We start from the raw sequence: 57,671 nt of genomic DNA, 5'->3' as shown, positions 1-57,671 counted from the left end.
GGAGGGATCCAGGTTGATGAGAATAACCTTGAGTTCTCCTCGGTAGTGGGCGTCGATGAGGCCCGGCGTATTGACTATAGACAGGCCCTGCTTGATGGCCAAGCCGCTGCGGGGCTGGACGAAGCCGGCGTAGCCATCGGGCAGGGCGATGGCCAGCCCCGTAGAGACCAGACGGCGTTCGAAGGGCTTCAAGACGCAGTCCTCGTTGGAGCGCAAATCCAAGCCGGCATCAGTGGGATGGGCGTATTTGGGAAGCTCGACGGTGGGATCGAGACGCTTTATGTTGACGGTAATGTTGGACATGGAATCACCTTAGCTTGTCGAGCTCTTGCAGAAACTCATCGACGTCTTTGAAATCGCGGTAGACCGAGGCAAAGCGGATGTACGCCACCTTGTCAATCTTGGCCAAGCGCTTGAGCACCATGTCACCCAACTCATGGGACGTGACGGCCGTCAGTGTGCGAGAGCGCAGCTCGACCTCGATGTCGTCGATAATCTCATTGAGCTTCTTAGTGTCGATATCGCGTTTGATGGTGGCGCGCATCAAGCCGACAAGAAGCTTATTGCGATCGAACCGCTGCTTAGTTCCATCTGACTTAATGACCTCGATAGGGTCCTCGCATCGCTCAAACGTTGTAAAGCGGTAGTTACACGAGCAACATTCGCGACGGCGCTTAATGGTGTTATTTGACTCCTGCATACGGGAATCAACGACGCGGGTATGTGCCTTGCCGCATTTGGGACAGCGCATGGTACCTCCTCTTAAACGATAACAAGGGTACCATGCGCAGCGCGATAATGATTACGAACGAGCAGGAACCTTAAGATGCGCACCGGCGGCGAGCGAACCATGCTCCAGATGATTGACGCTACGGATCATGTCGGAAGTCTCTTGCGTGGAAAGGCCTTCGATTGGATATTCTTCGGCAATCGACCAAAGAGAATCGCCAGGCTGAACGCGAATGGTCTCGTAGGTAATGTTGGAAACGGACTCGGCATACGCGGCGTGACGAGCGCTAAAGACCGACATAGCGAGGACAAAGAAGAGCGTAAGCGCAACGGCGACGGCGACAATCGTCGGAACCTTCAGGGCAACGCGGGCCGGCGCGACTACAGCCTGCTGATTGCGCGCAGGCTTTACGGTCAAAGGCTGAAAGCCGGAGCGGCCACCCTGAACAACCGTAAAAGTGGGTTCTGCAGCCGTCTCGAGCTTAAGGGCGAGGTTTCCCTGGACCATATTCGTTACGTTCATCATGTTCTCCTCTCGCGTGTTTTGCTGAGAACAGTTTTATCAAGCCGCGCGGACAAAAATGTCTAGCGCGAGAACGAATGTTCGGTTATTATTATCTTCGAACAGTTGTTCCTGTCAAGCAAAATTCGAACATTTGTTTGACATGGGTAGAGAGGATGCCCTGATGGCTCGCAAAATTACCAAGCGTCAGCAGCAAATTTACGACTTCATCAAGGAATATCAGCAGGAGAAGGGTTATCCGCCCAGCGTGCGCGAGATGGCTTCTGCCGTGGGCCTTTCCTCCCCCAGCACCGTGCACGCCCATCTCTCTGCCCTGGAGGCGCGCGGGCTACTCAAGCGCGATGCCACCAAACCGCGCGCCCTGGAACTCTTTAACGAGGATGGCTCCTCTGTCTCAATTTCCAAATCTGACGAGCCCACCGCACCTCGCGGAACGGTCTCGCTACCGCTCGTTGGTCGCGTCGCGGCTGGGATTCCCATTCTGGCAGAGCAGAATATCGAAGACACGTTTACTATCCCGACCGAAATCGCCACTGATCAGGGTTCCTTTATCCTTGAGGTGCATGGGAGCTCAATGATCAATGTCGGCATCTTCAATGGCGATTACATCATCGTCCGTGAACAAAAGAGTGCCATGAACGGCGAAATTGTCGTGGCCATGATTGATGGTTCGGCGACCGTCAAGACGTTCTACAAGGAGCAGGGGCGTGTGCGCTTGCAGCCCGAGAACGACACCATGGAACCTATCTATGCAACGAATCCCGTTATCCTGGGCAAAGTCGTCGGCTTGATGCGCCGGTTCTCGTAATGCAAAAACGCATAACCATCTTTGATACCGTCCGCGGGTTTACGATGATTTCTATGGCAGGTTTTCACGCTTGCTATGATCTCGCCTACCTGTACGGCTGGGATATGCCTTGGTTTACCCAGACTGTCTTTCAGGACGTCTGGCGCGCCAGCATCAGCTGGGTATTTTTGTTTATCGCGGGTTGGATGTGCACGCTCTCACGCAACAATGCCAAACGAGCGGCTAAGTACGCTGCCGCAGCTTTGGTCGTCTGGATCGCAACAACGCTCGTATCGGTCGACGATTCAGTGAACTTTGGCATCATTTATTGCATGGCGGTGTGCACCGCGGTGGTTGCGTTCACCCGTCCGTTACTCCAAAAATTACCGGGCTCATGGGGCATCGCAGCGTGCCTTGTTCTTTTTGCCCTAACCTGGGGCATTCCAAAGGCGGTCTACCCACTCCCCTACCTGGCATGGCTTGGATTCCCAGGCCCGGGTTTTGTTTCGGGAGATTACTATCCGCTCATACCGTTTGTCTTTATGTACCTTACCGGCTTTTTTGCTGCCCAGGCAGCACAAGCATCAAGTCTCGAAGCGCCAGCATGGGCATACGCCAATCCTATCCCGGCGCTCGCAGTCCTGGGTCGGCATGCCTTACCGTTCTACCTGCTCCATCAGCCAGTCATTCTAGGCGTGCTAGAAATCGTTTATTCCGTACGATAGCGCTCGAGCCGCGGTGCAATACGAGCCGGCAACTTCGCCACAATGCGAACGCCGTCCTCGAGATATTCCTCATGCAGAAGGGTTCCCTGCTCATGCACCAGCGTGATGAGAGCGCCCTCGCGATACGGGATATCAGCGGAGAGCAACACATCGGTGGCAGCTGCCTCGCGAGCAATGCGATCGACGAGATCGTCGAGCCCCTCGCCCGTTTGGGCCGAGAACAGAACGGCCTCCGGATAGCGACGACGGAAACTCAATCGATCGACGCTATCGAGAAGATCGATTTTATTGAATACGGTCAGCGTTAAACGCTCTCCGGCGCCGATCCCATCAAGCACGCGGTCGACAGCCTCCAGCTGCCGCTCATAGTCCTCGTCAGACGCATCTACGACTTTGAGAATTAGATCGGCACCCAAAACCTCGGACAGCGTCGATTTAAAGGCATCGACCAGACCATGCGGCAGCTTTTGAATAAAGCCGACGGTATCGGTAATCGTCATGCCGCGACCGCCGGGCAGACGATACGAACGCGTCGTCGGGTCGAGCGTAGCAAACAGCTTGTCCTGCGAAAGTACCGTAGAGCCGGTCAGACGATTGAGCAACGTCGATTTACCGGCATTGGTATAACCGGCCAACGCGACGCGAAACGCCGGTGACTCAATGCGACTCTTGGATTGAACATCGCGACGCTGTTCAACCTGCTTGAGCTCACGACGAAGCGCAGCGATCTTATTACGAATAAGGCGACGGTCGACCTCGAGCTGACTTTCGCCCTGACCAAAACGTGAGCCGATGCCGCCGCGCGTCTGCTCCTTGGCGAGATGGCTCCACATGCCACGCAGGCGAGGCAACAAATATTGAAGCTGTGCCAGCTGTACCTGCAGGCGTCCCTCACGCGTCTGAGCATGCAGGCCAAAGATATCCAGGATCAGTGCTGTACGATCGATAATCTTTACCGGCTCGCCCACAGCTTTCTCCAAATAGGATTGCTGCGAGGGCGTCAGGTCGTCGTCAAAAATAACGACATCGGCATCCATGCGATGCACCAGGCCGCACAGCTCTTCTACCTTGCCGGAACCGATAAACGATTTAGGATACGGCTTTACCAAACGCTGCGACAAGCGTGCCACGCACTGAGCACCAGCTGTGTGGGCAAGACGCTCCAGCTCATCAAGCGAGCGATCGAGCGGCCATGCATTGTCGCGCCACTCAACACCAACTAAAATGGCACGCTCGGGCTCGGGTGCCGTGGGAACAAGGGGGAAACGGGCCATTAGGCAGCCTCAATACGATGCAGGATATCCTCAACGACCTCATCGATCGTACATTCATCCATATCAAACCACACGATACGGTCATCGCGCTTAAACCACGAAAGCTGACGCTTGGCATAACGACGCGAACGCATCTTAATGAGTTCGCGAGCCTCATCCATGCTCATCACGCCATTGAAAGCATCAATGATCTCTTTATAGCCAATTGCCTGCATCGACGTCAGGGCATCTCCCAGCCCCTGGCCCATAAGACCGCGGACCTCATCGACAAGACCCTGCTCAAACATCAGATCGACGCGCTGGTTAATGCGCTCGTAGAGCGCCTCGCGATTACGCGTCAGACCAAACCATAGGGCATGATAATGCTCGTGCGGAACACTAAACTGCGACTTTTGCTGCGCATAGGAGACGCCATCATCATGCATCTCGAGCGCACGAATCACACGGCGCACGTTATGGGGATGAATAACAGCAGCCGATTCTGGATCGCGCTCGGCAAGCAAGGCATGCAGTTCTTCCTCGCCAATACGCTCGGCAAGCTCCTGATAGCCCGCACGACGATCGTCCTCAAGTTCACCCGAGGGAAAGTCCATCTCATCGAGGGCGGCCTTGAGATACAGCCCCGTACCTCCGCAAAAAACCGGCAGGCAACCCGAACCAAGGAGACGTTCAACATGCGCGCGAGCGTCGGCCTGATAAAGCGCAGCAGAATATGCCACACCCGGCTCTACAATGTCAACGAGACGCAGCGGCGCCGTGCACTCATCGGGCGCCATCTTTGCGGTACCGATGTCCATGCCGCGATAGATTTGCATCGCATCGCACGACAGCACTTCGGACGAAAGACGAGCTGCCAAACGGTCGGCAACATCACTCTTACCAACCGCCGTCGGACCGACGATCGCAACGGCGGAAAGACCTGCCCCGGGAGCAACCATTAGCGCGGCTCGCCCACAACGGAGCCGGACAAATACCAGGTCTTGGCAATGTCAACGTCAACATCAACGATCTTGCCAACAAGCTGATCGATACTGTACCCCTCGGGGATAGGCGCATGCACGGTCTGATTCTTGGGACTCTTGCCCAGCAGGACCGCGTCGTTCTTTTTACTCGTTCCCTCAATGAGCGCCGGAACCACAGTATGAAGCTCACCCTGGTTATACTCGTGTGCCGTGGTCTCGATAACCTTAACCAGGCGGTTGAAACGCTCGAGAATAACCTCATGCGGCGTAGGATCGTCAATCTCGGCGGCCGGGGTACCGGCACGCTTGGAATAGATGAAGGTATAGGCCTGAGCATAGCGGACCGTCTCAGCAAGCGAGAGCGTCTGCTCAAAGTCTTCTTCAGTCTCGCCCGGGAAGCCAACGATAATGTCGGTCGAGAGCGCGATATCGGGCATGCGGTTGCGAATGCGATCGACCAGGCCCAGATAGTCCTCGCGTGTATAACGGCGATTCATCTCTTTGAGGATCCGCGTCGAACCTGACTGGACGGCCAGGTGAAGCTGCGGCATAACGGCAGGCGTCTCGGCCATGGCGTCGATGGTCTCGGGCAGCAGATCCTTGGGATGCGAAGACGTAAAGAAGATGCGCTCCACGCCCGTATCGCCCACGGCACGCAGCAAATCGGCAAAACGCGGCTTGCCAAACAGATCGCGACCATATGAGTTAACGTTTTGGCCCAACAGCGTAATCTCACGCACGCCCTGGCGTACCAAACCGGTCACCTCGTCGACAATCTCCTCGAAGGGGCGGCTCTTTTCGCGACCACGCACGTACGGCACGATGCAATAGGTGCAGAAATTATTGCAGCCTGTCATGATGGGCACCCAGGCGTGATACTGGGTCTCGCGATGCCACGGCATGCTCATGGCGTCCGTATCCTCATGCTCATTGGTGCGGATATGACGCTTACCATCAAGGAACGCCTCGGCAATGAGCTCGGCCACATGTGCAATGGAATGCGTGCCAAAGATGACATTGACGTTATCGACGTTGGTGAGCAGGCCCTCGCCATCGCGCTGCGCGATGCAACCGCCAACGGCAACCACGCGCTTGCCCGAAGGCGAAGGCGGCAGGCTTTTGCAGGAATTACACTGACCGTACAGGCGAGTATCGGCGGCCTCGCGCACGCAGCACGTCATGAAGACAACGATATCGGCATGCGCGGGATCGAGCGCCATGAGGCAGCCATACGAATCAAGCAGACCGCTCACACGCTCGGAGTCGTGCTGATTCATCTGGCAGCCAAAGGTGCGGATAAAGTAGGTTTTACCGGCAAGAATATCGCGTACGGAACGCTGGTCCATGTGCATAAGTCCTAACGATGGGGAGCGAAACAAGGCAAGCAGAAGCTATGCCACAGGCTTAACATCATCCATGACGACGTTATCCATAGTAGCTCGATTGATCTGGTGAACGTAGATAGAAAGGCGGATGGCCGTGCGCGACTCCCCGTTAATGAGGATGTCGGAGAACACGGGCGCGCAGGAAATATCAAAACCGGTTGGAATCAAAAAACCGCGCGCGATAGCAACGGCCTTAATAGCCTGGTTGACGGCACCGGCGCCGACACACTGGATGTTGACGGGTACACCATCCTTGACCATGCCGGCGATGGCGCCGGCAACGGACGCGGGCGATGATTTGCTTGATACCTTCAGGCAATCCATGAAGAAACTCCTGCATTTAAAAGTACGTTTTAACTGCAATAACTGTATCGTACCGAGTGGACTCGGTAAAGGCACTATTCCTCTTTGGCAAGATCAAAGGTCACGGTGATTCGATCACGCGAAACACGGATCTTTGGGTCGCCGCAAAGGTTGAGATAGTACCGGGTGGCAAGGTCATTAAAGTCGCGTTCCACAGCGCGCGAAAACTGTGCCATGTCATCCTTGGCAATACGTAGCCCGCGACGATCCTTCGCGAGATCGACAGGAGCCGGCGCATGCGAGGACGAATCACGCTCGCGCAGCAGACGCGCGGTCACACCGCGAACGGGCTTAATCTGCCCTGCCAAAATGCGATGGGCCGTGCGCTCGGACATCTCAAGACCCAAACCCGAACAAATACGGATAAAGTCCTCGGCATCAGAAGCAAGGCCTAAACGATCGACAACCGGAAGCTCGCTCTCGTCATCAATGAACAGGAGACGAGACGTATCGAGCCGACTTGACGCTTGAGCATAAAGGGTCGCGGCAATCTCAGACGGAGAACCGAGATAGACATCGCAACCACGCAACTCCTCGAGCGCAAACTCACAAGCAGCGCGAATAATATTATGTGGACCGCGAGCGCAGACATAACGTCCGTCCTCATCCTTGACGGCCTGGGGCCAGCTGGACTGATCGGCACGCTCACTGAGGCGGTCGGCCGCAACGCTCACCTTGAAGGCTGAACCAAGATCGACGCCGGACGTGACCACACGGGCCTCGTCGGTGTTCTGCTTAATCGAAAACAATGCCATGCCACGACCGTGAACGCCCCAACGGTCCATCTTCATGCTCTCGAGCTTGGAGGTAACGCGGGCATCAAAGATTCGCTCTTGCATATCCTGCGGAACGCCAGAACCGTTATCCAGAAAGACAAGCGTGCGGACGCCATCTTCCTTGGTCGTGGCGAGATAGACCTTGTCGGCGCCGGCATCGCGAGCATTACGGAGCATTTCGATGACGATGTCCTCGACATGCTGAATGTCGTGCTTAGCCTGGCGCCGCTCGGCCTCCGAAACGCGGAGGCGGACATACCCCTCGCCAAGGTTCTCCTCGACGCGAAGGTTGCCCTCCCCCGACATCGACGCGATAAATGAGATGAGCTCGTTCGCGTCGCTCATGTTATTTAGCGATATCGACAGCGCGGCTCTCGCGAATCACGACGACGCGCACCTGACCGGGATACTCCATCTCTTCCTCGATCTGATGGGCGATATCGTGAGCCAGGACCGTGGACTGGGCATCGGAGATCTTGTCCGGCTGGACCATGACGTGGACCTCGCGACCGGCCTGCATGGCATAGGTACGTTCGACGCCGTCATGGGAGTTGGCGATCTCCTCGAGCTTCTCAAGACGCTTGATGTAGTTCTCGGCAGACTCGCGACGGGCACCGGGGCGAGAGGCAGAGACAGCATCGGCGGCCTGCACCAGGACATCGAGCACCGTGTTGGGGTCGACATCGGCATGGTGAGCCTCAATAGCATGGACGATAACGGGCTTCTCGCCATAACGGCGGGCAAGCTCGGCGCCGATGACGGCATGCGGGCCCTCGACGTCGTGGTCGATTGCCTTGCCCAGGTCATGAAGCAGGCCGGCGCGCTTGGCGGTCACAACGTCCAGGCCAAGCTCGGAAGCCATCACGCCGCACAGATCAGAGACCTCGAGGGAATGCTGAAGCACGTTCTGACCAAACGAGGTACGGTAGCGCAGGGCACCAAGGGTCTTGACGATCTCGGGGTGCAGATCGTGGATGCCGGTATCGAAGGCAGCCTGCTCGCCAGCCTCGCGCACGCGCTGCTGAACCAGGTCGGCGGCCTTGTGATACATCTCCTCGATACGGGCAGGGTGAATGCGGCCGTCGGCGATGAGGTTCTCGAGGGCGACACGGGCGGTCTCACGACGGACCGGGTCGAAGCTCGAAAGAACGACGGTCTCGGGCGTGTCGTCGATCACGAGGTTGACGCCGGAAACCTGCTCGAAGGTCCGGATGTTGCGACCCTCGCGACCGATGATACGGCCCTTGAGGTCATCAGAGGGAATGTGCACGGAGGTAACGGTGACCTCGGCAGTGTGATCGGCAGCGCAGCGCTGAATCGCCAGAGACAGAATCTCCTGGGCGGTCTTGTGGCACTCGGCGCGAACCTGCTGCTCGGACTCGCGAATGATCGTGGCGGCCTCGTGGGTGACCTCGCCGCGAACCTTATCGAGGAGCTCCTTGTGGGCGTCCTCGCGGGTAAGGTCGGCGATACGCTCGAGCTCGGAGGTCTGCTTTGCGCAGAGCTCCTCGAGCTCACGGGAGCGCTTCTCGACCTGACCGGCCTGGCTGGACAGCTGATGCTCGCGCTTGTCGAGAGCGTCGTTGCGGCGATCGAGGGATTCCTCGCGCTGCATCACGCGGTTCTCGAGCGTACGAATCTCGTTCTTACGCTGCTTGTCCTCGGCCTCAGCGGCCTGCTTATTCTTGATGATCTCCTCTTTAGCCTCGAGCAGAGCCTCTTTTTTGAGGGTCTCGGCCTGACGCTTAGCATCACCGATCAGGGACTCAGCCTGTGCGTGTGCCGACTGGATTTTTTCGTCGGCCTCGTGAAGACTACCCTGCTTGGCGGTGCGCATGTAGGCAATGGCGGCGATGGCACCCAAAACGATGCCAACGAGCGCTGCGATGATAGGCATGCTCACTCCTTTTTATGGATTCGTTACACAACAAAGCGAACCGTCCTTACGAACGGCTCGCGACATTTGAGTAATATGGGCGCAGCTTATGCGGGTCGGATACAGGTAAACATATAAACAAACTCATCACAGATGAGCACATATCACAAAGCAAATGACAGTGTTTATCGTACGTTGAACCACAACAACTGTCAAATAAATGGCCCCAGCACGGCGGCTAAAACGCGGTGAACGGCAGGGCCACAAAACGCATACGCCTAAACCGCACATTCCTCACGTTCGGCATCGAGACGTGCCTTAACGGCATCGGCGGCGATGTGATACGAGAAGCCCTTGCCCATCAAAAACCGAACCAGTTTTTCGAATCCGCGCGTCTCTGGAACACGCCGCTTGGCGAGCAGGGCTGACGCACGCGCCAAATCGTCTTCGACGGCAAAATAATCCTCGGGATAACCGGGAATGTCATCGAGCACGACATGACGGCGCTTGAGCTCGGTCTCGATTTTACGCTGTCCCCAACCGCGCCGCTTGCGTTCCTCGATAAAGTACGAGCAAAAGCGGTTCTCGTCTAAAAAGCGATACTCGGTGGCACGCTCGACGGCGAAATCGATCGCGGGCTGGCGAAAGCCGTAGCGTGCCAACTTGTCACGGACCTCACCCGTCGCATGGTCGCGTCGCGATAGCATCTCGGTCACCATGGTAAGTGCACATTTACGCTCGATGAGCTGCACCGCTTCACGAAAGTTATCCCAATCACAGGGAAGATCGGGGCGATTTTTGACATACAGGCGCGCGACCCGCACGGGAATCCAAATGGACCGCTCAAAACCGCCCTCAAGCTCACAATCGATATGTGCGCAAGGCTTTTTGGACGCATACCCGCTCGAGAACGAGGAGGCCGCCTTCTTATCGGGAAAGACGACCGTGGCCTCGGTCACCGTATACGACATGAGCGTAACCGCTACTCGTCGTCATCATCGAGCATGGCGGAACCATCGATGGCGTAAAGCTCGTCAAACTCCTCAGGCGCAGGCTGATCGGTCAGCTCGACCTCGGACGGAGCATCGTCATCAAACTCAAGCCCGCAGGCAAGGCGGACCTTATGCTCAATCTCGTCGGCGCAATCGGGGTGTTCGCGCAGGAACGCCTTGGCGGCCTCGCGACCGTTGCCGAGCTTGTCCTCGCCATAGGCAAACCAGGAGCCCATCTTCTTGCAAATGCCGCACTCGACAGCCATGTCCAGAATCGAGCCCTCCTTAGAGATGCCCGTACCGTACATGATGTCGAACTCAGCAGAACGGAACGGAGCTGCCACCTTGTTCTTAACGACCTTGGCGCGCACGCGGTTACCGATAACCTCATCCTTAAGCTTAATGCTGTCGATGCGGCGAATGTCGATACGCACCGAAGAGAAGAACTTAAGGGCGCGGCCGCCCGTCGTGGTCTCGGGGTTGCCGAACATGACGCCGATCTTCTCTCGCAGCTGGTTAATGAAGATGCATGTCGTGTTGGACTTGGACAGCGAGCCGGCGAGCTTGCGGAGCGCCTGACTCATCAGACGAGCTTGCAATCCGACCGTGGTATCGCCGATCTCTCCCTCGATCTCGGCACGCGGGGTCAGCGCGGCGACGGAGTCGACGACGATGGCATCGATGGCGCCGGAACGCACGAGCATGTCAACAATCTCGAGCGCCTGCTCACCCGTATCAGGCTGGGAAATCAGTACCTCGTCGATATCCACGCCAATACGGGCGGCATACGTGGGATCGAGCGCGTGCTCGGCATCGATAAATGCCACCACGCCACCCATTGCCTGGGCCTCGGCCAGGATCTCGAGCGAAAGCGTCGTCTTACCGGAGGACTCAGGACCGTAAATCTCGACGATACGGCCGCGCGGCACACCGCCGATACCCAGAGCGGCATCGAGTGCCAGAGCGCCCGTGGGGATGGCCTCGACCTCAAGCTCGGGGCCGCCGTCACCATACCTCATGATGGAGCCTTGACCGAACTTCTTCTCGATCTCGGCCTTGGTGGTGGCGATCATCTCATCGCGCTCTTTACCCGTCGTGGGTGCATGAACGGTACGTACGGGACCTGAATTCTTGGCCATGAATAGCCCTCCTCTTAACAACCTGTATCGATAATAAACGAACGGCTGTTCGTGGTCAACCGTTCAGGCCAATCATATGCAGGCAGTCTTTCCAAAACCCAACCAAACGCCGACCAAACACTGACCAAATGCTTGACCACAAAGGGCCGAATAAGAACAAGGAAGGCAAGAATACACCCATAACCAGCGCAAACGCTAAATTCGTCAGAGGTCCCTATCTCCACAATTAAGGGGCCCTAAGGCCCCTTAAAACACGTCTATTCCATAGAGTTAAGCACAAGGGCAATGCGTCCCAATGCCTCCGCGACCGCATGGGCACGAACACGCGAACGGTCGCCCTCATAGTGGCAGCGCACAGAGTCCACGACCGGCACTTCCCCATCAGCCGCGCGATACGCCCAGCCAATATAGAAAGTGCCAGCCGGATCGTCCTCAGTGCCGCCGCCGGGGCCGGCATAACCCGTTGCGCTCACTGCAATATCGCTCTGGTACAGCTCCAGCGAACCCGCCGCCATCTCGCGCGCGGTCTGACGCGACACCGCGGTATAGCGGTCGAGCGTCTCCTGCTCAACACCCAGAACACGATGCTTGATCTCATCGCAGTAGGTCACCGCACCGCCACGCAGCACCGCCGAGGCGCCCGGGATATCGGCAATCGTCGAGGCGATCATACCTGCTGTCAGCGACTCAGCCGTCGAAACCGTCACGCCCCGAGCGCTCGCGCGCTCGACAATATGACGCGCCAGCTCCTCGTTATGTGCGGAAATCTGCTCAAAAGAGTCCGTCATACCCACCAGAACCTAGACCGAAAAGACGATCTTGCGGCAGTTCCAGAAGTACTGGGCGCCCGAGATAACGGTCAGGACAACGGCAACGGCGTACAGGAAGCGCGACACCGAGTAGATGCCGAGCGTCAGCGCCAGCGGGCCAAGGTGCAAGCCGGCCATCGCAAAGACGCACAGGTAACCGCAGATGGAGACCATCGTGGTCGCCGTCTTGTACTTGCCAAGCTTATCGGCGGCAACGACCACGCCGGCGGCACTCGCAACCATGCGCAGGGCGCTTACCAACAGCTCGCGGAACAAGATGATGAACACGGACCACACGGTCACAGCGCCAAAGTCCAAGAACAGCAGCAAGGCCGAGAACACGAGCAGCTTGTCGGCAATGGGGTCCAAGAATTTACCGAAGTCGGTAATCTCATTGCGCGAACGCGCCAGATAGCCGTCAACTTTATCGGTGCACGACAGGATGACGTACAGAATGAAGGCTGCGGCGGCGAGCGGGCCGTCGAAGGTGCTCCAATCTGTACCGGCAACACTCGTGTGAGAAAGCGCCGACACGATCATGAACACCGGGATAAAGACGATGCGCACACACGTCACGATGTTGGCGGGCGTCCAAACACTCGTCAGTTCCTTATTGCTCTCGTTTGCCACGATGCTCTCCTACTCCACAACATGGCCGATAAGCTCATAGCAGAAGCTATCGGTAAACTCGACCGTCAGAATATCGCCCACGGACGCCTCGCTGGCGTCCAAGTGCACCGCGCCATCGGAATCGGGCGCCTGGAACCAAGCATGGCCGATCAGCTCGGCGCCGTCCTCGGTCTCCTCGATGCCGTCGACGATCACCTGGGCGCGCTCGCCCACATGTGCGGCGGTGGCGGCAAAACCGAGCGACTCGGCCAGGTCCATGGCCTCCTGGGCGCGCTCGAGCTTGACCTCCTCATCGACCTGACCCTCCATCTTAGCGGCCAGGCTGCCCTCCTCCTGCGAGTAGGCAAAGACGCTCGTGTAGTCAAAGCCGACGGTGTCCATAAAGTCGATAAGGTCGCGGAACTCGTCGTCGGTCTCGGTCGGGAAGCCGACCATGGCCGTGGAACGGATCACGATGCCGGGGATACGCTCACGCAGATCGCGGAACAGGTCCTCGAGCTCCTGGCGCGAACCAGAACGGCGCATAGCCTTGAGGATGCGCGCGTCGCAGTGCTGCACGGGGATATCGATATAGGGCAGCACCTCGGGCGTATCACGAATCGTCTCGATAAGCTCGTCAGTCATGCCCTCGGGCTGCAGGTAGAGAACACGGACCCAGACGTTGTGCGGGCGCACGGCCTCGGCTACGGCGCGCAGCAGCTGCGCCAGATTGCGCGGCGAGCCCTCGGCGAAGTCACCATCCGCAAAGTCGGTGCCCCAGATGCCAGTGTCCTGGCCGATCAGCACGACCTCTCGCACGCCACCGGCAACCAAGTCGCGCACCTCGGAGATAATGCTCTCGGCATTTCGCGAATGATAGCGACCGCGAATATAGGGAATCATGCAGAAGCTGCAGAAGCGGTTGCAGCCATCGGAAATCTTGACGTAGGCGACAGCGCCCTCGACGGTGCGCTTGACTTGCGGAATATAGGCGGCAATCTCGCGCTCGACGCCCAGCACGCCATCGATGACCGCCACGATGCCATCCTCCTCGTCGGCCTTCACAAAGGCAGCGACCTCGGGCAGCTCATCGGGCAGGTCGTCGCCATAGCGCGACGGCACACAGCCGCACATGACGATGGGGCAAGAACGAACGCCGTCCTGGACCTCGTTGGCGAGCTCGAGCGTGGTCTCGATGCTCTCGGACGTTGCGGAGGCAAGGAACGAGCACGTATTGACGATGGCGATATCGGCGTCCTGCGGGTCGAATGCCTCCTCGTAGCCTGCGGCGGTCAAAAGAGAACGCATGCGGTCGGTGTCAACCTCGTTCTTAGCGCACCCGAGGGTGATGTAGAGCACGGAGCCCAACGGTGTATCCATGTTGGAGAGCGGTCCTTTCGAATGATATTAGCGGTAGTTGGTGAACTGCAGCGGCTGGCCGTAGTCCTGGTCGCGCAGGAACTGGATCACGGTCTGCAACGCGTCCTTCGAAGCGGAGGAAACACGAAGCTTGTCGACCTCGATGGTCACCTTGACCTTGAGCTTTTGATCCTTGATGTCCTTGTTGATCTTCTTGGCGGTCGCCTGGTCGATACCCTCGACGATATGGCCGAGCACGCGCACGGTGCCGCCCGATGCCGCCTGCGGAGCATCCCACGAGACAGCCTTGAGGTCGATGCCGCGCTTGATGAGCTTGGAGCTCAGCACGTCGATAATCTGCTTGGAGACAAAGTCGGCCGGGGCGCTGATCGTAAAGAGCTTGTCGCCCTTCGAAAGCTCGATCGTGGCGCCGGAATCCTTCAGGTCATAGCGCTGGGAAATCTCGCGCGTGGTTTGCTGGAAGGCGTTGTCGACCTCTTGCATGTTGACCTCGGACACGATGTCGAAGCTGGAATCTTTAGCCATGATGTTTCCTTTCGCGTACGAGCGGCTTAGTAGCTATCGTACGAATAGTCGGTAGAATCGGTGGGCGTCTGGCCGTCAGTTGCGGTATCGGCGCCATCCGTGGACTGGGCATCGGTGCCGTCGGTGGTGTCGGTACCATCGGTGGTGTCGGTACCATCAGAACTTTCACCATTCTCGGAATCAGTCGTCTCCTTCTTGGGAACGGTGATCGTCACACGCGCCACGCCCGAGGTCTTGGTATCGTAACGGACCTTTTCGCCGTTCTTGGTAACGGTGACATCGGAAGGCTTGGACGTGGTGATCTCGATCGAGGACTCAGGCGTGTACTCCTGCTCAAAGGGGCCAGTCGCCTGGGCGCCATAGACCGACTTGCCATCGACCTTGACCTCAATCCAGGCGGTCTTTCCCTTGGCAACGGAGACCTTGACCTTCGTTACCTCGTTTTCTTCCTTTTTAGCCGTCGTCTTGGTGGAGTCCGAATCGGTCGACTCATCCGTCGCCTCATCGGTGTCCTCATCCTCGTCGACCGTTTCGGTCTTCTTAGAAGACTTCTTGGGCGTCGTCTTGGTAGCAGTGGGCGTCTCGGGCGTGGTCTCGGGCGTCGAAGATGCGCAGCCGCGCAGAAGTACCACGATGAGCACGATCAGCAGCAACGCCACGGCACCGATGCCGGCGTAGACGATACGCGGATCGAGACCGTTGTTTTGAGGAGTACGGGAACCGCCGCGTCCACGACTGGAACTGCTGCGGCCGCCTCCCTGAGGCATACGACCACGATTGCTGTCGGAACGGCCGCGATAGCCACCCTGGCCCTGAAGGCTGCACTGACCCGAGCGGGGCGCAAGTTCACCGCGGCCTTGATAGCCACGCTGGCCCGCACGCGGAGCCGAAGAGCGCTGGCCATACGGCTGTGGTTGAGAGCGAAGACGCGGCGTCACCTGCGTGGTATCGGCGTCCGCATAGCCACTGCGAGAGCGTCCGGTGGAGATACCACGGTGACCGCGATCAGAATAGCCGCCGTCGCCGTAGCCGGCACGAGGGTCACGCGCCACGCCGCGGGCAGCGGGAAGCGCACGGTCCTCGGGCATCGGCGTACTGCGGAACCGGTCACGCTGCGAGCGAATCTCCTCGCCCGAACCCGTCTCGGTAATATAACCGGCCTGCTGAGGACGCTGTCCATAGCGGGTCGAACGACCGCCCTGAACCATCAGGAAGCGCCCGTTATCGACAGAGGAACGCGAATTGACATAGCCGGCGGCGTCCTGAAAACGACCGCCCCGCTGCGACGTCTCGCGCTCGTATGCCATCAGCTCGTCAAAGTAGGCATTGACGACCTCGCGTGGATTGAGGCCCAAAAAGCGAGCATAGCTCGAAATCATGCCCTGCGCATAGCCGCGCGGCGGCATCGAAGCAAAGTTACCGGTCTCGAAAAACTCGATGATCTGCGGCCTGATTTTGATGGTGTTGGCGACCTGCTGAATGGAAAGGCCCATTCGGCGACGCTGCTCGAGCAGCATGTCACCAAAACGTGCAGCCATCAGAATCCTCCAAACTCACGATCTTCACGTGCCATCTCGGCGTCGACAGATTCCAGCGCGGCAAGCCCCTCCTCGTCCAACAGGACCTCGCGCGGCTTGGAACCGTCGGGCGGGCCGACGACACCCTTTTCTTCCAGCATGTCCATAATACGCCCGGCACGCGCATAGCCAACCTTCAGACGACGTTGCAGGCCAGATGTTGAGCCAAGCTGCGATTCCACCACAATATGGGCGGCTTCCCAAATGAGCGGATCATCGTCTTGCGGCTCGGCTACTCCGGTGCGGACAATGCCGCCGCCACCCGCCATGGACATGGAAGCGGGCGCCACGGCAGACAGGATCTCCTCGTGGTAGTCTGGCTCACTCTGCGACTTGACGAACTCGACAATCTCGTTGATCTCATCATCCGAGACAAAGCAGCCCTGGATACGGCGGGGCTTGCCCCAGTCGACCTTGGAGAACAACATGTCGCCCAAACCGGTGAGCTTCTCGGCGCCCATCTGGTCGATGATGACGCGCGAGTCGATGCCCGTGGCGACGTTAAAGGCGATGCGGTTGGTGATGTTGGCCTTGATGAGGCCCGTCACCACGTTGGAGCTGGGGCGCTGCGTGGCAACGATAAGATGAATACCGGCGGCACGGCCCAGCTGTGCAATACGCACGATCGAGGCCTCGACATCCTTACCGGCGACCATCATCAGGTCAGAGAGCTCGTCAATGATAATGACAAGGTAGGGCATCTTTTGCGGCGGATTGTCGTAATGCTCAAACTCGCCAGCAGCCTGCTTTTCGTTGTAGGTCGAGATCTTACGCACGTTGAGACGCTCGAAGACCTTCAGGCGACGCTCCATCTCGGACACAGCCCATTGCAGAGCGCTCGCGGCCTGCTTGGGCTCGGTCACCACGGGCACATAGAGATGCGGCAGACCGTTATAGCCCGCAAGCTCGACGCGCTTGGGGTCGACCATGATCAGGCGAACGTCCTCGGGAAGGGCGCGCATGAGCAATGTCGTGATGATGGAATTGATCATCACCGACTTACCAGAACCGGTCGTACCGGCAATCAACAGGTGAGGCATCTTGGCGAGGTCGGCGACAACCGGCGTGCCCTCGGCGTCGCGGCCGATGGCGAGCTCGAGCGGACCGCCCTTCACATAGGGCAGCACGTCGCCCAGATTGACGTTCTGGCGCTTGCGGTTGGGAATCTCGATGCCCACGAGCGAGGTGCCGGGGATCGGGGCAAAGATACGCACCGACTGGGCAGCGAGCGAAAGCGCGATATCGTCCTCGAGGCTCGAAATTTTGCTCACACGCTCGCCCTCACCGGGCTGCAGTTTAAAGGTCGTCACCGTGGGGCCGGCGATCCAGCCGACCACGCGGGCACTGCGGCCAAACTCAAGCAAGGTGGATTGCAGTGACTCAGCGGTCTGCTCCAGCTCCTTGTCCGAAGACGCGGCGGAAGCCGACTGCGGGTTGGCATGCAGGATTTCGAGCGGCGGAAGCTTGAGTCCGTCCTCTTCTTCGCCCTCGTTATCTGCGGCGCCGTCGTCCACTCCCCCATCACGAGCCGCAGCCGATTCGATAGCACTCGTGGCAGGCGCACCGGCAACCTTGGGATGCTTCAGGAAGTCGGGAATCTGAGGTGCGGCCGAGACGGGATTCACGACAAACGGCGGCTCGGACTCGTCGATCTTATCGGAGTCGTCTTCCATCGAAAGCTGGCCGGTTACCTGGCCGCGCTTTGCATGGCGACGCGGCAGCAAAGTTGTCTTTGCGGTCTCAATCGGACCCTCGTCGTCCTCGTCATCGCCCTCGGTGAGCTCAATCTCGCTATCGGACCAAGACGGGTCGGGCTCACTCGTATTGAGCTTAGGCGCAGCCTTGCCCTTCTTGACATGGCGACGCGGCAGCAGCGTGGTCTTGGCCCGCTCGGCTTCAACCGACTCGGATACGTCGACAAACGGGTCATCGTCCTCGTTGTCATCCAAAACCGGGTCGACATCGCCACCCATGACCGTGGTCACCGCGGCGTCAGTCCCCTTCTGGCGCAGAATGCTCAGGTGCGGACGAGCGACGCCGGGAACAGACAGGGCCTCTTCATCGCCCCACGGGCTGGCGTTGACATCGGCACGACGGCGTTCGGCAAAATCTGCCGCACGATCGCGTGCGGAGCGCAAAACGCCACCCACCGAAAAGCCGATAATGACCAAACCAACGACGACAAGCCCCAGCAAGACAACCATGGCGATAGGTTTACCCAGGGCGTTTTGCAAGGCACTTGCGATAAAGGCGCCAATGTAGCCGCCCGACACGGAAAGGTTCTGCGGCGTAAACATAAGGTCGCACGAATCGCTCGTGCCCGGCACCATCAGCGAAAGAATGGAGACGACGGCGATAAAGACCACGGCGCCGCCCGCGACAGAGCGCACGTTGAGCGGCGAGTCCTCACCCAAAAAGAGCGTGGCGGCAAACAGCAAGATGACGATCGGCAGCACGTAGGCGCCCAGGCCAAAGCCCAGGTGGTAGAAACCGGCAACCGCAGCCGTCACGGGCGCTGTTGCCGGAGAGATCACGGCAATGAAGGACGCGATCGCCAAAACGGCGATGACCACACCGGCGATATCGCGATTGGCCGAAGGCTCGACCAAGGGCTCAAAATCGTCGAAGTCTGCCTCATGGCCCTTATTGGCACGCAGATGGGAACCGGCACCCTTAGCAGATGCCGGTTGGTTGTTGGCTTTATTGCCTTTGGCGTTTTGTGCAGATCCGCGCGCCAAACTAAACCTCCATGACGACCGGGATGATCATCGGACGGGTACGCGTACGGCTCCAAATGAAGTTGGAGAGCGAATCGCGCACGGCCTTGCGAATGGCATCGGAGCCGCTGCTGGTAAAGCTGAACTTGCCCTTCTCGATCGTCTTCATAATGGATGCGGAGGCATCCTCGGAGAACTGGTCGTCGATGGCAAACGAGACGCCGCGACCCGAGAACTCGATAGCCTCGATCTTCTTGTGCTTGAGCGAGACGATAGCAACGGCCGTGACCATACCGTCATTGGCGAGCTTCTGGCGATCGCGCAGGACGATGGGGTCGGTATCGCCGATACGCAGGCCGTCGACGTAGACGACGCCGGACTCGACGGGCGTACCACGCTTGACGATACCGCCGCGCATCTCGAGCGTGTCACCGTTATCGAGGATAAAGATATGATCGTCCTTGAGACCCATCTTGCGGGCCAGCTGAGCATGGGCGCGCAGATGCACGGCCTCACCGTGAACCGGCATAAAGTACGTGGGCTTGGCCATGGCCATCAGGAGCTTGAGCTCCTCCTGGCTACCGTGACCCGAGACGTGGACGAGAGCGCGGTTCTTATCCCACACATCGCAGCCGAGCTTGGCCAGGCTGTTGACGACCTGCTGGACGGCTTTCTCATTGCCGGGAACAGGAGTTGCCGAGAGGATAACGGTATCGCCCTCGTGGATGGAGAGCGTCTTGTGCTCGCCATTGGCCATGCGGGACAGGGCCGACAGCGGCTCTCCCTGCGAGCCAGTGCACATGACGACGATCTTGTCGTCGGGCAGGTTATCAATGTCGAAGGCATCGATGATATCGGCATCATCGATGTTGAGATAACCGAGCTCGCGCGCCACGCGGGTGTTCGTGAGCATGGAGCGACCGGTCACAACGACCTTACGGCCGCACTTGCGGGCGGCATCGCAGATCTGCTGCAAACGATGGATGTGGCTCGAGAACGATGCGACGAACACGCGACCCGGGGCGTTCTTGATGGCGTGCAGCAGGTTGGGACCAACCTCGGCCTCGGACTTGGTAAAGCCGGGAACCGTGGCATTGGTGGAGTCGGAAAGCAGCAGGTCGATGCCCTGCTTGGCAAAGCGGCTGATAGCGGCATAGTCGGGCGTGACGCCATCGATGGGCGTCTGGTCGAGCTTAAAGTCGCCGGTGTGCATAACGGTGCCCTGATTGGTGCGGATGAACACGCCCAGAGCGCCGGGGATGGAGTGCGTCATCGAGAAGAAGTCGAGCGAGATGCCGCCGAGGTTGACATGGCTGCCGCCCTTGACCTCGCGGAACTTAGGCGCGCGGATGCGGAACTCGGAGAGCTTGCCCTCGATAAAACCGAGCGTCAGCTTGCTCGAGAAGATGGGCACCTTGTTGTTGAGGTCCTGCAGCAGGTACGGAAGCGAACCGGTGTGGTCCTCGTGGCCGTGAGTGACGATGATACCGCGGAGCTTCTCCTCGTTCTCCAGAACATAGGTGTAGTCGGGAAGCACCAGGTCGATACCGGGCTGGGAGTCATCCGGGAACATAAGACCGGCGTCGACGAGCACCATGTCGTCGCCGCACTCGAAGACCGTCATGTTCTTGCCGATGCCGTCAAGGCCGCCGAGCGGAATGATCTTCAAAGGAGATGATTTTTTAGCTGCCATAGGTAAGTGTGGTTTCCTTTCTTCGAAACGGGTCTGGAACAACCGACGGGGCGCTTCTGGCAAACCGACCGCCGGGAACGTACAAATATGCATCGCAGAGTCGATGCAATAACCACAGTATGATACCCATTTGCACAACAACAGACCACCCATGCATCAAAGCCCCATCTGAACTGGTCTATCCCGCCGGTTTCCCGTGGGGCGGGCGCTGATGAAGTTTCCTGCTCTACAGTCCTGCTCACGACGGAGGCCACATTAAGTGGCCTCCTGTTCGTGCGGAACTCGCGATAAACTTCATCAGCGCCCGCCCCACGGGAAACCTGCCAAAAAGGGACAGGTTTGTTTTGGTCGGTTTTATCTGGGAAGATGCTGCTGCGGCTATCTACAGATCTGAAATCTGACTACTGAATAGACTGTCTAGCTAAATAGCGAGCGGCACTAACCAGCCCTTTTGCTTGCGACCGGGAGGGGCGCATATGAAGTTTATCGCGAGTTCCGCACGCAAAGGAAAGCACTTAATGTGCTTTCCTTCTTGCGCAGGACTGTAGAGCAGGAAACTTCATATGCGGCCCTCCCGGGCGCAAACAAAAGGGCGACCCCTTAGGAGTCGCCCTTGCATGAGCTGCTTATGTACGGCTGTTACTCGGCGTCGTGGTGACGGCGGGGCTTGCGGCCTCCGTTGTCGCCGGGACGGCGCGGACGGTCGCTGCGCTCGGAGCGCTCGCGACGCGGACGCTCACGACGCTGGAAGTGCTCGCCGTCGCCCTCGGAGGCACCCTCGGCGCGAGCCGGGGCCTCAGGCTTGTCAAGACGATCGAGCGAGATCTTGCCACGGTCGTCGACCTCGATGACGACGACCTTGACCTCGTCGCCCACGTTGAGGACGTCCTCGACCTTCTCCACACGACCCTTGGCGACGCGGGAGATGTGCAGCAGGCCGTCCTTACCGGGCAGCAGGTTGACGAAGGCGCCGAAGGGCTGGATGGAGACCACGCGACCGGTGTACTCCTCGCCCGGCTCGGGAACCTTGATGATGAGCTTGATACGCTCGACGGCCTGGTCGACGGACTCGCCGGTGCCGCCGACAAAGACGGTGCCGTCCTCCTGGATGTCGACCGAGGCGCCGGTCTCGTCCTGGATGCCGCGGATGACCTTGCCGCCGGAACCGATGACGTCACGGATCTTATCGGTCGGAACCTGGATGGAGACGATGCGCGGGGCGGTGCTGCGCGTGGTATGACGCGGCTCGGGGATCACATCGAGCATCTTCTGCAGGATGAAGGCGCGACCCTCCTTGGCCTGCTGCAGGGCGCGCGCCAGGATGTCGAAGGTAAGGCCGGTGGCCTTGTTGTCCATCTGCAGGGCGGTGATGCCCTCGGTGGTGCCGGTGACCTTAAAGTCCATGTCGCCCAGGAAGTCCTCGAGACCCTGGATGTCGGACAGGACCACGGTCTTGCCCTCCTCCTGGATCAGGCCCATGGCGATACCGGAGACCGGGCGCTTAATGGGCACGCCGCCGTCCATAAGGGCGAGCGTGGAGCCGCAGGTCGAAGCCATCGAAGAGGAGCCGTTGGACTCCATGACCTCGGAGACCACGCGGATGGCGTAGGGGAACTCGTTCTCGTCGGGGAGCACCGGAAGCAGGGCGCGCTCGGCCAGGTTGCCGTGACCGATCTCACGGCGCTTGGGACTGCCCATGCGGCCAGTCTCGCCGGTGCAGAACGGCGGGAAGTTGTAGTGGTGCATGTAGCGCTTGCCCTCGGTGGGCTCGATGGTATCCAGACGCTGGCCCTCGTTGAGCATGCCGAGCGACAGGACAGAGAGTACCTGGGTCTGGCCACGCTGGAACAGGCCGGAGCCGTGAACGAGCGGCAGGTAGTTATCCTTCACCATGATGGGGCGAATCTCATCGGCGGCACGGCCGTCAACGCGCTCGCCGGTCTCGACGACCATGGTACGCATAGCCTTCTTCTCGAGCTTCTTGAGCGCCACGGGAATCTCGCGCTCCCAAGCGGACTGCTCCTCCTCGGTGAACTCGGCACGGATGGACTCCTTCAGAGCCTCGACCTTACCGATACGGGAGAGCTTGTCGGCATCGCGAAGGGCGGCGGCCATCTCGTCGTAGTGGGCGAAGATGCGCTCCTGGACCTCCTCGACGGGCTGGTCGAGCGGGTACTCCTTCTTGACGATGGCGCCATTGACCTGCTCCCACTCGGCGACAAACTCGTCCTGAGCCTGGCAGAAGGCAGCAAGGGCCTCCTGGCCAAACTTCATGGCGGCGAGCATGTCGTCCTCGGAGATCTCCTCGGCGCCGGCCTCGACCATCGAGATGAAGTCGGCAGAGCCGCCCAGCTCCAGGTCCAGATCGGAGTTCTCGCGCTCCTCATAGGTGGGGTTAACGATAAACTCGCCGGTCTCCACGTTGCGGCCGATGCGCACGCAGGCAAGCGGGCCCTCGAAGGGCACGCCGCCGAGCGTCATGGCCAGGGAAGCACCCATGACGTTGATGACGTCAAAGGGGTTGACCTGGTCGGCGACGAGCGAGGTAGCGACGATGTGCACCTCGTTGCGGAAGCCGTCCGGGAAGCTCGGGCGAATCGGACGGTCGATCATGCGCGCGGTGAGCGTGGCCTTCTCACTGGGACGGCCCTCACGCTTGAGGTAGCCACCCGGGATGCGGCCGGCGGCGTACATCTTCTCGTTGAAGTCGACGGTCAGCGGGAAGAAGTCGTAGTTCTTGCGCTCCTTGGAGACGACCACGGTGTCGAGCATCGTGGTGTCGCCCTGCTTGACCAGGCAGGCGCCGGTGGCCTGCCTGGCAAGCTCGCCCGACTCAAAGGTGTAGGTCTTGCCGTACAGCTCAAAGGTCTTGGATACGAGTGTCATTGTTCTCCTTTACCCCGCAGGCCCCTTGCCTGCAGGCTCCTCATGTGACGCGGGCCCCCTGCCCCCGCCACGCTTCAGAGCGTGATTGTTCACGCCCTTACACAAAAAGAGCGCCCCGCTGCGCAGGACGCTCCTTGCATGTACAAATCCTTACTGGATGTTGTCGCGGATGCCCAGAGCCTTGATGAGCTCACGATACTCGACGATGTCGTTCTTCTTGATGTAGGAGAGAAGACGACGACGACGGCCGACGAGCATGAGCAGACCACGACGGGTGTGGAAGTCCTTCTGGTGGGACTTCATGTGCTCGGTCAGCTCCTTGATGCGCTCGGTCAGGATGGCGACCTGAACCTTGGGGTTGCCGGTGTCGACCGGGGTGTTACCGAACTGGGCAGTCAGCTCCGCCTTGCGCTCTTTGGAAACAGTCATTGTTTCACCTTTCGTTTCTTGTCGCCCGCGGGCGACGCTATTCGCCTCGGACTGGGAAGCCGCCGGTGGAGCGAGCAACCAAGGTCGAGGTACCAACAGGTCGGTATGTTACCACAAGCAGCCCGCGCCTGCGCATCATCACCGACCCAACATGAATTCCATCGCACGGAGACGTTGATCAGTGTGCGTCGCAGCCCACACGTGCGAAAGCCCCAGCAAAAAGGCAGCGGTATGGGGGTCGACCCTCTCGGCCATAAGCGCATCGAATGTCATGGACATAAGGGCGCGCAGCCATGCGACCTCACCGGTCGACACCAGCTCGGCACCGGGCACGCTCGACGCGCACGACCCGCACATGAGGCCGCCCGCCTGGGGCGAAAAATACGACAGCATCGGGTCTCCGCACAGCACGCATGCCGAAAAATCGGGTCGGTAGCCAACGTGCGACAGCAATTTAAAGACAAAGGCCGCCACGAGCAGGTCCATATGCGCCGCGTCGAGCCCGCTGCCCACCAGGGCAAGCGCTCGCTGCGTGATGGCAAAGGTGAACGGGTCCTCGGCGTCCTCGAATGAGCACACGCGCGCGACCTCGGCAATCGCGCTTGCGGCGCAGGTCGTCTCGTAGTCAGGAGCGGCACCGAGTGGCGCCTCCATAAGCTCCGCCTGAGAAACCACGTCAAGCGAGCGACCACGCGCGAGCAGCATATCGACGGTACAGAAAAGCTCACAGCGGGCAGCCAGGCGTCCACCGGGTTTGCGCGCGCCCTTTGCCACGGCACGAACCTGCCGACCCCGCTCGTCAAGCATCGTCAGGATCAGGTCCGTCTCTTTGAGCTTGGTCTTATCGAGGACGAGCACCTTCGTGCGATATGTACGAGAACCTGCCATTCGCGCCGCGTGTCCCTAATCCTCGGCGTTATAGCCAAAGCGGCGAATCTGGGCCTCGTCGTCACGCCAGCCGGCCTTGACCTTCACGTCCAGCTCCAAAAAGACCTGGGTGCCAAAGATGCGCTCAAGGTCGCGACGGGCGTCGATGCCGATATGTTTGATCATCTCGCCGCCCTTGCCGATGATGATGCCCTTTTGGCCCTCGCGCTCGACGTAAATGGTGGCGTGCACGCGCAGCACCTTCTTGGTCTGCTCAAGCGCATCGCAAATCACGCCCACGGAGTGCGGGATCTCATCGCGGGTGCGGCGCAAAACCTTCTCGCGCACAAACTCGGCAACGAGCGTCTCATCGGAAGCGTCGGTACCCATGTCCTCGGGGAACCAACGCGGACCCTCGGGCAAAAAGTGCGCAACGGTCTCGATGAAGGCATCGACGTTAAAGTTCTTGACCGACGACGTCACGATCTCGTCGTCATATTCCATAAGCTCGTGGGCGGCCTTAAGCTGCTCCATGACCTGTGCGGGGTCGGCTTCATCGGCCTTGGTGAGCACCAGGACCTTCTTGGAACGGGCATTCTTGACACGCTCGGCAACCCAGGCGTCTCCCCTGCCGATCGGTTTAGTGGCATCAATCAAAAACGCGACAACATCGACATCGTTCAGCTCGAACAGCGCGCTCTTGTTGAGCTCGGACCCAAGACCGTCCTTGGGCTTGTGGATACCCGGGGTATCGACAAAGACCAGCTGGTAGCCGGGGCGGTTGACGACGGCGCGCATGCGACGGCGGGTCGTCTGGGCCACCGGCGAGGTGATGGCGACCTTTTTGCCATAGCAGGCGTTGAGCAGCGTTGACTTACCGGCGTTGGGGCGGCCGACCAAGGCCACGAAGCCACTGCGGAAACCGGGCTCAACGTCGCCAAAGCCCGCGAGGCTGTCGTCCTCGTCGCACAGGGCGTCGAGTTCCTCGTCGCTCATGCCCTCAAACGGGTCGAACTCCTCGGCTTCCTCATAGGCCTCGGTCGCCTTAGCATCCGGGGACTCGTCGTCCAAAATTTCATCGATAGGCTGCATATTGTCGGACATGGGAATCCCTTTCTAAATAAAGCCGAGCGCGTGGGCAAATACCAGCAAGCCCACAATCGCGGCGGTGATTGAAAGTACGTATACCGAGGCGGCGGCGATGTCCTTGGCGCGTTTTGCCAGCGGATGGAGCTCCTGGGTCGCCAGATCGACAATGGCCTCCATGGCGGTATTGCACAGCTCGCCGTGAATCACCAGGCCGCAGCAGATGATAATCGTGGCCCACTCGGCAATGTCGAGCCCCACAATGCAGCCAGCAATGATGGTGCACACGCCCGCTACGAGCATAACCTTAATGTTGCGCTCGGTCTTGACGGCGGTGACGAAGCCCTCCATGGCGTAGGAGAACGACTTTAAAAAGGACGGATGGTCCTTGTTCGATCCGGGAATCATAAGCGGCTCCTAGTCGTGGGCATGATTGGTGATGGGGCCGACGTGAACGAGTTTGGGGTCCTCGCCGCGCTCGAGCGCCAGATCGCGCAGGATAGCGTCCTCGCGGGCCTCCATGACCTCGGCCTCGTCGTCCTCGATATGGTCATACCCCAGCAGGTGTAGCATGCCGTGTACGAGCATCAGGCGGCACTCGTCGGCAGGGCTATTGCCAAAGCCGGGGGCCTGACGGGCAATGACCTGCGGGGCCAAGATGATATCGCCGAGCTCGAGCGTCTCGTCGGCGGGAATATCCTCGTCAAAGGCCGAGTCGCATTCAAACGAGAGCACATCGGTGGTGCGGTCGATGCCACGCCACTCGTGGTTGAGCTCGTGCATCTCGTCCTCGTCGACATACGAAAGGGAAATCTCGACTTCACGTTCAACGCCCTCGGCGGCAAGCACAACCTCGCAGATGTGCTCCACCTCCTGGGCATCGAGCAGCGTATCGAGCTCGGCATCGTTGCTGATCAATACACTCAACGGGACTCCTTTCGATCGTGTGCGCGCTGCTCACGCGCATCGTCGTATGCATCATAGGCCTCAACAATACGGCCCACCAGGGCATGGCGCACCACGTCGGCGCGCTCCAGGTGTGCAAACGCCACATCGTCGACACGGCCCAAAATCTTCTCAACATCCGCCAAGCCACCACGACGACCCACCAGGTCGCGCTGGCTGAGGTCGCCGGCAATCACGAACTTGGAGTTGAATCCAAGGCGTGTCAGGAACATCTTCATCTGCTCGGGCGTAGTATTTTGCGCCTCGTCGAGCACCACGAAAGCATCGCTCAGCGTACGACCGCGCATATAGGCAAGCGGGGCGATCTCGATCACGCCGCGCTCCATAAGCTCATCGGTGCGCTCGCGATCCATCATGTCAAAAAGGGCGTCGTAGAGCGGACGCATGTACGGATCGATCTTTTCCTCGAGGGTGCCAGGCAAAAAGCCCAGGTTCTCCCCCGCCTCGACGACGGGGCGCGTCAAGATCAAACGACCCACCTCGTGACGCTTAAGCGCGGCGACGGCGAGCGCCATGGCCAGATAGGTCTTACCGGTACCGGCAGGCCCCAAGCCAAAGGTGATGGTATGCGAGCGGATGGCATCCACATAGCGCTTTTGCCCGAGCGTCTTGGGGCGAATGGCACGGCCGCGGTATGAAAGCAGCACGTCATCGCGAAGCGATGTGGCCTCATGCTCGCCGTCGCGCAAGACGGCCAGGCAACGCGAGACATCGTCGGCAGAAAGAGTACGGCCGGCCGCCGCCTCGCGAAAAGCATGTTCGAAAAAGCGCGCCACGAGCTCGACCTCGTCCGGGTCACCGCTCACGGCGATGCTATCGCCACGGGCGACCACATGGGCGCGAACCAAGCTCTCGAGCGCACGAAGGACGCCGTCGCCGGCGCCCAAAACGCGCGAGGAATCAATCCCCTCGGGAACGGTAAGTCTAATCTTCGAGGCTTCCATGAACCTCCCTGCGCGCATGGACCAAGCCGGAATCATCGACTTCGATGATAGCAACATCGAGCAGGCACGGGGCTGTAAGTCCACAGGTATCGTCAAGACGGGCATGATGGAACGAGCCGAGCGTCAGGTTGTCACCATACTCGAGCACGGCGCGCTCAACGGTGCCCACGCGACGACGAGCGTCGGCGATAGCGAGATCCTGCGCCGCGGCCCGCATATGGCGGCTGCGCTCGGTCATAACCTCGGGCGGTACCTGGTCGGGCATATCGGCGGCGAGGGTGCCGGGACGCTTGCTATAGCGGAACACATGCATGCGCGAAAAGCCCACGCGACGGCACAACGCCAGCGACTCCTCGAACTCCTCATCCGTCTCGCCGGGAAAACCGACGATGACGTCGCACGAAAGGGACGCCTGGGGCAAGTTGGCGCGAATCATGCGCACCGTATCCTCAAACGCCTCGGCGCTATAGGGACGGCCCATGCGATGCAAGGTCGCCGTGCAGCCGGACTGCACGGGCAGGTGCAAAAACGGGGCGATACGCTGCGGATAGCGCGCCATAACCTTAAGCAGGCGTTCAGAGATATCCATGGGCTCGACCGAGGAAATGCGCACGTGCGGAATAGACGTGCGCTCCATAATGGCCTCGAGCAGCTCATCGATTTCGACATGCTCGTCGGTCGCGCTCTTGCCATCGTAGGCACCCAGGTTCACACCGGTCAGCACCACCTCGGGCACGCCGGCCTCCTGGGCCTCGCGAACTTGCTCGAGCACGGACTCGACGGGCACGGAGCGCTCGGGGCCGCGTGCCTTCCACACAATGCAATAGGTGCAGCGATGGTTGCAGCCGTCCTGAATCTTCACGCCCAGGCGAGAGCGACCGAGCGCATCGACCACCTCGCCATCGCTGCAGGCGGGAACGCTATCGGACTCAACGCCCAGCACCTCGCAGACACGTTCGGCGACATCGATCTTGGACGGCTCGGCGATCACGCGATCCGAAAGCTCCAGCAGTTCCTCGGGATGCAAATTGACCACGCATCCGGTCACGACCACATAGGGCTCGTTTGGATGGGCCAGCGCATGGCGGACGGCCTTACGGGTCTTGGCCTCGGCCTCGCCCGTAACGGCACAGGTGTTAATGACGATCAAGTCGGCATCCTGGGGCTCCACCATGGCAAAGCCCAGGCGCATAAGATCGGCAGTGATACGGTCAGACTCAACCCGATTGACACGGCAGCCGAGGTTGACGACGGAAATATGGGGTGCGAGCACGCGGGCTCCTTAATCGAGGATATCGTCGAGGGCACTCTTGATACGGTCGGTCACCGACTTCTTACCGGAAGCGACGTCATCGCCCATCTCATCGGCAAAAGCACGAAGCAGCTCGCGCTGCTTATTGGAAAGATTGGTGGGAACGACCACGCGCAGTTGCACGATCAAGCGGCCACGCGAACCGCCACCGCCAATGCGCGGCATGCCGTAATTATTGACGCTCACGGTGTCGCCGTACTGGGCGCCGGCGGGAACCGTCACCTTAACGACCTCGTCGGGCATAATGCCCTCGACCTCGATCTCGCAGCCGAGCGCAGCCTGCGCAATCGAGATATCGCTCACCAGGTACAGGTCGTCACCGTTGCGCTTAAAGCGCTCATGGTCGGCAACGCGCACGTTGACAATCAGGTCGCCCGAAGGCTCGCCGCGAAGGCCGGCCTCGCCAAAGCCGCTCACACGCAGCTGGCGACCGGTCGAAACGCCGGCGGGAATATCGATGTCGATCTTTTCGTGCGAAGGCGTGCGGCCCTGACCGTCGCAGGTCTCGCAGGGATGGTCGATAACCGTGCCCTCGCCATGGCAGTCGGGGCAAGGCGAGGAAGACTGAACCTGGCCCAAAAACGATCGCTGAACCGTCGTGACGTAGCCCGTACCGTGGCAGCGACCGCACTGCTTTTCCTGTGCACCCTCGGCCCTACCGGTACCGTTGCAGTCCTCGCAAGGAGCAAGGCGGTCATAGCTGATCGTCTTTTTGCAGCCGAGCGCCGCCTCCTCGAGCGTCACCGAAAGCGAGATGGCCATGTCACGTCCGCGACGACGCTCACGACGGCTGCGGGCGCCACCACCGGCGCCACCGCCAAAGAACGACGAGAACAGGTCGTCCATGCCCATGCCACCAAAGATATCGTTGATGTCGACATAGCCCGAACCACCAGGACCGTCGGCAGTGCCGTAACGGTCGTAGTTAGCACGCTTCTGCTCATCGGAAAGAACGGAATAGGCCTCGTTGAGCTCCTTGAACTTGGCCTCGGCCTCGGGATCGTCCGAAACATCCGGATGTACGGTACGGGCCTTCTTTAGAAACGCACGCTTAATCGTCCGCGCGTCGGCATCCCTGTCGACGCCAAGCACCTCGTAGTAATCCCTATTTTCCGACACGACCGAATCCTTCCGACTTTCATTATCGTCACAGTGCGTCCTATACCCAAGCTGGGCCGACCGCAAACAGAGGGTTTGATGTTATTGCATTTGGTACGGCGAAAGCATGGCCCGTTGCGAGCAGCTCGCGAACCAAACCGACACGAGCGCGAACATGAAGCCATTGGCAAAACCGTTGGCAAACTGCATCGCACCGCGCTTCCACCACAGCAGGCTGCGATGAAGCACACCGTCCGAAAGCACCATGAACAGGCCCATGGTAAACGGAATAAAGCACATCACGGCAAAGGCCGAGAACACGCCCGAGATGGCCGACAGCACCAAAAACGGCGCCACGATGCCCATCAGGTAAAAACCGGTACGAGCTTTGCCTTCCAAGCGCTCGGCCTCAACATGGGCGCGGCCGACCAGGTCGCCGCCCGCGGCACCGTTGGTGCCAGCATGACCCATGCCGCTAATGCGGACCTCGTCGCCATCGTGCGTGCCGGCAGGAAACTCAATCGTCTGCTCGGAGGTTACGCGAGTACGACCGCTGCCACCGCAATCGGGGCAGGGGTCGGCCACGACCTTACCGGAACCGCCACACTCGGGACAGACCGACTGGAACGTGCCCGCACCAAACAGGAAGGACAGGTCGACGTCGATGTGGCCGCGGCCGCCACAGCTCGGGCAGGTATGGGCATGCTCGGAGGAGACAGAACCCGAGCCGCCACAGTGACCACAGGTATCGAAGCGCGTATAGCGGACGGTCTTGCGGGCACCGCCCTTGGCCTCCTTGGCGTCGAGCTTGATATCGACGACCACGTTGGCGCCGTTCTCGGGATTGTAGGCAGCCTGGCCGCGACGCTGCTGGCCCCAGGCGCCACCAAAGGGAAAGCCGCCCTCAAAGGGATTGCCATAGCCCGTGTTGCCGGCGTAGCCGCCACCATAGGGCGAAGCTGTAGGAGCACCGGTAAAGGGATTGCCAGAACGCATGGCGTCATAGCGCGCACGTTTTTGCTCATCCGAAAGCACGGCGTAGGCCTCGGAAACCTCTTTAAACTTTTCCTCGGCATCCGGCTCTTTGTTGACGTCCGGATGGAGCTTGCGAGCCTTTTGCTGGAAGGCCTTCTGTATATCACGCGAGGTAGCGCCCTTGGAGACACCCAGAATCTCGTAATAATCTTTTTCGTTCATCGTCGCCATGCGCGGCAACCTCCTGCTCACAGCAGCGTATATATTCCGGTAATTCTACCCGAGCGGCCTAAGCTAGATCCCAAAACAGCTCGAACAGAACATTTCCATCGAGCCAGCCCAGGTGTGTCGGCGCAAGACGAGCTCGAACATGGCCCGCGACGACATCTGCCGTAGTGAAGGGTCCCTCATGACCCCAGAGCGTCTCGGGCACCCAAGTGGCAAGACCCAATTCGAGCGCGCGATCGCAGGCAGCTGCCAGCTCGCCCGTTGGGATGACGCAAGCTGCACGAGCCAACAGGTCGGACGCAACACCGTGCGTCATGCGACAAGCGAGCATCAAGTCTTCGGCGACAGCCTCGCGCTGCGACAGATATTCGGCCTCGAACGCCGTCGCGTCATCGTCACGTTGCACCAGACGCACGCGGTACGCATCGCCTCGAGAAGACACGCCGGGGAACAAACCTGCAAGACGGTCGAAATCCTCGTCGTCGAGCATGCCCGCGGCAGAACGACCCAGGCCCAGGTAGCCCTGTCCGGTCCAGTAGGCAATGTTATGGGCGCACTCATGGCCGTCGAGCGCGTAGCTTGCCACCTCATACGGACGATAGCCGGCCGCACCCAGGCGCTCACGCGCCGCGTCCATGCACGAAGCCTGAAAATCCTCGTCGGGCTCGAGCGACTCGTCACGGCACGCCATGCGATAGAGTGGCGTGCCCTCCTCGAGCGTGAGCGGGTAGACCGACACATGATGAGGCGCCGCCGCCAACACGCCATCGAGCGTTCTCCGCCAGCTTGCGGCCGTCTGCCCGGGAAGGCCGCACATCAGGTCGCACGACACATCGAGGCCAGCGTCCTTCACCGTCGCGATAGCCGCAAGTGCGCGATTAGCATCGTGAATGCGGCCAATAGCAGCCAGCTCGGTATTGTCGAGGGTTTGCACGCCCAGAGAGATGCGCATGACACCCGCCTCGGCAAGGGCGGTGGCGAGCTCGACGGTCAGCGACTCAGGATTGGCTTCGCAAGTAAATTCAACGGGCTTGCACCACATGGAGATACGACGGGCAAGTTTCACCAGGCGCTCCCCAGCCAGTGAGGGCGTGCCGCCGCCAATATAGACCGTGCGGACCTGCGCAAGCGCCCCGGCGTCGCCAAAGGAATCGAGGCGCGCATACAGCTGCTCAAAATAGGAATCGAGCGCAGCATCCAAATCACACAGAGCAAAGCTGCGCGAGTCAAAGTCGCAATAGCGGCATTTTTGAGCGCAAAACGGCACGTGCACGTACAGCGCGGTAACGGCCACCCTTAGGCCTCCAGCGGATGAGCGGGCACCGACTCACCGGCGGCAAGCGCGGCCTCGCAGGCCACCACATCGCGCTCGATATCATCGACCAGCGACATGAACTCCTCGTACGTAGAGCAACGCACCACCTGAGCGCGCCAGGCGGCGGCATGGGGCATGCCTTTTAAGTACCAGCTTGCGTACGTGCGGGCGCGCGACATGAGCGGCAAGAGCTCATGCGTCAGCGTTAGGTGCTCACGCAGAGCGTCCAAGCGCTCGACGGAGCTGCGCGGCGGCACCGGTATGCCATCGAGCGCAAGGGCGCGAGCATCACCAAAGACCCAGGGATTACCGTAGATACCGCGCGCGATAAACACCGCGCTGGCACCCGAGCCGTGCAGATGCTCAGCAGCGTCCTCGGCCGAGAACACATCGCCCGAACCAATCACGGGAATCTCGACAGCGTCGGCAACCTCATCGACGACCGACCAGTCGGCCTGGCCCGTGTAGAGCTGCGTGGCGCAACGACCATGCACGGCGACTGCGGCAGCCCCTGCGCCCTCAAGCATCTGGGCAAACGTCGCGGCATTACGGTCCTCAGCATAAAAGCCCTTGCGGATCTTGACGGTCACGGGCACGTGCGCCGCGCCCACCGTGGCCTCGACGATCTTCTCCGCCAGGTCGGGCGTGCGCATGAGCGCCGAACCCTCGCCCTTGGTAACGACCTTGCGGGCGGGGCATGCCATATTGATGTCGATGAGCGACAGGCGATCGCCAACGCGCTCCTCGACGGCGGCGACGGCGCTCGCAAACTGATCGGGCTTGGAGCCAAAGAGCTGCACGCAAATCTTCTGTTCCTCGTCGGCCGGCAGCACCAGGCGCCACGTTTTGTTGCTGGCATAGGCAAGGCCTGCCACGCTCACCATCTCGCTGTAGGCAAGGTTGGCACCGCGGCGGCGGCACATAATGCGGTAGGCGGGGTCGGTCACGCCCGCCATGGGAGCCATAAGGAACGGCTGCTCGGCATAGGCACCCAGCAGCCGCTTGCTGTATTCAGAAAGCGCCATGGACCTACTCGTCCACCTTGAGGATCGCCATAAACGCCTCCTGCGGGACCTCGACCGAGCCGATGGCCTTCATGCGCTTCTTGCCCTCTTTCTGCTTCTCGAGCAGTTTGCGCTTACGCGAGATATCGCCGCCGTAGCACTTGGCAAGAACGTCCTTGCGACGCGCCTTGACGGTGGAACGGGCGATGATCTTGTTGCCGATAGCACCCTGGATGGGCACCTCGAACAGCTGACGCGGGATGATCTCCTTGAGCTTGTCGCACAGGCCACGGGCCAGGCCATATGCCTTGTCCTTATGGACGATAAACGAAAGCGCGTCCACCTCGTCGCCCGAAAGCAAAATATCGAGCTTCACGAGCTCGGAGGGACGGTACTCGTTGAACTCGTAGTCGAGCGAGGCATAGCCCTTGGTGCGGCTCTTGAGCTGATCGAAGAAGTCCAAGATGAGCTCGGCGAGCGGCATATCGAAGCGCATCTCGACCGATTTGCTCGTCAGGTGGATCATATCGGTTGTGACGCCGCGGTGCTCAATGGCGAGCTGCATGACGGCACCCGTGTACTCAGGCGGGCAGATGATCTTTGCCTTGAGGTAGGGTTCCTCGATACGATCGATGCGTGTGGCCTCGGGAAGGTCCTGCGGACTGCGGACATCGATCATTTCGCCGTCGGTCTTGTAGACGTGATAGTCGACCGAGGGACTCGTGGCAATGAGGTCCAGGTTGAACTCGCGCTCCAGGCGTTCCTTGACGACTTCCATGTGCAGCAGGCCCAGGAAGCCCACGCGGAAGCCAAAGCCGAGCGCCACCGAGGTCTCGGGCTCCCACACCAACGACGGGTCGTTGACGTGCAGCTTATCGAGGGCGTCGCGCAGATTCTCGTAGTCCTTGTTGTCGATCGGGAACAGGCCCGTGTAGACCATGGGCTTGGCCTCGCGGTAGCCCGGAAGCGGCTCGGGGCAGGGGTTCGACGCCCACGTAAGGGTATCGCCCACGCGAACGGCCTCGGGGTCCTTCAAGCCCGTGACCACATATCCGACCTCGCCGACCGTCAGCGCGTCGACCGGGGTCTCGGCAGGACGCTTGACGCCCACGCCGTCGACCAAAAAGTCGCCCTTGGCCTGCATCATAAGCAGGGTATCGCCCTTTTTGATGGAACCATCGAAGACGCGCACCGTAGCCACCACACCGCGATACTCGTCAAAGTACGAATCCAAAATGAGCGCTTTGAGCGGAGCGTTTGCATCGCCCTTTGGCGGCGAAATCAAAAAGACGATGGACTCCAGCAGATCGTGAATGCCCTCGCCGGTCTTGCCCGAGACGCACACGGCATCATCGGCGGGAATCGCCAGGTCGTCCTCGATCTCGGTCTTAACCTCATCGGGATGGGCCGAGGGCAGGTCGATCTTGTTGATGGCGGGCACAATGTCCAGATTGGCGTTCATGGCGAGCGTCGCGTTGGAGACGGTCTGTGCCTCAACACCCTGAGTGGCGTCGACGACGAGCACCGCGCCCTCGCAGGCGGCCAGCGAACGCGAGACCTCGTAGGTAAAGTCAACGTGGCCCGGCGTATCGATCAGGTTGAACTGATACGTCTCGCCATCATCGGCGTCATAGGACACGCGAACGGCATTGGACTTGATCGTGATGCCGCGCTCGCGCTCGATATCCATGGTGTCGAGCAGCTGCGACTCCATGTCGCGCTCGTCGACGGTATGGGTGAGCTCGAGGATGCGGTCGCTGATCGTGGACTTGCCATGGTCGATGTGCGCAACAATTGAGAAGTTGCGGATGTGGGAAATGTCAATTGAAGTATTCATGCGGACTATCTTACCCGAGCGATACAAAAAATGGAGCCTGTTCCATAAAACAGGCTCCATTTATGCGCGTAATCTGTGTGGTGTGAAATTTACAACTTAGGCGTTGATGTTGTTCACGAGCTTGGCAAGACCGGACTTGCGGTTGGAAGCCTGGTTCTTGTGGATAACATGCTTGGCGGCAGCCATGTCGAGACGCTTGGTGACGGTCTTGAGGGCAGCCTGGGCCTTCTCGGCGTCGCCCTCGGCGACGGCGGACTGGACGTGCTTGGTCAGCGTCTTGAGCTCGGACTTGACAGCCTTGTTACGCATGCGAGCTGCCTCATTGGTGCGGATACGCTTCTTCTGAGACTTGATGTTTGCCACTTCTGGAGTTCCTTTCGAGTTCCTTGCAAAAAATGTATGACACCTCTGAGACACGGTGAGGTCATGCAAGCGCCTACTATAGCACGCTCCCCCTCAAAGGGATAGAACGAATTTGTCAAATAGGCAGGTATCATCACGATTTTCTCAAAGTGTTCGTAATCCAGAGCAAAAGCGCGGTCTGAGAATCGGCCGAACCCTTCAGTGCGAGCTCCACATCGACCGCGCACTCGAGCGCGGCAACGAGCTCTGCCATCGAAAAGCGACGTGCCCAGGTCAGGTGATTCTTGACCTGCCAGGACTGGAGCTTGAGCGTTGCGGCCAGCTCACGACCCTGTCCGCGCGCATCGAGCGCCTTGGCAACGATAAGCTCGCGGATGCGGCCGCACAGCAATGTGTAAGTCCACACGTAGCTCTTGGAGGGCAAAAGCTTAAAGAGCTCGAGCGATCGCCGCATATCGCGAGCCGAGACGGCGTTGAGGAAGTCCCAGGGTTGAACCTCGGCCGTACGTACAATCCAGCGCTCAACGTCGGCAAGCTCAATCTGGGGCGCCTCGACCATCTGGGCAAGCTTAGCCAAGTCGTTATCGAGCATGCGAGTGTTTTCACCCGAACGCGAGACGAGTTCCTCGGCGGCCGCCGTCGAGATCGACTTGCCGTGCTGCGTCGCCATCTGCTGCACACGGCGCGGTAGCTCCCAGCGCTTGGTGCCGGAGCAATCGATCACGGCCTTCTTGTCGATCTTGGCGATCGCCTTATACAGGCGCGTGTTCTTGGCAAGCGAGTCGGCGATGATGAGGCAGACCGTTGTGGGGCTGGGACTCGCCAGATACTCAACGAGCGGCTCCGAGACCGCCTTGGCGAGCTTTGAGCAGCCATCAAGGATTACTAAGCGAAACTCGCTGCCCATGGGAAAGGTGTTAAGCGATCCGATAATAGACTCGATATCGGGGTCCTTGGTCATATCGCGCTCGTCGAGGTTGAACTCGACCATACCCGACTTTTCCAGACGCGCTTTCATACGCGAGACGGCGTGATCGCGCTTGACTCCGTCGGTACCGACGATCAGATATGCCGGCAGCAGACCGGTTTCGGACATTGCACTCCCCTCCCGCAGGCCTTCGCATTCGTTCCGTGCCATTCTAGCCCAGGGGCCCACCACACGCCAACGACGTCGTCACGGTCTCTGGCATCGCATCGCAAAGCCATTCACAGTCGGCGTGACGGTAATGTCGCCGTGTTCGATGGTGCACGTGAACACGCCGCCCGCTTCCTTAACGGCATCGATGCAGGCATCGGACGGATGGCCGTATCGATTCCCCTCGCCCGCGCTCGCGAGGGAAAGCTCGGGCTTCAGGACGCCCAGCAACTCGCCATCGACTGAAACCTTGGAACCGTGATGCCCAAGTTTAAGGACATCGATATCCCCCACCTCCTGCGCGAATTCCCGTTCTTGGTCGAGCTCGGCATCACCGGTGAGGAGCGTACGAAGGCCCTTGCCTTCCTGAACATAAGAGAGCAGCAGGACGAGCGAATCCTCATTTCCCTCGCCATCCACGGACTCGAATGGCCACATCACGCGGGCGCAAAATGAGCCGATATCGACCGTATCCCCACGGCGCACCTGCCGATACTCCACGCCAGGTCGGTTCAATACCTCGGCAGGAGCATCCTCCAGCGCATCCGCCGCCACGGCAATCGTTCCGACCGAAAACTGTTCGAGCACGGCAGGCAAACCACCCCAGTGGTCCTCATCCCAATGCGTCACAAAGACGGCATCGATATGGTGCACGTTATTGCGAACCAACGCCGCCACCACACGCTCGTCGAGCCCACAGTCGACGAGCGCTACTGTGCCGCCCTGGCGGATAAGAATCGCATCGGCCTGGCCCACATCGAGCACCGTCACCGAAGGCGGAGCAAATCGATCCCAATAGACGTACGGAATCGCAGCCAAGAGCACCAGGCATGCAAGCCCCACCGCCATAGGACGTACACGGGGACGCGGCCACCAGACCAGCAGAACCGCCAGCAAACACGGCACTAGGTAAATCCACATGCTATCGGGCGGCACGCCCACGGATGCACCCGGCATGGCGGCAAACAGCTGCTCGAAGAACAGCGCGCAACGGGCGGCAATCATGGGCACAACGAGAGCCCAAGTCCGCAACGGTCCCACGAGCGAAAAGGGAGCCAGCACGATCGACACAGCGAGCAATACGCTCACAACCGGACCGATGACCGCATTTGCCAACGGAGCAATGAGCGAGAATGTACCGAAGGCAGGAATGGTAATGGGAAGTGTCGCCAGTTGCGAGCACAGCGTGACGGAAAGCATGCTGGCAACGCCCGATGGCACACCCAGCTCACTCAAAGCGTAGGTCGCATAGGGGCAAAAGCACAGAATGGCAAAGACGCTGGCACATGAAAGCTGAAAGCCCATCTCGAACAGCACCGTCGGCCGCAGTAGCACAAAGATGGACATGGTTACGAAGAGTGCCGAAAGGCCGTGCCGGCGACGCCCCGCGCCGTTTACGACAAGCGTCGCGAACACCATACAGCACGCACGCACGGCCGAGGGAGACGCGCCAGTAAAGGCAGCGTAACCCACAAGCGTTATCGCCAATATCGCCCGCTGAAGGCAACGTGGGCACCGAATCTTTTGCAATACACCCTCGATTACAAACCCCACGATGGCCAAATGGCTGCCCGAGACGGCGATAAGATGCGCCGTTCCCGTCACCGAAAACCAGTCGCCCGCCGGCTGGACGCGCAGCTCGGCCGAACGACCGCAGACGACACCGGCTATGAGCGCACGCGCCGGGTCGGTCGCAGGCGCGATGGACGCAAGCAGCCCATTTCGCAGCCGAAGCAGCGGCCCCGGAGAACCCTCATCGACCGACACAATCCGAACGGCTTTAACCTTGCGCGCCTCGCCTCGGAGCACGCGCGATCGTCCATATGCATCGTTCTCAAAACGTGAAACGCGACCGATAACACGCACGTGCGCCCCGACCTTGAGCTCACGATCACACGATAGGCGAACCGTTGCCAAGTTCTTACCGTCCGCGCGTGCCTCGCAGGTATAGGAATACACGTCGTCGTTTATGGATGGGTCACCCTGCACGACAAACTCGAGGCTGCTTGCCGCTCGACCATCGAGCGCCTTCGAGGCACTGAGCACATCCACGGCCCACCACGCCGAGACGACCGCTCCCGCCACGAGACCGACGGAAGCGGCATACAGCCACCGCTTCCAAGGGGCAAGCCGCGCACAAGATTGAGCCAGCACAACGAATACCGCTGCCGCAACGGGAATGGCCCATAGCGGCCCGACCGCCGGCGCCCGCTCCCTCAGCAGCGCATCAGCGGCTATGTTGAGCACCAAGACGCAGCTCATGCACATGCCGGCACACAGGGCCATCGTCCACGGAATCAGGGGCCGCGGAGGCATCACGTGCTCGCGCTCGGTCGCACTCATACGCAGATGCAATCTTTGATTTTGGCAAGCTTCTTCTCGCCGATTCCCGACACACGCATCAGATCGTCAACCGAGGCGAAAGCACCGTTCTTTGTCCGCTCATCGATAATCGACTGGGCCATGGAGGGGCCGATGCCCGAGAGCGTCTGCAGCTCTTCTGCGCTTGCCGTATTGATGTTTACTAGACCTGTTGCGCCACTAACGCCCGACGATGCGGAAGCCCCAACATCAACACCGGCTTCCGCAATGGACGCCTGCTGCTCCCCTACCGTTGGAACGTGAATCTTCTGTCCATCGACGACCTTAGATGCCCGATTGAGCCCCGTGACGTCTGCCTCGGGCGCCAGCCCGCCGGCGGCATCAATCGCCTGAGCCACCCGCGCGCCGTCCTTGAGACGATATACGCCGGGCGACACAACGGCGCCATCGACATCGACATAGACCTCTGCCGCGGCAGAAGCCTTAGTCGAAGAGCCTTCGGATGTCTTTCCGCTCGAGGCATCGCCGGATCCCGGCTCCACTAACGAGCCCGAACCATCAGTACGCTCAAACGACACGCCGCCGGCACTGCCGCCAAGGTTCGCCATTGCCAGTCCACTCGCCATCGCAATGACGACCAGTATCGCCATCACCACTGCCTTATGACCGAGCAGTTTGCCCGCCCAGCGGTCCATCTTTTTGACTCGTTCATGTTGTTCGCGCTGCGCCATAGCAAAACCTCCCAACACCATCGTGTCAGGAAAGGAGCTCCGCAACAGCCACGCCCCAAAACCGGTTTTCGCGGTCAAACCAAAAGCTGACCAAAACCTTGCGCAATAATGTCCATTTATTCAGGCAAACGTCGACAAATGAACCGTTTATCGCCTAATGCCCAGATAGCAAAAGACCGACGATGCAGGCGCATCGTCGGTCTATGCACAAATTTATTCGTGATCTTGGTAAATCTCACGCGGAGCAAGCTCCGAATGTTTGCGTTTTAAGGTCTTAGGGGCCTTGTACGTGTTGCTCTCGAAGTCGATGTACTCGGTCTGCTTAAGCAGGCGCTCGATCATCTCCTCATGATCGAACAACTCCCAGGCCTCATGCACGGCATCGAGTTTAGCGTGCGTCTCGGGACGGCGCGGCATAAACAGCGTGCAGCAGTCGGGAGCGGCCTCAGTCGAGATATCGAATGTACCGATCTCCTCGGCACGTGCGATGATCTCCTGCTTGTCCGAACCGATGAGAGGACGGAACACGGGGATCTTCACGGCCTCGTTGACGGCCATGATGTTCTCAAGCGTCTGGGAGGCAACCTGCCCAAGCGATTCGCCCGTAACGATAGCCTTGGCACCCTCGATGTGTGCAATGCGCTCAGCAACCGAATACATAATGCGGCGGTACATGATCACGCGCAGGTTGCTGGGGCAGGTAACCGAAATCTCACGCTGGCAGTCGCCAAACGGCACCACGTACAGACGACCGATCTGGACACCCGGCGCAAGCGCACGGATGATGTCCTGCACCAAATACTCGCTCGTATCGGGCGTCTGCGGACGACCGGAGAAATGCACCGGCACGCACACCGCGCCGCGACGCGCGAGCATCCAGGTCGCCACCGGAGAATCGATACCCGACGACAGCAGCGTCACGACCTTGCCGGCAGAACCCACCGGCAGACCGCCCACGCCGCGCTCAGAGCGCGCGTACACATAAACGCTGCCCTGGACCACCAGTACGTGCACCATTGCATCGGGGTCGTGCATTTGAACCTTTTTATCGGGGAAGGCCTCACACAGTACCTCGCCCACCTGACGATTGATATCGATCGAGGTGAGCTCATAGTCAGTATTGGAGCGCTTGGCGTGCACCTTAAACGAATCGAAGGAACCAAACTCGCGCAGCGCCTTCACGGCGGCGGCGCAGTACTCCTGCGGGTCGCGGTTGGTGTGATACGCCAAAGACACACGAGCAACGCCGGGGACGGTGCGGATGACACGCGCCGCCTCGTCGGCCTGATGCTCGTTAAAGGTCACGAGGATATAACCGGAAATTCGAGACACGGCGTTCACGGAAAAGGCGGCCAAGGCCGCCTTAATGTTATCCATGAGGATATGCTCAAAATGTGCGCGGTTCTTGCCCTTCAGTCCAACCTCGTGATAGTGGACTAGGCAGACGCGAGCCGCCATTTAGGCTTCAGCAACCTTGTGGCCGAGCGCCTTCTCGTAACGGGCCTCGTCGTAAGAGATGTCGCCGTCGACAATCTCGTCCATAGCCATCGAGATGGTATCGGCACCGGAAAGCCCGATGGTGATGTCATCGACATCCTGGACAGCAAGCACGCGGTTGTGCTGGCCACGCAGCATGCTATTGATGTCGCAGGCGCGCTTGGAGGCAAGCGAAGCGAGCAGGAAGCGGTTATGATCGGTCTTCTCCAGAAGATCGTCAATACAAGGCTTTACAACGGACACGGACCTCAGATCCTTTCATGCATATCGAGAACGCGAACGAGCTCATCGGTCGCGCGGTCGAGATCGTCATTCACCACGACGTCGTCGTAGCGGTCGGCAAGGGCAAGCTCATCGGCGGCGTTTGCCATACGCAGCTCAATCGTCTCGGGCGTCTCGGTACCGCGACCGACTAGACGCTCGCGGAGCACCTCAAGCGAAGGCGGCTTGATAAAGATCAGCACGGCCTCGGGGAAACGCTCCTTCACCTGCAGGGCGCCCTGGACATCGATCTCCAAAATCAGAGACGAGCCCGAGGCGAGCTTGGATGTGACCTCGCTCACCAACGTGCCGTAGCAGTTACCGTGGACCTCGGCCCACTCAACAAACTCACCGTTTGCCACGCGGCGTTCGAACTCCTCACGCGTCAGAAAAAAGTAGTTGACGCCGTCGACCTCACCTTTGCGTGGTGCTCGCGTGGTAGCCGAAACCGTCAGACCCAGGTTCGAGCGGCGCTCGCGCACACGAGTGACGAGCGTACCCTTGCCTGCGCCTGACGGTCCAGAAATCACAAAGAGCTTGGAATCCTGAGCGCTCACTTATTTGGTCAGCTGCTCGAGGAGCTGCTCGCGCTGACGGACGCCGAGGCCCTGGACGCGACGAGTAGCGGAGATACCGAGCTCCTCCATGATCTTGGCGGCCTTGGCCTTGCCATAACCGGGGAGAGACTCGATGAGGGTGGAAACCTTCATGCGGGAAGCGATGGGGTCATCGGAGTTGAGCACGGACTCGAGGGACTTCTCGCCCTTCTTGATCTGCTCGCGAAGCTCAGCGCGGGCGTGACGTGCGGCAGCAGCCTTCTCAAGAGCCTGCTTGCGCTGCTCGTCGGTAAGCTGAGGGAGTGCCATTCGTACCTCCAAATAGTTGGGTTATATCTGATTCAATAATTGGCATTTTAGCACGTAGAACGTACAAAATGCCTAATCGCGGCTCCATAGGTTAGACGATACCCGCAAAAAGTGCAATATACTGCGCCCAAAGTTAAGCCCCTGACCTGCGATTCCACACAAAGGATGGGAAAGTTTACGCAGGCACAGGGGCTATTTTGTGCTAATGAGACCCAAAAGTGGTGACTTAGGGGAATCTTTTACGCGACGTTTTCGACCAGCTCGGCGACGATGGCGTCAAAGGCGGCAACCGGATCGTCGGCACCGGTGATGGGACGGCCCACCACAATGTGGCTTGCGCCACGCTCGATAGCCTGGGAAGGCGTCGCCACGCGGGACTGGTCGCCAAGGGCGGCACCCACCGGACGCACACCCGGAGTCACGATCAGGGCATCAGGACCCAGCAGCTCACGCATGTCGTGAGCCTCCATCGGTGAGCACACGATGCCATCGATGCCGTTGGCCTGAGCAAGCTTTGCCAAGCGGGCGGCCTCCTCGGCCACGGGCGACTCGACGCCGATCTCGCTCAAGGCATCCTGATTCATGCTCGTGAGCACGGTGATGGCGACGAGCTTGGCGCGGTCCTCACGCGCCTCCTCGGCACCCTCGCGGCAGGCAGCGAGCATAGCACCCGAGCCCAGGCCGTGGACCGAAAGCAGGTCGGCACCGGCAAGCGAGGCCGAGCGGGCAGCGCCGCGCACCTGATGCGGAATGTCATGGAACTTAAGGTCGAGGAAGACCTTAAAGTCAAGGTCCTTAAAGGTCTTGACGATCTGGGGACCCTCAGCGTAATAGAGCGTCATGCCGACCTTGAGCCAGGCGGCATGGCCCGAAAGCTCGTGGGCGAGCTCGAGCGCGCGCTCACGGTCGCAGTCGAGGGCGACGATAACACGGTCGCGGGCATCATTCTCTAGCATTCGAAAGCACCCACCAGCTCGTTGATGTCCTTTACGCCCTGGGACTCGGCCCAGGCCTCGAGCTCATGCGCGATCTTAAGCGAAGCACACGGATCGACGAAGTTGGCCATGCCGACCGACACGCAGGTGGCGCCGGCCAGGATAAACTCAGCCGCATCCTCGCCAGTCATGACACCGCCGACACCGTTGATGGGGATATCGACGGCCTGGGCAACCTCCCAGACCATGCGCACGGCGATGTGGTGGCACAGCGGGCCCGAAAGGCCGCCCTTGGGCTTGGCCACGCGGGACTTGCGGGTATGAACGTCGATGGCCATGCCCTGGATGGAGTTGATGACCGAAAGGCCGTCGGCGCCGGCGGCCTCGAGAGCCTTGGCAATCTCGGCAACGTTGACCGGAGCCATCTTTACGAACAGCGGCTTATCGGTCACCTTGCGGCAGGCAGCCATAACGGAAGAGGCGCCCTCGGGCGTTGATCCCATGGCGGCACCGCCGGCGGCAATATTAGGGCAGCTCACGTTGATCTCGTAGCCGGCAGCCCAGGGGCACAGCTCGACATACATCTCGAGTGCGCGGACAAACTCGTCAACGGAGTGGCCGGCAACCTGACAGATGACCTGGCAGCCGTCCTTGGACAGCTGTTCGAGCCAAGGACCGGACTCACGGGCAAAGGCGGCCACGCCGGGGTTCTGAAGGCCCACGGAGTTGATCATGCCGCCCGGGATCTCGGCCATGCGAGGCGCGGGATTGCCGGGCCAGGGCTCGGCAGCGCAACCCTTGGTGGTGATGGCGCCCAGCTGGGAAACATCAAAGAAGTTCTGGAACTGCCAACCGTAGCCAAAGGTACCGGCTGCGGTGTTGATGGGGTTCTGCATCTTGACGCCGCCGAAATCGACGGCCATGTTCACGGTACCCACTAGAAGACCACCACCTTGGAAGCATCGAACACGGGGCCGCACATACAAGCACCCTTCATACCGTCGACCGTCTCGACATTGCAGGTGTTGCAGGCGCCAAAGCCGCAGCTCATCATGCGCTCGAGGGACACCTCGCAGTACGCACCGGCCTCGGCGGCAGCGGCGGCGACCTTCTTCATCATGACGGCAGGGCCGCAGCTGGCCACGTAGTCGTAGCCGCCCTCTCCAAGCAGCTCGGCTGCCGGATCGGTGCAAAAACCGTGCGTGCCGAGCGAACCGTCGTCGGTGCACACGTTAACCGTGGCGCCCAGCGCACGGAACTCATCGACACCCACGACTTTGGAAGCGGTGCCGAAGCCCAGGCACACGTCCACATCAACACCCTGCTCGGCAAGCATGCCGGCAAGACACAGCACAGGCGGAACGCCGATGCCACCGGCGACGAGCAGTGCCTTCCTGGTGCCCTCGGGTACCATCCAGCCACGGCCACCGGGGCCCAACAGGTTAGAGGTGGAGCCAGGGCCCATCTGGGACAAACGGCGGGTATCGTCGCCCACGACGGCGTACCACAGCTCGACGGTGCCGGCCTCGGCGTCGGCGCGGTAGAAACTCAAGGGCACACGAAGCAGAGAAGACGCATCGCCGGGGACGGCGATGTTCACAAACTGACCGGGCTTGAGCGCACTTGCAAGCTTGGGGGCCGAGATGACGAGCGAGAAGATGCCGTCGGCGATCTCCCGGTTCGAGACGACCTCGAAGTCGTGCATGCGTGCAGTGGAAGGTGTGGGCATAGACGCTCCAATCCCCCATGCGGTTGCATGGTCTAAACGAACAGAAAGCGCGGCACCGCAAGGGCGCCGCGCACAAAAGCGATAAGGCTATGCTAGCAGATGCAGCCGTCGGCGAGCGTCTGCTTGCCACCGACAAATACATCGGTGGCACGACCGGTGAGCGTGCGGCCGGCAAAACCGGAGTTCTCGGCGCGCGACTCGTAACCGTCCTCGCCAACCGTCCAGGTTGCGGAGGGGTCGAACACGGTCAGGTCGGCGACAGAGCCCGCCTTGACCTGAACCTGATCGAGGCCCAGAATCTCACGCGGCTTGATGGCCATGAGCTCGACCATGCGGCTCACGCTCATCTTGCCCGTGTTGACCAGCTCAGTGAGCACGAGCGACAGCGAAGTCTCGAGGCCAATCATTCCAAAGGGCGCGAGCTCGAACTCGCGGGCCTTCTCCCACGGGGTGTGGGGAGCGTGGTCGGTAACGATAGCGTCGACGGTACCGTCGATGACACCCTGACGGATGGCCCCGGCATCCTCGTCGGTGCGCAGCGGCGGATTGACCTTGAGCGAGGTGTTGTAGGTCTCGTCCAGGTCGTTCTCGGTCAGGAACATGTGGTGCGGGGTGGCCTCGCAGGTCACCTGGACACCGGCAGCCTTACCGGCACGCACGAGCTCCAGGCCATGAGCGGTGGAGATGTGCTGGATGTGCAGCTTGGCACCGGTCAGCTTGGCAATCTCGATGTCGCGGGCAATCTGAAGCTCCTCGCCGGCGGCCGGCCAACCCTCGAGGGCCAGACGGGTCGAGACCTTGCCCTCGTTGATCTGGCCGTGGCCGACCAGATCCTCGTCCTGGCAGTGGCTCATAAAGACCTTGCCGAACATCTTGCCGTAGTCCATGCAGCGACGGAGCATGCCCGCACCCTGCACGCCGCGACCGTCATCGGTGAAGGCGACGGCGCCGTGGGCGACCATATCGCCCATCTCGGACATAGCCTCGCCCTTAAGGCCGCGAGTCATAGCACCAGAAGGATAGACGCGGCAGTGGCCGACCTCGGCAGCGCGGGACTTGACGAACTCAACGACGGTTCCGTTATCGGTAACGGGGTCGGTGTTGGGCATGGCGCACACGCCGGTGAAGCCGCCCTTGGCAGCAGCGCGGGTGCCGCTCTCGATGTCCTCTTTGACCTCGTAGCCAGGCTCGCGCAGATGCACGTGCATATCCACCAGGCCGGGGACGAGATACTTGCCGGAAAGGTCGCGGACCTCGGCTCCCTCGACGGCGAGATTCTCGCCGACCTCGGCGATCTTATCGCCGTCAATCAGGACGTCAACGACACCGTCAAGCTCGACGGACGGATCGACGACGTGGGCATTCTTAAGAAGCAAGGCCATTATCGGCACCTCCAAGCAGCAGATACAGGATAGCCATACGCACGCAGATACCGGCGTAGACCTGCTCCAGGATGACGGAGCGTTGCGGGTGGTCGGCCATATAGGAGTCGAACTCAACGCCGCGGTTGATGGGGCCCGGGTGGCAGATAATCGCATCGGGCTTCATGAGCTTCTCGCGGTCCTTGGTCAGACCGAAGAGCTTGTGGTACTCACGAATCGTGGGGAACGGTGCGCCCTCGAGGCGCTCCTGCTGCACGCGCAACATGTAGACGACGTCCAGCTCGGGCAGGACGGAATCGAGGTCGCTCGTCACGTGGTCGCAGCCCAGGACCTCGGGCGCCGGCGGCAGCAGCGTGCCGGGGGCGACGGCGTAGGTCTCGCAGCCCATGATCTTAAGTGCGGGGATCAGCGAGCCGCACACGCGGGAGTGCGCGATATCGCCGACGACGGCGACCTTCAGGCCGTGGAAGTCACCCTTGTGCTCCCAGATGGTGTACAGGTCGAGCAGGGCCTGCGTGGGATGGTTGTGCTTGCCGTCGCCGGCGCAGATAACGCTCGCGGGCGAGTTCTGCGTGACGATGTAGGGAGCACCGGCGTGCTTATCGCGCACGACGATGCAGTCGATCTTGTAGGCGTTGAGGGTCTCGACGGTGTCGACGAGGCTCTCACCCTTGACCGTGGAGGTCGAGGAGCCGCCAAAGTTGAGGCTGTCGGCCGAAAGACGCTTCTCGGCGAGTTCGAAGGAGCTGCGGGTGCGCGTCGAGGGCTCGTTGAACATGTTGACGATGGTCTTGCCCTTGAGCGTGGGGACCTTCTTGATCGCACGCTCGTTGACCTCGGAGAACGCCTTGGCGGTCTCGAGGATGAGCTTGATGTCCTCTTCGGAGTACTCGGTAATGTCGATCAGGTGCTTATGGTTGAACGCCACGGTACTACTCACCTCCCAGCGGCGCGGAGCCCACGTGGGAACCCGGCGCGACGTCGTTAATCTCGACAGCGGTGCGGCCGTCTACTTCCTTCATATATAGGTGCACGTTCTCCTCATGCGACGAGGGAACGTTCTTGCCGACAAAGTCCGGCAAGATGGGGAGCTCACGGTGACCGCGGTCAACGAGAACTGCCAGCTCGATGCGGCTCGGACGGCCCAGGTCCATAACGGCGTCCAGAGCGGCGCGGATAGTACGGCCCGTATACAGGATGTCGTCCACCAGCACGACGCGCTTGCCGTCGACGCTGAAGGGAATGTTGGTAGCGTGGATCGCGGGAGCGAAATTGGTCGCATAGTCATCGCGGTAGAAGCTGATGTCCAGGCTGCCGAGCGGAACGTCGACGCCCTCGATCTCCTTGATCTCCTCGGCGAGCTTCTTTGCCAGAAGGTCGCCGCGCGTGACGATGCCGACCAGAGCGAGGTCTTCACAGCCCTCGTTGCGCTCGAGGATCTCGTGCGCGATGCGGGTCATCGCTCGATTGACGGCGGTCTCGTCCATGATGACCGCCTTGGGGGAAGTCGTGCCCATCGATCTCCTTCCTCACATGTCTTGACTGCTGACACAGTCAAAAAAATAGATGCCCGACCGCTTAAAGCGGACCAGACACCCACAGGAAGGGCTGCTCTTTGGCAGCTATGTAATTCCATGTGGGTATCTCGTACCCCTTTAATGGTCAAGGGATAGTGTAGCCAACCTCGAGCTTAATTGCGAGCATAAATACAGAGCAATCCGTAAACGTGCGCAGGCGCTCCATAAACCTATATATATTTGTGGGACGAGCTTGAAAACACACGCACGAGCTGGCATAATCCCCTCTGCTGCACGCAAATCGGATCTACGTCCAGGGCCGTAGCGTGTGCACTATCGCCAAAAGAGAAATATCTCTGTGTAGATTACGCACAGGGAGCTGCTTCTGTGCTATAGTTCAGGCTTGTTTGTTAACGCGACATGTTCGTTTGTCGCCCAAGGAGGGTCAGTTATGTCCAAAGTTTGCGAAGTTTGCGGTAAGCACCCCGTTGCCGGTCGCTCCATCAGCCACTCTCACCGCGTCACCAACCGTAAGTTCCGCCCCAACATCCAGCGCGTCTACGTCGTCGTCGATGGTCACCGTCGCAAGATGAACGTTTGCTCCACCTGCCTCAAGTCCGGCAAGGTTGCGCGCTCCTAAATAAGGTCTTACCAACAAGTACCTCGGACTCTCCGGGTCAAAGACCTCGCGTTCACATAGAACTTACCAAAGGCGTTCTCCCCTACGGAGGGCGCCTTTTTTGCACTCATTGGGGACAGACTTACATGAGTGTTTGCAGATGTCAAAGGAATCATAGCCCAGCTGATATGCCTTGAAGCTTGACCAGCGGTACGCATCGAGCGAGTCGAGCGCGCCTTTCACAGGATTGAGATGGATATAATCGAGCAACTGGACCGCCTGCGTGTCCGACTCGACCGCGACCCGCGAATAGCGATTGTCAAACAGGTGCCCCGTTCTCCCCGTTTTCCCATTGAAATACTCATATAAGTCTGTCCCCAATGAGCGGGGCGATGCGGCAAACGGAAAGTTAAAAGTTATAGTTGAAGCGTTTCAGTTAATTGAAGCGTTTTAGTGTGCCTTTTACGGGAATCTTACCGTTTACCGAATTATTTCTTGCTATCATGCAAGGCGTAGGGTAAATCTCCGATCGCAAGGAGACACAAATGGTGAAAAAGTCACCGGAAAACACTACTCCCGCAATTGTGGACAACGTAGAGGCGCTTGAGGCTAAGCTCGCTCAGATGCGAGAGGCCCAGGCGCTTTTTGCTACGTACACGCAGGAGCAGGTCGACAAGATCTTCTATGAGGCCGCCATGGCCGCCAACAAGGCTCGTATCCCGTTGGCGAAGATGGCCATCGAGGAGACCGGCCGCGGCGTTCTTGAGGACAAGGTCATCAAGAACCACTACGCCGCAGAGTACATCTACAACGCTTACAAGAACACCAAGACCTGTGGCGTTCTGGAGCGCGACGAGGCCTACGGCATCACCAAGATCGCCGAGCCCATCGGCATCGTGGGCGCCGTCATCCCGACGACCAACCCCACCTCCACCGCGATCTTCAAGACGCTGATCAGCCTGAAGACCCGCAACGCCATCATCATCTCCCCGCACCCGGCTGCCGCCAAGTGCACCATCGCCGCCGCCAAGCTCGTGCTTGACGCCGCCGTCAAGGCCGGCGCGCCCGAGGGCATCATCGGCTGGGTCGATGTCCCCTCCATCGAGCTGACCAACATGGTCATGCGCGACGTCGACATCATCCTCGCCACCGGTGGCCCGGGCATGGTCAAGGCCGCTTACTCCTCGGGCAAGCCCGCCCTGGGCGTTGGCGCCGGTAACACCCCGGTCGTCATCGACGACACCGCCGACGTGCTGCTCGCCGTCAACTCCATCATCCACTCCAAGACCTTCGACAACGGCATGATCTGCGCTTCCGAGCAGTCCGTGACCGTCATCGACACCATCTATGACCAGGTCAAGGCCGAGTTCCAGAAGCGCGGCTGCTACTTCGTCAAGCAGGGTGCCGAGATGGAGGCCCTGCGTGCCGCGATGTTCAAGAACGGCGCTCTCGACCACCGCATCCCCGGCATGGCTGCCGCCAAGATCGCCGAGCTCGCCGGCATCGAGGTTCCCGCCAAGACCAAGATTCTGATCGCCGAGGTCACCTCCACCGACCCCGCCAAGGAGGAGTTCTCCCACGAGAAGCTCTCCCCGGTCCTGGCCATGTACCACGCCAAGGACTTCCAGGAGGCCGTCGACAAGGCCGAGCACCTGGTGCTCGCCGGTGGCCCGGGCCACACCGCCTCTCTGTATGTGCACCCCGCCCAGGCCGAGAAGATCAGCCTGTTCGAGCACGTCATGAAGGCCTGCCGTATCGTCATCAACACCCCGTCCTCGCACGGCGGCATCGGTGACCTGTACAACTTTGGCATGAAGCCGTCTCTGACCCTGGGCTGCGGCTCCTGGGGCGGCAACTCCGTCTCCGAGAACGTTGGGGTGAAGCACTTGATCAACGTTAAGACTGTGGCCGAGCGCCGTGAGAACATGCTGTGGTTCCGCGCTCCCGAGAAGGTCTACTTCAAGAAGGGTTCCACGCCCGTCGCCCTCGACGAGCTCGGTACCGTCATGGGCAAGAAGCGCGCCTTCATCGTCACCGACCAGTTCCTCTTCAAGAATGGCAACACCCGCGCTATCGAGGCCAAGCTCGACGAGATGGGCATCGCCCACGACTGCTTCTACGACGTCGAGCCCGATCCGTCGCTGCAGTGCGCACGTCGCGGCGCCAAGCAGATGGCCCTCTTTGAGCCTGACGTGATCATCGCCGTCGGCGGTGGCTCCGCTATGGACGCCGGCAAGATCATGTGGATGATGTACGAGCACCCCGAGTGCAAGTTTGAGGACATGGCCATGGACTTCATGGACATCCGCAAGCGTATCTTCACCTTCCCCGAGATGGGCAAGAAGGCCTACTTCGTCGCCGTCCCGACCTCTTCGGGCACCGGTTCCGAGTGCACGCCGTTCGCCATCATCACCGACAAGGAGACCGGCATCAAGTGGCCGCTCGCCGACTACGCGCTGCTCCCCAACATGGCTATCGTTGACGCCGACAACTGCATGACTGCCCCGCGCGGCCTGACCGCTGCCTCCGGCATCGACGTCATGACCCACGCCATCGAGTCCTACGTCTCCATCATGGCTTCCGACTACACCAAGGGCCTCTCCGAGCGCGCTGCCAAGCTCGTCTTTGAGAACCTGCCCTCCAGCTTCACGAACGGCGCCAAGGACCCGCATGCCCGCGAGGAGATGCACAACGCCTCCTGCATGGCCGGTATGGCCTTCGCCAACGCCTTCCTGGGCCTCAACCACTCCATGGCCCACAAGCTCGGCGCCTTCCATCACCTGCCCCACGGCCTCGCCAACGCCGTCATCCTGACCCGCGTCATGCGCTACAACGCCGCCGAGGCTCCCGTCAAGATGGGTACCTTCTCCCAGTATCCTTACCCCAACGCGCTGCACAACTACGCCGAGATGGCCAAGTACTGCGGCATCGAGGGCAAGGACGACAAGGAGGTCTTCGAGAACTTCATCACGAAGCTCGAGGAGCTCAAGGACTTCATCGGCGTCAAGAAGACCATCGCCGACTACGGTGTCGACGAGCAGTACTTCCTCGACACCCTCGACGAGATGACCGAGCAGGCATTCAACGACCAGTGCACCGGCGCTAACCCGCGCTACCCGCTCATGAGCGAGATCAAGGAGCTCTACCTGGACGCCTACTACGGCCGCGAGCCTCAGGACTACGCCGTCTGCTAGTTTTAGCACGGTTTTTAACGGCGGGGGTGCACGGGTGTTTCACACACCCCCGCCGTCGCTTCTATCGCATCGTTGAAAGGATGCAACCATGCTGCTACCCGATTCCAAGACCGAGCTCGTCCGCCGTGGCAACAAGGTCGTTTACGACCTGGGCGACAAGATCGTCAAGGTCTTTAACGAGACCAAGCCCGTCTCCGACGTGTTCAACGAGGCTTTGAATCTTGCCCGCATCAATGAGTGCGGCATCCGCAGCCCCAAGGCGCTCGAGGTTTCCCAGCTCGAGAATGCCAACGGCTGGGCGCTCGTGACCGAGAAGGTTCCGGGCACCACCCTTGCCGAGAAGATGACTGCCGAGCCCCAGCGCTTTGGTGAGTACCTCGAGATGTTCGTCGACCTCCAGATCGAGATCCACGGCTACACCTCCCCGCTGCTCAACCGTCAGCGCGACAAGTTCGCCCGCATGATCGACAGCCTCGATCAGCTCAATGCCACCACGCGCTACAACCTTCAGGAGCGTCTGGACGGCATGACCAAGGAGTTCAAGGTCTGCCACGGCGACTTCAACCCCTCTAACGTCATCGTCGGCGACGACGGCCAGCTGTATGTCTGCGACTGGGCACACGCCACCCAGGGCTCCCCTGCTGCCGACGTTGCCACCACCTACCTACTCTTCGCCCTCAACAGCAAGGATCAGGCTGAGGCCTACCTGGAGCTCTACTGCGACCGCGCCGACATGCCCATGCAGGTCGTGCGTCAGTGGACGAGCATCGTCGCCGCTTCCGAGCTCGCTCGTAAGCGCAACGTGAACGATGAGTTCCTTAAGAACTGGATCGACGTCGTCGATTATCAGTAATATCTGAGCGATTTATTTCGCATCGGAGGCACAAAGGAAAACCCCGCAGTTCATTAGGGCTGTGGGGTTTTCCTTTTAGATATCGAGGATGCCACAAGATAAAAGGACGGCCCCACATCTCCCCGATCTGGAGAAATGCGGGGCCGTCCCGTATTTCGAACTACATGCGAAATCGCCGATTAACGGCGGGCAGCCTTCACCAGCTCGGCAACCTTGGCGACGATCTCGTCAATCGCCACGTCCTCGCGATCGCCCGTGGCACGGTCCTTGAGCTCAACGGTGCCATTCTTAAGACCGCGCTTGCCCAGAACTACCTGATACGGGAAGCCCATAAGGTCGTTATCGGCAAACTTAAAGCCGGGACGCTCATCGCGGTCGTCAACGACGACCTCGATACCCTCGGCGCACAGGCCCTCGACGATTTGGTCGCAAACGGTAGCGCACTCCTCCTTCTTGGGGTCAAGCGGAATCACCGCGACCTCGTACGGGGCAACGGAGACCGGCCAGACGATGCCGTGCTCGTCGTTGTGCTGCTCCACGACGGCAGCGAGCGAGCGGGACACGCCAACGCCGTAGCAACCCATGATGAGCGGCTTCTCCTTGCCGTCCTCGTCCATAAAGGTGGCACCCATGGCCTCGGAATACTTGGTGCCCAGCTGGAAGACCTGGGAGACCTCGATACCGCGAGCAGCAGAGAGCGGCTTGCCGCAGTGCGGGCAGGGATCGCCGGCAACGACGGTAACCAGGTCGACCCACTCGTCAACGGTAAAGTCACGCTCGGGGCAGGCGCCGGTAAAGTGATAGTCAACCTCGTTGGCGCCGCAGGCCCACTGCTTAGACTCACGCAGGCTTTCGTCGCAAACCAGACGAATACCCTCGGGCAGGTTAACCGGTCCGATAAAGCCCTTATGCAGACCGTAGGTCTGGAGCTCCTCGTCGGTCATCATGCGATAACCCTTGCCAAAGACATGCTCGGCCTTGCAATCGTTGAGCTCGTGGTCGCCCGGGACAATAGCCACGACCGGCTTACCCTCGGCGTCGATGAGCGCCAGCGACTTTCGCGTACCATTCTCGGGGAAACCGAAGAACTTGGCGACGGCCTCAATGGTGCCCATGCCCGGAGTCTCGACCTTGGTGAGCGTACCGTCGCCGGGGCCCCCAGTCACGACGACCTTGGTGCTTGCCGCCTCGTCATCGGCAGCAAAGCCGCAATCGTCGCAGTAGACCAGCGAAGCCTCACCGGCGTCGGCCAAAGCCATGTACTCGACGGAGGTATCGCCACCGATCTCGCCGGAGTCGGCGACAACGGGCAGAGCCTTGATGTAGCAGCGCTCGCAAATGTTGGCATAGGCCTGCTTCATCTTGTCGTACTCCTCCTGCAGGCTCTCCTGCGTAGCAGAGAAGCTGTAGGCGTCCTTCATGATGAACTCGCGACCGCGCATCAGGCCAAAACGGGGACGGAACTCGTCGCGGAACTTATCCTGGATGTGATAAAGGTTCACTGGCAGCTGCTTGTAGGAACGCAACTCATTGCGCACCAGGGCAGTCACGGTCTCCTCGTGCGTGGGTCCGAGCACAAACTCGCGGCCGTGGCGGTCATCAAAGCGCACAAGCTCCTTGCCATAGGCATCGATACGGCCGGACTCACGCCACAGCTCGGCATCGACCATGATGGGCATCATGAGCTCCTGAGCACCGGCAGCATCCATCTCGTCGCGCACGATGTTCTCGATCTTGCGGATCGAGCGCCAAGCGAGCGGCAGATAGGAATACAGGCCGGCGGCCTCCTTGCGGATCATGCCAGCGCGAAGCAGCAGACGGTGGCTCGCTAGCTCGGCATCCGCCGGATCCTCTTTGAGCGTCGGCGCATAGAGCTTAGACATATACATTGCTCGGGTCATTTATTTCTCCTCAATAAGTTTGTCGACCTCGGCCATAAGCGCGTCGACAATTTGATCCTCAGCTACTTTACCAATGATCTGGCCATGCGAAAAGAGCAGGCCCTGACCACGTCCGCAGGCAACACCCAGGTCGGCGTCAGATGCCTCTCCGGGGCCGTTGACCGCACATCCCATCACGGCGATCGAAAGCGGCGCGGAATAGTTCTTAAGCCGCTCGGTGACCTCCTCGGCGATGGGAATCAGGTTAACCTGGCAGCGGGCGCACGTGGGGCACGAGACAATCTCGGGACCACGGCGACGCAGGCCCAGCGACTGTAGAATTCCCCAGGCGACCGGCGGCTCCTCAACCGGATCGGCCGTGAGCGACACACGCATGGTGTCACCGATGCCTTCGGAAAGCAAGATACCCAAGCCTACAGAGCTCTTGATGGTGCCCTGAAGCTTGGTCCCCGCCTCCGTCACGCCCAGGTGGAGCGGAACATGCGGTATCTCGCGCGACAGGGCGCGATAGGTATCAAGTGTCGTCTGTACGCTATGGGCCTTGGCGGATAGCACGATGTTGGTAAACCCACGGTCCTCAAAGTGCCGCACAAAGCGTTCGCTCGACATCACGAGCTTTTCGGGCTGCGTGAGGTCGTCGCGCTCGGCAATATCTTGCTCAAGCGAGCCCGCGTTCACGCCAATGCGAATCGCACAGCCCGAGGCACCCGCAGCATCGATCACCGCGTCAACCTTGGCCCAATCGCCGATATTGCCGGGATTGATGCGCAGCTTGGCGGCACCGGCCTCAACGGCACCAATGGCGAGCTTATGGTTAAAGTGGATATCGGCGACAATCGGCACCGGAGACTCGACACAGATGGTGCGGAAGCCCTCAAGCGCGGCCTCGGAGGGCACGCTCACGCGCACGATATCGCAGCCAGCCTGCGCCAACGCGCACACTTGCGCAAGCGTTGCCTGGGCATCAGCGGTATCGGTGCAGGTCATAGATTGGACCACCACCGGCGCGCCGCCACCGATCTGCACGCCGCCCACATGCACGGGGCGCGTCAGCTCGCGAGGCAAAGGATGGGATAAAGACAATCCAAACACTCCCCTACAGAATAAATCGAAGGATGTCGGAACGAAGCATATAGACAAACAGCAGCGCAAAGAGCGCGATGCCCACATAGCTCACAATCGTCTGGACCTTGAGCGGAAGCTCGCGGCCCGCAATCTTTTGAATGATCTCGATGACTAGCTTGCCGCCATCGAGTGGCGGGATGGGCAGCAGGTTCATAAAGCCAAGCGAGAATGAAATGAGGGCGGCAAACGAAAGGAACGTGGCAGGGCCGGCAGCAGCAGCCTGTGAGGACATAACGCTAATACCCACGATCGAAGAGGACTGATCGAGAATCTCCATCGTATGCTGCGGCTGGAGCAGGCGCATCACGCCCTCCGCTGTCTGCACAACATAGGAGAACGACAGGCGAGCCGACGTGATGGGGTCTAAACGGACCACCTGCGTAGATGCATACACACCTAGGCGATCGTCCTCTTTGAGCGCAACCGTGGTCGAATGCTGCTTGCCGTCACGCTCGTACTCAATGGCGATATCGTCCTTACCGGCAGCCTTGCCGATGGCATCGTAAACGTCCATCCAGGTAGAGCACGATACTCCGTCGACCGAAAGAATCGCGTCGCCGCCCTCGATTCCCGCCGAGGCGGCAATCGAGCCTTCGTCAACCTGGCCAATCACATTGGTATCCACCGGCACGGTGACACCTGCGATGGAATAGATGCTCATAAGGAGCAAAAAACCCGTCAGGATATTGACGATAATGCCCGCAAGCAGCATAAAGGCACGCTTGACAAAGCCCTGGCCCAAATAGGTGTGCGAGCGCTCTTGCGCAAGGAACTCGGCCTCGCCGCACGGCAGCTCCCACACATCGCCCTCGGCAGTCGCATGTTCGCGATCGAAACGGCGACCATCAAAGGTGGTATAGCCTGCCGTGTCTCGCGGCAACGTCTGATATTTGGTGGGATAGTAGCTCGGCGAGGGCTTCTCCCCTTCCTCATACCAGGGCGCGATGGAGCCCCAGCCCAGCAAAAGGGCGCATGCCTCGAGCACAACCTCCTCGGAAAGCTCGAGCTCGACAGCAAGGTCGGCCACGGTCACGCGACCATGACGATAGATAGCCGCGAGCACGCGATCGGCGCACGAGACATCGGTCGGATCCATACCGCAGATGGCAGCGTAGCCACCCAGCAGCAGCGGGGTCACGCCAAACTTGGTTCCAATGCGACGCGACGTGTAATGGATGTCAAAGCGGCACGGCAGACCCAAAAAGAACTCGGTCACACGGACGCCGCAGGCACGCGCCGCCAAAAAGTGGCCGCCCTCGTGCAAAAACACGAGGACGGAAAGCATCAGCAGGCCCCAAAAGACCGATGAGAGAACGCTCAGAACAGTATCCATAAAACGAAAAAGCAATCCTTATGGGTTAGGAACGGGTTGCGGCGAGCACCTGCGCAGCCTTTTCACGCGCCCACGCATCGATGTCGCGAAGCTGCTCAAACGAATCGACCGCCTGCATAT

Annotated in this window: 54 protein-coding genes (2 of these 54 running past the window's edge); 5 read left to right on the top strand and 49 right to left on the bottom strand. The window is 60.0% G+C overall.

Annotated elements, in window-relative coordinates:
• The 3 genes in view from dut to DW171_RS03370 are tightly spaced (at most 51 nt apart) and all read right to left on the bottom strand, a layout consistent with a single transcriptional unit that may run on beyond the window.
• Window positions 1-303, bottom strand: the 5' portion of a protein-coding gene (gene dut, locus DW171_RS03380) for a dUTP diphosphatase (RefSeq protein ID WP_118270410.1). The gene continues 141 nt to the left of window position 1, outside the view; the window shows 303 of its 444 coding nt (coding positions 1-303); its start codon is at window positions 301-303; its stop codon lies off the left edge, out of view.
• Between the two features lie 4 nt (window positions 304-307).
• Complete coding sequence (gene nrdR / locus DW171_RS03375) at window positions 308-751, bottom strand: transcriptional regulator NrdR (protein ID WP_022093781.1); 444 nt, start codon at window positions 749-751, stop codon at window positions 308-310.
• A gap of 51 nt (window positions 752-802) precedes the next feature.
• A complete protein-coding gene (locus tag DW171_RS03370; protein WP_158570999.1) occupies window positions 803-1,252 on the bottom strand; it encodes a LysM peptidoglycan-binding domain-containing protein in 450 nt (149 codons plus the stop codon).
• Between the two features lie 163 nt (window positions 1,253-1,415).
• Here DW171_RS03370 and lexA point away from each other — a divergent pair, with 163 nt between their 5' ends.
• Window positions 1,416-2,060 carry a transcriptional repressor LexA gene (gene lexA / locus DW171_RS03365; protein ID WP_040359862.1) on the top strand — a complete coding sequence of 215 codons (645 nt, stop codon included), beginning with the start codon at window positions 1,416-1,418 and terminating at the stop codon, window positions 2,058-2,060.
• A complete protein-coding gene (locus DW171_RS03360) occupies window positions 2,060-2,764 on the top strand; it encodes a heparan-alpha-glucosaminide N-acetyltransferase (protein ID WP_089573371.1) in 705 nt (234 codons plus the stop codon). Before lexA ends, DW171_RS03360 begins: the two co-directional genes overlap by 1 nt.
• Here DW171_RS03360 and hflX read toward each other — a convergent pair.
• The 42 genes from hflX to pyrR form a co-directional block, all read right to left on the bottom strand.
• Entirely contained in the window at window positions 2,749-4,038 is a 1,290-nt protein-coding gene (gene hflX / locus DW171_RS03355; RefSeq protein ID WP_117806329.1) for a GTPase HflX, read from the bottom strand. The genes DW171_RS03360 and hflX overlap by 16 nt on opposite strands.
• A complete protein-coding gene (gene miaA / locus DW171_RS03350; RefSeq protein ID WP_118270408.1) occupies window positions 4,038-4,976 on the bottom strand; it encodes a tRNA (adenosine(37)-N6)-dimethylallyltransferase MiaA in 939 nt (312 codons plus the stop codon). The genes hflX and miaA overlap by 1 nt, the downstream gene beginning before the upstream one ends.
• Window positions 4,976-6,346, bottom strand: coding sequence for a tRNA (N6-isopentenyl adenosine(37)-C2)-methylthiotransferase MiaB (gene miaB / locus DW171_RS03345; protein WP_118270407.1), 1,371 nt, complete (start codon window positions 6,344-6,346; stop codon window positions 4,976-4,978). The genes miaA and miaB overlap by 1 nt, the downstream gene beginning before the upstream one ends.
• 45 nt (window positions 6,347-6,391) lie before the next feature.
• Window positions 6,392-6,709: a stage V sporulation protein S gene (locus tag DW171_RS03340; protein WP_117877501.1), complete on the bottom strand. Its 318-nt coding sequence runs from the start codon at window positions 6,707-6,709 to the stop codon at window positions 6,392-6,394.
• Between the two features lie 74 nt (window positions 6,710-6,783).
• Complete coding sequence (locus tag DW171_RS03335; protein WP_117583191.1) at window positions 6,784-7,869, bottom strand: ATP-binding protein; 1,086 nt, start codon at window positions 7,867-7,869, stop codon at window positions 6,784-6,786.
• A gap of 1 nt (window position 7,870) precedes the next feature.
• A complete protein-coding gene (gene rny / locus DW171_RS03330) occupies window positions 7,871-9,421 on the bottom strand; it encodes a ribonuclease Y (RefSeq protein ID WP_089573375.1) in 1,551 nt (516 codons plus the stop codon).
• A 257-nt stretch (window positions 9,422-9,678) separates the two neighbouring features.
• Window positions 9,679-10,371, bottom strand: coding sequence for a regulatory protein RecX (locus DW171_RS03325; RefSeq protein ID WP_117861923.1), 693 nt, complete (start codon window positions 10,369-10,371; stop codon window positions 9,679-9,681).
• Between the two features lie 11 nt (window positions 10,372-10,382).
• Window positions 10,383-11,531 (bottom strand): recombinase RecA, encoded by a 1,149-nt coding sequence (recA, locus tag DW171_RS03320; RefSeq protein ID WP_117757809.1) that lies wholly within the window; start codon window positions 11,529-11,531, stop codon window positions 10,383-10,385.
• Between the two features lie 257 nt (window positions 11,532-11,788).
• Window positions 11,789-12,319, bottom strand: a complete 531-nt coding sequence (locus DW171_RS03315) for a CinA family protein (protein WP_118270406.1) — start codon at window positions 12,317-12,319, stop codon at window positions 11,789-11,791.
• A 12-nt stretch (window positions 12,320-12,331) separates the two neighbouring features.
• A complete protein-coding gene (pgsA, locus tag DW171_RS03310) occupies window positions 12,332-12,880 on the bottom strand; it encodes a CDP-diacylglycerol--glycerol-3-phosphate 3-phosphatidyltransferase (protein ID WP_231500751.1) in 549 nt (182 codons plus the stop codon).
• Window positions 12,881-12,979: 99 nt separating this feature from the next.
• Window positions 12,980-14,329, bottom strand: coding sequence for a 30S ribosomal protein S12 methylthiotransferase RimO (gene rimO / locus DW171_RS03305; RefSeq protein ID WP_118270405.1), 1,350 nt, complete (start codon window positions 14,327-14,329; stop codon window positions 12,980-12,982).
• A gap of 27 nt (window positions 14,330-14,356) precedes the next feature.
• Window positions 14,357-14,854, bottom strand: coding sequence for a YajQ family cyclic di-GMP-binding protein (locus DW171_RS03300; protein ID WP_118270404.1), 498 nt, complete (start codon window positions 14,852-14,854; stop codon window positions 14,357-14,359).
• A gap of 26 nt (window positions 14,855-14,880) precedes the next feature.
• Window positions 14,881-16,392 (bottom strand): RodZ family helix-turn-helix domain-containing protein, encoded by a 1,512-nt coding sequence (locus DW171_RS03295; protein WP_118270403.1) that lies wholly within the window; start codon window positions 16,390-16,392, stop codon window positions 14,881-14,883.
• Window positions 16,392-19,169, bottom strand: coding sequence for a DNA translocase FtsK (locus DW171_RS03290; protein ID WP_233503140.1), 2,778 nt, complete (start codon window positions 19,167-19,169; stop codon window positions 16,392-16,394). Before DW171_RS03290 ends, DW171_RS03295 begins: the two co-directional genes overlap by 1 nt.
• Window position 19,170: 1 nt before the next feature.
• The gene (locus DW171_RS03285; RefSeq protein ID WP_089573381.1) at window positions 19,171-20,841 is read right to left on the bottom strand and encodes a ribonuclease J; all 1,671 of its coding nucleotides are present in this window, start codon (window positions 20,839-20,841) and stop codon (window positions 19,171-19,173) included.
• Between the two features lie 639 nt (window positions 20,842-21,480).
• A complete protein-coding gene (locus DW171_RS03280; RefSeq protein WP_118270402.1) occupies window positions 21,481-23,727 on the bottom strand; it encodes a polyribonucleotide nucleotidyltransferase in 2,247 nt (748 codons plus the stop codon).
• Window positions 23,728-23,877: 150 nt separating this feature from the next.
• On the bottom strand, window positions 23,878-24,156 hold the full coding sequence (rpsO, locus tag DW171_RS03275; RefSeq protein WP_099431792.1) for a 30S ribosomal protein S15: 279 nt from the start codon (window positions 24,154-24,156) through the stop codon (window positions 23,878-23,880).
• Window positions 24,157-24,294: 138 nt separating this feature from the next.
• Window positions 24,295-25,044: a DNA repair protein RecO gene (recO, locus tag DW171_RS03270; protein WP_118270401.1), complete on the bottom strand. Its 750-nt coding sequence runs from the start codon at window positions 25,042-25,044 to the stop codon at window positions 24,295-24,297.
• 15 nt (window positions 25,045-25,059) lie between these two features.
• Entirely contained in the window at window positions 25,060-26,127 is a 1,068-nt protein-coding gene (gene era / locus DW171_RS03265; RefSeq protein ID WP_199575460.1) for a GTPase Era, read from the bottom strand.
• A 12-nt stretch (window positions 26,128-26,139) separates the two neighbouring features.
• Complete coding sequence (locus DW171_RS03260) at window positions 26,140-26,517, bottom strand: diacylglycerol kinase family protein (protein WP_117635248.1); 378 nt, start codon at window positions 26,515-26,517, stop codon at window positions 26,140-26,142.
• A 9-nt stretch (window positions 26,518-26,526) separates the two neighbouring features.
• On the bottom strand, window positions 26,527-27,036 hold the full coding sequence (gene ybeY / locus DW171_RS03255) for an rRNA maturation RNase YbeY (RefSeq protein WP_117564282.1): 510 nt from the start codon (window positions 27,034-27,036) through the stop codon (window positions 26,527-26,529).
• Window positions 27,033-28,019, bottom strand: coding sequence for a PhoH family protein (locus DW171_RS03250; protein ID WP_118270400.1), 987 nt, complete (start codon window positions 28,017-28,019; stop codon window positions 27,033-27,035). Before DW171_RS03250 ends, ybeY begins: the two co-directional genes overlap by 4 nt.
• Window positions 28,000-29,292: a MiaB/RimO family radical SAM methylthiotransferase gene (locus DW171_RS03245; RefSeq protein ID WP_118270399.1), complete on the bottom strand. Its 1,293-nt coding sequence runs from the start codon at window positions 29,290-29,292 to the stop codon at window positions 28,000-28,002. Before DW171_RS03245 ends, DW171_RS03250 begins: the two co-directional genes overlap by 20 nt.
• Window positions 29,293-29,301: 9 nt before the next feature.
• Window positions 29,302-30,450, bottom strand: coding sequence for a molecular chaperone DnaJ (gene dnaJ / locus DW171_RS03240; protein WP_099431798.1), 1,149 nt, complete (start codon window positions 30,448-30,450; stop codon window positions 29,302-29,304).
• Window positions 30,451-30,531: 81 nt separating this feature from the next.
• Entirely contained in the window at window positions 30,532-31,635 is a 1,104-nt protein-coding gene (locus DW171_RS03235) for a DnaJ domain-containing protein (protein ID WP_199586819.1), read from the bottom strand.
• 58 nt (window positions 31,636-31,693) lie between these two features.
• Window positions 31,694-32,926, bottom strand: coding sequence for a radical SAM family heme chaperone HemW (gene hemW / locus DW171_RS03230; protein ID WP_118270398.1), 1,233 nt, complete (start codon window positions 32,924-32,926; stop codon window positions 31,694-31,696).
• A 2-nt stretch (window positions 32,927-32,928) separates the two neighbouring features.
• Window positions 32,929-33,972 carry a tRNA dihydrouridine synthase DusB gene (gene dusB / locus DW171_RS03225; protein ID WP_118270397.1) on the bottom strand — a complete coding sequence of 348 codons (1,044 nt, stop codon included), beginning with the start codon at window positions 33,970-33,972 and terminating at the stop codon, window positions 32,929-32,931.
• Between the two features lie 4 nt (window positions 33,973-33,976).
• Window positions 33,977-35,788 (bottom strand): translation elongation factor 4, encoded by a 1,812-nt coding sequence (lepA, locus tag DW171_RS03220; protein ID WP_117776228.1) that lies wholly within the window; start codon window positions 35,786-35,788, stop codon window positions 33,977-33,979.
• A gap of 96 nt (window positions 35,789-35,884) precedes the next feature.
• Complete coding sequence (gene rpsT / locus DW171_RS03215) at window positions 35,885-36,151, bottom strand: 30S ribosomal protein S20 (protein WP_118270396.1); 267 nt, start codon at window positions 36,149-36,151, stop codon at window positions 35,885-35,887.
• Window positions 36,152-36,284: 133 nt separating this feature from the next.
• Window positions 36,285-37,247 carry a DNA polymerase III subunit delta gene (gene holA / locus DW171_RS03210; protein ID WP_118270395.1) on the bottom strand — a complete coding sequence of 321 codons (963 nt, stop codon included), beginning with the start codon at window positions 37,245-37,247 and terminating at the stop codon, window positions 36,285-36,287.
• Window positions 37,248-37,325: 78 nt separating this feature from the next.
• Window positions 37,326-39,629, bottom strand: coding sequence for a DNA internalization-related competence protein ComEC/Rec2 (locus DW171_RS03205; RefSeq protein WP_118270394.1), 2,304 nt, complete (start codon window positions 39,627-39,629; stop codon window positions 37,326-37,328).
• Complete coding sequence (locus tag DW171_RS03200) at window positions 39,626-40,339, bottom strand: ComEA family DNA-binding protein (protein WP_117800130.1); 714 nt, start codon at window positions 40,337-40,339, stop codon at window positions 39,626-39,628. The genes DW171_RS03205 and DW171_RS03200 overlap by 4 nt, the downstream gene beginning before the upstream one ends.
• Before the next feature lie 213 nt (window positions 40,340-40,552).
• Window positions 40,553-41,797: a tRNA uracil 4-sulfurtransferase ThiI gene (thiI, locus tag DW171_RS03195; protein ID WP_117637249.1), complete on the bottom strand. Its 1,245-nt coding sequence runs from the start codon at window positions 41,795-41,797 to the stop codon at window positions 40,553-40,555.
• Window positions 41,798-42,079 (bottom strand): DNA-directed RNA polymerase subunit omega, encoded by a 282-nt coding sequence (locus DW171_RS03190; RefSeq protein WP_035138532.1) that lies wholly within the window; start codon window positions 42,077-42,079, stop codon window positions 41,798-41,800.
• Window positions 42,080-42,084: 5 nt separating this feature from the next.
• A complete protein-coding gene (gene gmk, locus DW171_RS03185; RefSeq protein ID WP_118270393.1) occupies window positions 42,085-42,654 on the bottom strand; it encodes a guanylate kinase in 570 nt (189 codons plus the stop codon).
• A complete protein-coding gene (mihF, locus tag DW171_RS03180; RefSeq protein WP_006236130.1) occupies window positions 42,655-42,963 on the bottom strand; it encodes an integration host factor, actinobacterial type in 309 nt (102 codons plus the stop codon).
• A gap of 239 nt (window positions 42,964-43,202) precedes the next feature.
• Window positions 43,203-43,919: an orotidine-5'-phosphate decarboxylase gene (gene pyrF / locus DW171_RS03175; RefSeq protein ID WP_117637248.1), complete on the bottom strand. Its 717-nt coding sequence runs from the start codon at window positions 43,917-43,919 to the stop codon at window positions 43,203-43,205.
• Window positions 43,913-44,821: a dihydroorotate dehydrogenase gene (locus DW171_RS03170; RefSeq protein ID WP_006236128.1), complete on the bottom strand. Its 909-nt coding sequence runs from the start codon at window positions 44,819-44,821 to the stop codon at window positions 43,913-43,915. Before DW171_RS03170 ends, pyrF begins: the two co-directional genes overlap by 7 nt.
• 14 nt (window positions 44,822-44,835) lie before the next feature.
• Window positions 44,836-45,603, bottom strand: a complete 768-nt coding sequence (locus tag DW171_RS03165) for a dihydroorotate dehydrogenase electron transfer subunit (protein WP_117800177.1) — start codon at window positions 45,601-45,603, stop codon at window positions 44,836-44,838.
• 116 nt (window positions 45,604-45,719) lie between these two features.
• On the bottom strand, window positions 45,720-47,009 hold the full coding sequence (locus DW171_RS03160) for a dihydroorotase (RefSeq protein ID WP_118270392.1): 1,290 nt from the start codon (window positions 47,007-47,009) through the stop codon (window positions 45,720-45,722).
• Window positions 46,993-47,937, bottom strand: coding sequence for an aspartate carbamoyltransferase catalytic subunit (locus DW171_RS03155; RefSeq protein WP_035138537.1), 945 nt, complete (start codon window positions 47,935-47,937; stop codon window positions 46,993-46,995). Before DW171_RS03155 ends, DW171_RS03160 begins: the two co-directional genes overlap by 17 nt.
• Before the next feature lie 4 nt (window positions 47,938-47,941).
• Window positions 47,942-48,526, bottom strand: a complete 585-nt coding sequence (pyrR, locus tag DW171_RS03150; RefSeq protein ID WP_118270391.1) for a bifunctional pyr operon transcriptional regulator/uracil phosphoribosyltransferase PyrR — start codon at window positions 48,524-48,526, stop codon at window positions 47,942-47,944.
• A gap of 451 nt (window positions 48,527-48,977) precedes the next feature.
• Here pyrR and rpmB point away from each other — a divergent pair, with 451 nt between their 5' ends.
• From rpmB to DW171_RS03135, 3 genes are all read left to right on the top strand, one after another.
• Window positions 48,978-49,166 (top strand): 50S ribosomal protein L28, encoded by a 189-nt coding sequence (gene rpmB / locus DW171_RS03145; RefSeq protein WP_022094725.1) that lies wholly within the window; start codon window positions 48,978-48,980, stop codon window positions 49,164-49,166.
• Between the two features lie 524 nt (window positions 49,167-49,690).
• Complete coding sequence (adhE, locus tag DW171_RS03140) at window positions 49,691-52,339, top strand: bifunctional acetaldehyde-CoA/alcohol dehydrogenase (protein WP_055250041.1); 2,649 nt, start codon at window positions 49,691-49,693, stop codon at window positions 52,337-52,339.
• An 88-nt stretch (window positions 52,340-52,427) separates the two neighbouring features.
• On the top strand, window positions 52,428-53,192 hold the full coding sequence (locus tag DW171_RS03135; RefSeq protein WP_006236119.1) for an aminoglycoside phosphotransferase family protein: 765 nt from the start codon (window positions 52,428-52,430) through the stop codon (window positions 53,190-53,192).
• 179 nt (window positions 53,193-53,371) lie between these two features.
• Here DW171_RS03135 and DW171_RS03130 read toward each other — a convergent pair whose 3' ends face one another.
• The 4 genes in view from DW171_RS03130 to dxr are tightly spaced (at most 25 nt apart) and all read right to left on the bottom strand, a layout consistent with a single transcriptional unit that may run on beyond the window.
• Entirely contained in the window at window positions 53,372-55,093 is a 1,722-nt protein-coding gene (locus DW171_RS03130; protein ID WP_233539087.1) for a proline--tRNA ligase, read from the bottom strand.
• Window positions 55,094-56,176, bottom strand: coding sequence for a flavodoxin-dependent (E)-4-hydroxy-3-methylbut-2-enyl-diphosphate synthase (ispG, locus tag DW171_RS03125; protein WP_118270390.1), 1,083 nt, complete (start codon window positions 56,174-56,176; stop codon window positions 55,094-55,096). It abuts the gene before it with no gap.
• Window positions 56,177-56,189: 13 nt separating this feature from the next.
• Window positions 56,190-57,551 (bottom strand): RIP metalloprotease, encoded by a 1,362-nt coding sequence (locus tag DW171_RS03120; RefSeq protein WP_118270389.1) that lies wholly within the window; start codon window positions 57,549-57,551, stop codon window positions 56,190-56,192.
• A 25-nt stretch (window positions 57,552-57,576) separates the two neighbouring features.
• On the bottom strand, window positions 57,577-57,671 hold the 3' portion of the coding sequence (gene dxr / locus DW171_RS03115) for a 1-deoxy-D-xylulose-5-phosphate reductoisomerase (protein ID WP_118270388.1). 1,093 nt of this gene lie beyond the right edge of the window; the window shows 95 of its 1,188 coding nt (coding positions 1,094-1,188); the start codon falls outside the window, past its right edge — the gene reads right to left on this strand; it ends in the stop codon at window positions 57,577-57,579.

The sequence above is a fragment of the Collinsella sp. AM15-2 genome (genome assembly GCF_003471985.1).
Lineage (GTDB): Bacteria > Actinomycetota > Coriobacteriia > Coriobacteriales > Coriobacteriaceae > Collinsella.
Note: the sequence above shows the minus strand (reverse complement) of the source record. Positions and strands in the feature narration are given on the sequence as shown.

Excerpts from the sequence above, each read along its gene's own strand:
- nrdR (WP_022093781.1), bottom strand. The coding sequence starts at position 751 with ATGCGCTGTCCCAAATGCGGCAAGGCACATACCCGCGTCGTTGATTCC.
- DW171_RS03370 (WP_158570999.1), bottom strand. The coding sequence starts at position 1,252 with ATGAACGTAACGAATATGGTCCAGGGAAACCTCGCCCTTAAGCTCGAG.
- lexA (WP_040359862.1), top strand. The coding sequence starts at position 1,416 with ATGGCTCGCAAAATTACCAAGCGTCAGCAGCAAATTTACGACTTCATC.
- DW171_RS03360 (WP_089573371.1), top strand. The coding sequence starts at position 2,060 with ATGCAAAAACGCATAACCATCTTTGATACCGTCCGCGGGTTTACGATG.
- hflX (WP_117806329.1), bottom strand. The coding sequence starts at position 4,038 with ATGGCCCGTTTCCCCCTTGTTCCCACGGCACCCGAGCCCGAGCGTGCC.
- miaA (WP_118270408.1), bottom strand. The coding sequence starts at position 4,976 with ATGGTTGCTCCCGGGGCAGGTCTTTCCGCCGTTGCGATCGTCGGTCCG.
- miaB (WP_118270407.1), bottom strand. The coding sequence starts at position 6,346 with ATGGACCAGCGTTCCGTACGCGATATTCTTGCCGGTAAAACCTACTTT.
- DW171_RS03340 (WP_117877501.1), bottom strand. The coding sequence starts at position 6,709 with ATGGATTGCCTGAAGGTATCAAGCAAATCATCGCCCGCGTCCGTTGCC.
- DW171_RS03335 (WP_117583191.1), bottom strand. The coding sequence starts at position 7,869 with ATGAGCGACGCGAACGAGCTCATCTCATTTATCGCGTCGATGTCGGGG.
- rny (WP_089573375.1), bottom strand. The coding sequence starts at position 9,421 with ATGCCTATCATCGCAGCGCTCGTTGGCATCGTTTTGGGTGCCATCGCC.
- DW171_RS03325 (WP_117861923.1), bottom strand. The coding sequence starts at position 10,371 with ATGTCGTATACGGTGACCGAGGCCACGGTCGTCTTTCCCGATAAGAAG.
- recA (WP_117757809.1), bottom strand. The coding sequence starts at position 11,531 with ATGGCCAAGAATTCAGGTCCCGTACGTACCGTTCATGCACCCACGACG.
- DW171_RS03315 (WP_118270406.1), bottom strand. The coding sequence starts at position 12,319 with ATGACGGACTCTTTTGAGCAGATTTCCGCACATAACGAGGAGCTGGCG.
- pgsA (WP_231500751.1), bottom strand. The coding sequence starts at position 12,880 with ATGATCGTGTCGGCGCTTTCTCACACGAGTGTTGCCGGTACAGATTGG.
- rimO (WP_118270405.1), bottom strand. The coding sequence starts at position 14,329 with ATGGATACACCGTTGGGCTCCGTGCTCTACATCACCCTCGGGTGCGCT.
- DW171_RS03300 (WP_118270404.1), bottom strand. The coding sequence starts at position 14,854 with ATGGCTAAAGATTCCAGCTTCGACATCGTGTCCGAGGTCAACATGCAA.
- DW171_RS03295 (WP_118270403.1), bottom strand. The coding sequence starts at position 16,392 with ATGGCTGCACGTTTTGGTGACATGCTGCTCGAGCAGCGTCGCCGAATG.
- DW171_RS03285 (WP_089573381.1), bottom strand. The coding sequence starts at position 20,841 with ATGGCAGCTAAAAAATCATCTCCTTTGAAGATCATTCCGCTCGGCGGC.
- DW171_RS03280 (WP_118270402.1), bottom strand. The coding sequence starts at position 23,727 with ATGACACTCGTATCCAAGACCTTTGAGCTGTACGGCAAGACCTACACC.
- rpsO (WP_099431792.1), bottom strand. The coding sequence starts at position 24,156 with ATGACTGTTTCCAAAGAGCGCAAGGCGGAGCTGACTGCCCAGTTCGGT.
- recO (WP_118270401.1), bottom strand. The coding sequence starts at position 25,044 with ATGGCAGGTTCTCGTACATATCGCACGAAGGTGCTCGTCCTCGATAAG.
- era (WP_199575460.1), bottom strand. The coding sequence starts at position 26,127 with ATGTCCGACAATATGCAGCCTATCGATGAAATTTTGGACGACGAGTCC.
- DW171_RS03260 (WP_117635248.1), bottom strand. The coding sequence starts at position 26,517 with ATGATTCCCGGATCGAACAAGGACCATCCGTCCTTTTTAAAGTCGTTC.
- DW171_RS03250 (WP_118270400.1), bottom strand. The coding sequence starts at position 28,019 with ATGGAAGCCTCGAAGATTAGACTTACCGTTCCCGAGGGGATTGATTCC.
- DW171_RS03235 (WP_199586819.1), bottom strand. The coding sequence starts at position 31,635 with ATGGCGACGATGAACGAAAAAGATTATTACGAGATTCTGGGTGTCTCC.
- dusB (WP_118270397.1), bottom strand. The coding sequence starts at position 33,972 with ATGGCGCTTTCTGAATACAGCAAGCGGCTGCTGGGTGCCTATGCCGAG.
- lepA (WP_117776228.1), bottom strand. The coding sequence starts at position 35,788 with ATGAATACTTCAATTGACATTTCCCACATCCGCAACTTCTCAATTGTT.
- holA (WP_118270395.1), bottom strand. The coding sequence starts at position 37,247 with ATGTCCGAAACCGGTCTGCTGCCGGCATATCTGATCGTCGGTACCGAC.
- DW171_RS03205 (WP_118270394.1), bottom strand. The coding sequence starts at position 39,629 with ATGAGTGCGACCGAGCGCGAGCACGTGATGCCTCCGCGGCCCCTGATT.
- DW171_RS03200 (WP_117800130.1), bottom strand. The coding sequence starts at position 40,339 with ATGGCGCAGCGCGAACAACATGAACGAGTCAAAAAGATGGACCGCTGG.
- thiI (WP_117637249.1), bottom strand. The coding sequence starts at position 41,797 with ATGGCGGCTCGCGTCTGCCTAGTCCACTATCACGAGGTTGGACTGAAG.
- mihF (WP_006236130.1), bottom strand. The coding sequence starts at position 42,963 with ATGGCACTCCCTCAGCTTACCGACGAGCAGCGCAAGCAGGCTCTTGAG.
- pyrF (WP_117637248.1), bottom strand. The coding sequence starts at position 43,919 with ATGCTAGAGAATGATGCCCGCGACCGTGTTATCGTCGCCCTCGACTGC.
- DW171_RS03170 (WP_006236128.1), bottom strand. The coding sequence starts at position 44,821 with ATGGCCGTCGATTTCGGCGGCGTCAAGATGCAGAACCCCATCAACACC.
- DW171_RS03165 (WP_117800177.1), bottom strand. The coding sequence starts at position 45,603 with ATGCACGACTTCGAGGTCGTCTCGAACCGGGAGATCGCCGACGGCATC.
- DW171_RS03160 (WP_118270392.1), bottom strand. The coding sequence starts at position 47,009 with ATGGCCTTGCTTCTTAAGAATGCCCACGTCGTCGATCCGTCCGTCGAG.
- pyrR (WP_118270391.1), bottom strand. The coding sequence starts at position 48,526 with ATGGGCACGACTTCCCCCAAGGCGGTCATCATGGACGAGACCGCCGTC.
- rpmB (WP_022094725.1), top strand. The coding sequence starts at position 48,978 with ATGTCCAAAGTTTGCGAAGTTTGCGGTAAGCACCCCGTTGCCGGTCGC.
- adhE (WP_055250041.1), top strand. The coding sequence starts at position 49,691 with ATGGTGAAAAAGTCACCGGAAAACACTACTCCCGCAATTGTGGACAAC.
- DW171_RS03135 (WP_006236119.1), top strand. The coding sequence starts at position 52,428 with ATGCTGCTACCCGATTCCAAGACCGAGCTCGTCCGCCGTGGCAACAAG.
- DW171_RS03130 (WP_233539087.1), bottom strand. The coding sequence starts at position 55,093 with ATGACCCGAGCAATGTATATGTCTAAGCTCTATGCGCCGACGCTCAAA.
- DW171_RS03120 (WP_118270389.1), bottom strand. The coding sequence starts at position 57,551 with ATGGATACTGTTCTGAGCGTTCTCTCATCGGTCTTTTGGGGCCTGCTG.